The organism is Erwinia sp. ErVv1, assembly GCF_900068895.1.
In the GTDB taxonomy this organism is placed as follows: domain Bacteria; phylum Pseudomonadota; class Gammaproteobacteria; order Enterobacterales; family Enterobacteriaceae; genus Erwinia.
The window spans coordinates 181,834-239,504 of sequence record NZ_CDPK01000003.1 but is presented as its reverse complement, the minus strand read 5'-3'; the positions used below and the strand labels follow the sequence as shown (position 1 = coordinate 239,504).

The window sequence follows — 57,671 nt, the reverse complement described above, 5'->3', positions numbered from 1 at the left end:
TGAATGCAGATGACCCGCCTCTATGGCGCGGGGAAGCGGCTTATCCGTCGCCAGCAGATGTTGCTGGCCGATATATTCAGCCAGCGTACGTGGCCGCATACGGGCGGCCAGAGGCTGAAATTCATTATGGGAGAAATCCAGAGACAGAGTGCTCACGCTGACCTCACTTACGCTGGTCGTCCAGCGTTACGCCTTTCGGCGGCGTAAAACGGAATTTATCGGCAGCGATTGCGCCATTTTGCTGGCTCTTAAGCGCGTAGCTACTGCGCTGACCGTCCTGCTCCACCGCGCTGAACTGATTGATTGTACCGTTGGTGGAGACGTTGATGGTGAACTGTTTCAGATTGCCATCAGCAGATTTTGGCGTCAGCTCAAAGTTGTCACCCAGCTGCTTAATATTGTACTGCTTCCAGTCACTGCCCTGGTTACGCGCAATCAGCATAAAGGGCGTGTTGCTGGTGGCATCTTTCAGCCAGGATGCACTTACCTGCTCCACGAACGGATTGTAAAACCACAGGGTTTTACCGTCAGAAATCAGGGTGCTTTCGTCCGGTGCCGTCATATGCCAGTTAAACAGATCTGGCCGCTTGACCCACAGTTCACCTTCGCCGTCCTGCACCGACTGGCCGCTGCCATCGGTCACTTTTTGGGTGAAACTGGCGTGAAAGCTTTTGACCTTATCCAGACGCTGCTGCAGGTCAGAAGAAGCATCGGCGAATACGCTGGCCGATGCAAAAGCAGCCATCACACAGCAGGAAATCATCAGTTTTTTCATTACGGCATCCTTATTAAAACTTTTTTATCCCATAAGCGGGGAAGCATTCGTGGATAACTGTAGCCAGGGCCGGAGGATTACAACAGGAGATTATTCTGGTCGTTGGCAATAATAGTGTTATGGGGGCGTCTGCAGGAAACTCAACGGGCCAGGTTTTCCTGGCCCGTCTGTAGCGGCAAAAAGGTTAAAAACGACGACTACATTTCATGAGGCGGCGGGGAGAGCACCTCGCGGTTGCCGTTATGGCCCGGAGAAGAAACAATGCCCTGTGCCTCCATCTGTTCAATGATCCGTGCAGCACGGTTATAGCCAATGCGGAACTGACGCTGGACGCCTGAAATAGAGGCCCGGCGTTTTTCAACCACGAACAGCACCGCCTGATCGAACAGCGGATCCAGCTCCTCCTCACCGTCCAGACCCAGACCACCACTTTCACTCTCCTCACCGGCGGTAATGCTTTCAATGTACTGAGGACGACCGCGCGCCTTCCAGTCCTGCACCACCGCATGCACTTCCTGATCGCGGACGAAAGCGCCGTGAACGCGCACCGGCATTGATGAGTTCGGCGGCATATAGAGCATATCCCCCATACCCAGCAGGGATTCCGCGCCCGCCTGATCGAGGATCGTGCGCGAATCAATCTTGCTGGAGACGGTAAAGGCGATACGGGTCGGAATGTTAGCTTTAATCAGGCCGGTAATCACATCAACCGACGGACGCTGCGTGGCAAGGACCAGGTGGATACCTGCCGCACGGGCTTTCTGGGCGAGACGGGCAATCAGCTCTTCAACTTTCTTACCCACCGCCATCATCAGATCGGCAAATTCATCGACCAGCACGACGATGTAGGGCAGTTTTTCCAGCACCGGCGGCGTCATATCCATGCTGTCTCCCGGCTTCCAGAACGGATCGGGAATCGGTCGGCCCATCGCTTCTGCCTGCTCGATTTTCTCGTTATACCCGGCCAGGTTACGTACGCCCAGCGCTGACATGAGCTTATAGCGGCGTTCCATCTCGCCAACGCTCCAGCGCAGCGCATTAGCCGCATCCTTCATATCGGTAACCACTTCGGTCAGCAGATGAGGAATACCTTCATAGACCGACAGTTCCAGCATTTTCGGATCGATCATAATAAAGCGCACTTCTTCCGGCGTGGCTTTATACAGCATGCTGATGATCATGGCGTTAACGCCAACCGATTTACCCGATCCGGTGGTACCCGCGACCAGCAGATGCGGCATTTTTGCCAGATCGGCGACGACCGGCTGTCCGGCGATATCTTTACCGAGCACCACCGCCAGCGGCGAAGGGTTATCGCGGAACTTAGCGCACTCCAGCACCTCACGCATGTAAACCGTCTGCCGATGCTTATTAGGAAGCTCCAGGCCGACATAAGGTTTACCCGGTATCACCTCAACCACGCGTACCGCAACGGCAGAGAGCGAGCGCGCAAGGTCACGGGAGAGGTTAGAGATACGTGCCGCTTTAACGCCCGGCGCCAGATCCAGTTCGAAACGGGTAATGACCGGGCCTGGAGAGATACCCACCACTTCCGCCTTGACGCGATAGTCGGCAAGACGTGCCTCAACCAGCCGTGCCGTTTGCTCGAGAGCGAACATATCAACCGGCTCTGCCTCAACGGGCGGAGCCGAAAGCAGATCCAGCGTCGGCAGCGGCGTGGTAGGTTTCTCCAGCGGCTGTTCATGGCGAACCAAAAATGGATGGAACAGGCTGTCAGGCGCTTTCGCCACGGGCTCCGGCTGTGGCGCAGCAGGTTCAGCCTGTGGCGCAGCGGGTTCAGCCTGTGGGGCTGAAGTCTGCCACGAGGGAACCGAGGTTTGCTGAGCGGGCTGCTGACTGTGCTGCTGCCACTGGGGCTGTTCCGCCGGCTGTTCCTGCTCTGACTCCGGCATGGCTGAGAGCGTGAACAGGGGCTCGCGTGGGCCATCATCCACCAGATCGTCAAGCGGAGAGAAATCAAAGGCACCAGCAGTATTCAGCTTAGCGGTCGACTGCGGATGTTCCGCAGCCTCACCGTAACGCTGCTGTTGCTGCTCACTGAACTGACGTGCCAGCGCGGCCTGCTGCTGTGACTCTTCATCCTCCCCGGTCAACTCTTCGCCATAACGAACCTGCTGCTGCGCCATAAAGGCTTCGCGCAGGTGCGCTTCTTCCTGTATCGCCTCTTCACTCTGAGGCGCGGCAAACGGTAAGTCGGACCCATCCTGCTGCTGTCGCAGCTCCTCTTCTCTCGCTTTCTCCTCGGCAATACGCTGAGAAGGCAGTTTGATGCCATAGGAAGCCAGTTCACGCCGCGTGGGCAGCTTAACCGGGTTTGGCCGGGGCAGCGAAGGTCCGATCCCCTGCTTCACCTGCGGATTGCGACCCTCGCTGGTGGCACTAAAGCCGGGCATAAATGCTGCCGCCGAGGCTGCCGTTGTAGCCAGCGGCGCAGCATTATTCGCCGCCGGGCCAGCTGCGATATCAGCAGGCTGGACGGCAGGTGAGGCCGTGAACTCAAAGGGTGAAGAAGAGGAAGCCTCACGCCAGTTACCCATCTGCGGCCCATCGTCTTCATCCATTACCGGTCTTGAAGGTGCTGGGGTATCGGCCGGGACCTCGAAGCGATAAAGTTCTGGATCTGGTTCTGCCTGTGCAGCAGAGGCGGGGCCAGTGTCGTATACGGACGCGCCCTCTCTTACAGGTGCAAAGGTCGCGGCACCTGTAGACCCAGCAGCAGCTACTGCACCGGTTGCTACTGCGGCGGTCGAAGCCAGCTGCGCATTGTTATCATTTCGCACGGATGTCTGACGGGCAGCAGAAGCCAGCAGCGCGTCGTCGTCATTATGCCCTGACGGCTGACGGGCAGCGGAACCCAGCAGCACGTCGTCGTCATTATGCCCGGACGGCTGACGGGCAGCAGAAGCCAGCAGCACGTCGTCATCATTATGTCCGGACGGCTGACGGGCAGCGGAACCCAGCAGCACGTCGTCATCATTATGACCGGATGGCTGGCGGGCAGCGGAACCCAGCAGCACGTCGTCATGTCGATCGGCTGGTGAGTGGGCAGCGACAGATGACGCTTCCTCCGCGTCTTCGTCTTCGTAGTCGTCTTCATGCCAGCGGCGATCGTCACGTGAACGATTGCTGGCGAAGGTCAGCACGCCCATCACCGCGCCGCCAATTTTCTCGGCGATAGTGAGCCATGACCATCCGGTATAGAGCGTTAACCCAGCGGCCCAGATGCAGAGCAGCGTTAGTGTGCCGGTAGCGCCGTTGAACCAGGGTGCCATTGCATTGACAATCAGGCTGCCAATGACCCCACCGGAGGCAAAGTACCAGATATCATCCGCGTTAAGCGCTGCCAGGCCACAGGTAGTGATTACCAGCGCCAGCACGCCAATCAAGCGCAGGCCGACCGCAAAATAGTCAATATAGTCCTGAGAGTGGCGCTGACTAAAGGTTATCCAGCACAGGCCCAGTATCACCGGCGGGATGGCGTAGGCCATTACGCCGAAAATAAAGAACAACGTATCCGCAAGCCATGCGCCAATACCGCCGCCCAGGTTATGGATAGGTTCATGCCAGGCAGTCTGTGACCAGCTGGGATCGGAGGGATTGAAGCTCACCAGCGCAACCATCAGGTAGATGGCGAAAAGAGCGACAATAATCAGCAACGCTTCCAGCAGGCGACGCCCGCTGCTCAGAGGTTGCAGGGAAACTTCTTTATCTTCTGTGTATTCCTGGCTCAAGAGTTCTCTCCAGGTGCCCGTAAACTATGAAGGAAAAAACGCCGGGCAAGCCCGACGCTGAACCTGTATGAATTCACAGGAGTGTACCCAAATCCGACAGAATTTGCACCTGCCCTGTGTTACCGCGTCTTAATGACCAGGCGGTTACTTTGTTTCACTTCTTCCATCACCACGTAGGTCCGCGTATCGTTCACGCCCGGCAGGCGTAGCAGGGTTTCACCCAGCAATTTACGGTAGGCTGACATGTCGGGCACACGCGTTTTCAACAGATAGTCGAAATCGCCGGAAACAAGATGACACTCTTGAGTTTCCTCAAGTTTTTGCACGGCGGCGTTAAATTGTTCGAATACGTCAGGCGCGCCACGATTCAGAGTAATCTCAACAAATACCAGTAGCGAGGCATCGAGGTAGTGAGGATTGAGCTGAGCGGTGTAGCCCAGAATAAATCCCTGCCTTTCCAGACGACGAACACGCTCAAGGCATGGCGTCGGCGATAGCCCCACGCGTTTAGACAACTCGACGTTTGAAATTCGGCCATCTTTCTGCAGTTCATTTAAAATGTTGCGGTCGATTCTGTCGAGGTCTTTACCCGGTCGTTTTTTATTGTCTACCATTATTATTGTCTCTCTTAATGCCTTCCCTTTACCCGCCATACCCTGAACAATGCCGCTGTTACAGAGTTGTTTAAGTGAAGTCTGGCGCCTGTTGCGATTTTAAAACGCCCATCCGTATGACGCATGCTGTCTGTCCACACCATGCGTCATGACCAATGACAGACTGAGTTTATCCGGTAACGGCTAAAACACGGGATAAACCCGGTTCCGTCGGCCAGGATACCCTCTGCTTCCATTACTGTTTTCGCAAAAGACCAGCCGATTGTCAAAGTAAAACAACTAAAATCAGTACAACATGCCAAACGCGTGACTGCATGACTGTTTTTAAATGAATATTCCTGTATTTCTGCACCACAAAATGGCCTTCACTGCCCCATTTTGGGGCAGCCCTCCCGATAATGGCGCAGCCTGAATGGTTAAACCTTTTACATCTATTGCTAACAAAATTGCAGAACGCTTTTTTTGCTGCGCTAAATTCCCTACAATCAAAAAAAGTATGCCAGTTAAAAAAAGAGGGGCTCATGAGCACGGCCAAACACAGTAAATTACTTATCCTGGGTTCCGGCCCGGCAGGCTACACCGCAGCGGTGTATGCTGCGCGAGCGAACCTGAACCCGGTATTAATTACCGGTTTAGAAAAAGGCGGTCAGCTGACCACCACCACTGAAGTGGAAAACTGGCCCGGCGATCCCCACGATCTGACCGGCCCGCTGCTGATGGAGCGCATGCAGGAACATGCCGAAAAATTTAATACGGAGATTATTTTCGATCATATTCATACCGTCGACCTGCAAAACCGTCCCTTCCGTCTGACCGGCGACAGCGGTGAATACACGGCTGACGCGCTGATTATCGCCACCGGCGCTTCCGCCCGCTATCTGGGCCTGCCGTCAGAAGACGCGTTCAAAGGACGCGGCGTGTCAGCCTGTGCAACCTGTGATGGTTTCTTCTACCGTAACCAGAAAGTTGCGGTTATTGGCGGCGGTAATACAGCGGTTGAGGAAGCACTCTACCTGGCGAATATCGCCGCTGAAGTTCATCTGATTCATCGACGTGACAGCTTTCGCGCAGAGAAGATCCTGATCGATCGTCTGATGGAGAAAGTCCGCACCGGCAATATCGTTTTGCATACGCACCGCACGCTGGATGAGGTGTTGGGCGATCAGATGGGCGTTAGCTCGCTGCGCCTGCGCGCCACGGATGACGTTGAAAAAACGGAGGAGTTGCAGGTCGCCGGACTGTTTGTTGCCATCGGTCACAGCCCAAACACCGCCATATTTAACGGCCAGCTCGAACTGGAAAATGGTTATCTGAAAGTCCAGTCTGGTCTGCAGGGTAATGCGACCCAGACCAGCATTCCAGGCGTATTCGCTGCGGGCGACGTGATGGATCATATCTATCGTCAGGCGATCACCTCCGCCGGAACCGGCTGCATGGCCGCGCTGGATGCGGAACGCTATCTCGACGGATTGGTTAAAAACTCTCAGTAAGTTGTTAAAACACTGCTTCAATTTTCCGGAAGGCGACCTTTGCAGGTCGCCTTTTCTTTTTGTGCACGGTAAAATCCCAGGAAATTCCCCCCGTTTATTACCGGGATATGGAGTGCAGCTCTGCCCTCCTCCCGTCGCACCGGCAGGTCATGAACAAAACAAGGCAACAATATCTATTACGCTGGCTAAGAAGTCAGAGCGCACAGGGTAAAGGCTGGCTGCGCCTTTCCATGCTGTTGGGCATGCTGAGCGCCGTACTGGTGGTCGGGCAGGCATGGCTGCTGGCTACGCTGCTTCGGGCCCTGATCGTGACGGGCCAGCCACGCGACACGCTGGTCAGCCCCTTTATGCTGTTGTTGGTCTGCTTCTTTCTGCGCGCCCTGCTGGCCTGGGGGCGTGAAAAAGTTGGCTTCGAGTATGGCAAAGCCATTCGACAACGCCTTCGTCGTACCATTCTGGACAGGCTGCATCAGCTCGGCCCGGCCTGTATTCAGGGAAAACCCGCGGGCAGTTGGGCGACGTTGCTGCTGGAACAAATCGAGGATATGCAGGATTATTACGCCCGCTATCAGCCGCAGATGTTACTGGCGGTGTTTATCCCACTCACGATTCTGATTGCCCTGTTCCCGGTTAACTGGGCCGCCGCGCTGATCCTGCTGGCCACCGCGCCACTTATCCCTCTGTTTATGGCGCTGGTGGGCCTGGGCGCAGCAGAGGCAAACCGGCGCAACTTTAGCGCGCTGGCTCGTCTGAGCGGTCACTTCCTCGACCGCCTGCGCGGGCTGGAAACGCTGCGCCTGTTTAATCGGGCAACGGCCGAAACCGCGCAGATCCGTGAGGCCTCCGCCGATTTTCGCCGGCGCACCATGGATGTATTACGCCTGGCCTTTCTCTCTTCGGCGGTGCTGGAATTTTTCGCCTCGCTTTCAATCGCCGTGGTCGCGGTTTATTTCGGTTTTTCCTACCTCGGCGAGCTTAATTTTGGTCACTACGGCACCGGTATTACGCTCTTCGCCGGATTTCTGGCGCTGATACTGGCACCCGAGTTCTTTCAGCCCCTGCGGGATATGGGTACCTTCTACCACGCGAAAGCACAGGCGGTAGGCGGGGCTGATGCGCTGGAAACCTTCCTCAGCAACGCGGACACCCTCCCGGCCCGGCAGGGGAAAACGCGCATTGACCCTTCACCGGGCATCGCCCTTGAGGCGCGCAATGTCGTTATTACCAGCATTAGCGGTAAGGTTCTGGCGGGTCCGCTGAATTTCTCCCTTGCGGCAGGCCAGCGCGTTGCCGTAATTGGCCAGAGCGGAGCGGGGAAAACCTCCCTGCTGGGTCTTATTCTCGGTCATTTACCCTATCAGGGATCGCTGCTGATTAACGGCGTGGAGCTGCGCGACATCGAGCCGGGCTTCTGGCAGCAGCAGCTTGCCTGGGTAGGACAGAATCCTCATCTCCCTGCCCGTACGCTGCGTGAAAATATTGTTATGGACGGCAGCGACCATTCGGATCGCCTGCGTAAGGTTACTGCCCTTGCCGGGGTTGATGAGTTTCTTCCGCACCTGCCCGCCGGGCTGGAGAGCGAAACCGGTGAACACGCCCGGCATCTCTCTGTAGGCCAGGCCCAGCGCATTGCCGTCGCGCGTGCGCTGTACAAACCCTGCCGCCTGATGCTGCTGGATGAGCCGGGAGCCAGCCTGGACAGCCACAGTGAACAGCAGGTCAATCAGGCGCTCCACGACGCGTCATTCAACCAGACGACGCTGCTGGTCACTCATCAGCTTGAACAGCTGGATCGCTGGGATGAAATCTGGCTGATGCGCGAAGGGAAAATTATTCAGCGCGGCACCCATGGTCAGCTTGTTCAGTATCCGGGTGCCTTCACTGAACTGGCTTCACACCGACAGGAGCGCGCTCAATGACTACCCTGGCCCCTTTTTTCGCGCTTTATCGTCGTCATTTCTGGCGTCTGTCGCTAGGTATTGTGCTGGCGATCCTTACGCTGCTGGCCAGCGTCGGCCTGCTGACGCTCTCCGGATGGTTCCTGGCCGCCTCCTACCTGGCGGGCAGCGCCGGACTTTACAGCTTCAACTATATGCTGCCTGCGGCGGGGGTTCGCGGCGCGGCCATCATCCGCACGGCCGCGCGCTACTTTGAGCGGCTGGTCAGTCATGATGGCACGTTCAGAGTGCTTGAGCATTTGCGGGTTTATACCTTTAGCAGGCTGATCCCCCTTTCACCCGCCGGGCTGGCTCCGTTCCGCCAGGGGGATTTACTGAATCGCCTGGTTGCAGATGTCGATACCCTCGATCATCTTTACCTGCGGGTTATCTCCCCGCTTATTGGCGCACTCTTTGTTATCATCGCCGTCACGGGGGGGCTGAGCTGGCTGGACGGGAGGCTGGCGCTGACGCTGGGGGGCCTGATGCTGCTGACGCTAATCCTGCTTCCGCCGCTGTTTTACCGTGCCGGACGTCCCACCGGAGAAGCGCTGACCCAGCTGCGCAGCCGCTATCGCACCGAGGTCACCAGCTGGCTCAACGGGCAGGCAGAGCTGACGCTTTATGGCGGCGAGGCCGCGTATCGCAGCAGGCTGGATACCACCGAAGCGGCATGGCTACGCGCACAGCGTCGTCAGGCCAGTCTTTCCGGGCTCTCCCTTGCCCTGCTCACCCTGATAACCGGTTTCACCCTGGTGCTGATATTCTGGCTGGCCGCCGGCGAGTCCGCTCTGCCGGGCGCACCCATCGCCCTGTTTGTCTTCTGCACCCTGGCGGCATTCGAGGCGCTGGCGCCCGTGGGCGGCGCGTTCCAGCATCTGGGACAGGTAATGGCCTCTGCCCGCCGCGTGACCCAGATTGTCAGTCAGCGGCCGGCCGTCCAGTTCCCCTCTGCCGGCCCGTCCGTTGGCGAACATGTACAGCTTGAGCTGCAAAACGTCAGCTTCAGCTACGACGGCAGGCATCAGGCGCTGCAAAACCTGTCGCTGACTCTCGCCAAAGGCGAGCATGTCGCGCTGCTTGGCCGTACCGGCTGTGGCAAGTCGACGCTGATTCAGCTGCTTACCCGTGCCTGGGATCCTCAGCAGGGCGTTATCCTGCTCAATGACCAGCCGCTTTCTGCCTGGAGTGAGCAGAGCCTGCGCCGCGCCATTAGCGTGGTCACACAGCGTGTTCACCTGTTTAGCGACACGCTGCGCGGCAATCTTCTGCTGGCGGCACCTGAGGCAACCGATGCCCGGCTCTGCGATGCGCTTCGCCAGGTTGGCCTGGCTGGCCTGCTCGACGATGATCAGGGGCTAAACGCGTGGCTGGGTGAAGGAGGAAGAGCGCTTTCTGGCGGGGAGCTTCGTCGCCTGGCCATCGCCCGTGCGCTGCTGCACGGCGGTGGCTTAATGCTGCTCGATGAGCCGACCGAGGGACTGGATGCGGAAACAGAGCAGCATATTCTCCTGCTGCTGCGCCAGATAGCTCAACACAGAACCCTGATCATGGTCACCCACCGATTACAGGGGCTGGAGCATTTCGACAAAATTTGCCTTATGGACAGCGGTGAAATTGCTGAGCAGGGAAATCATCACGAATTAATCTCAAAACGCGGCCGCTACTGGGATTTTCACCAGCGGATTGCGCTATAGTTTCTCCTCTCGTTCGACAGAGATTTTATCATGCGTCTGATCCAGCTTTCGAGGGAGTCGCTTAACTTCCCTCCTCCTGAAATGGCCCTCCGTGAGCCCAACGGCCTGCTGGCAATGGGCGGGGATCTCAGTCCCCCTCGCCTGCTCAACGCTTATCATCGCGGTATTTTTCCCTGGTTCTCACCTGGCGATCCGATACTCTGGTGGTCACCCGACCCGCGCGCGGTACTCTATCCCGGACGGTTTCACCTCAGCCGCAGTATGAAGCGTTTCCACCTGCGTTCGCCCTATCGGGTGACGCTGAATCAGCGCTTTGCTGAGGTGATCGAAGGCTGCGCCACCGATCGTGAAGAAGGTACCTGGATCACCCCGGAAGTGAAGCGCGCCTGGCAACGTCTGTTTGAGATGGGCCACGCCCAGTCGGTGGAAGTTTGGCTCGACGGGGAGTTGGTTGGCGGCATGTACGGCCTGGCGCTGGGTCAGATTTTTTGCGGTGAGTCAATGTTCAGCCTGCGTGAGAATGCGTCGAAAACCGCGCTGCTGGTCTTCAGCCACTATTTTGCACAACAGGGCGGCCAGCTGATTGACTGTCAGGTGTTGAATCCGCATACCGCCTCGCTGGGCGCGGAGGAGATCCCCCGCGCCGACTACCTGCAAATTGTTCATGCATTGTCCGATCGTTCACTTGCTGAAGGCTGCTGGCAGCAGCAGACCCTTTTTTGATGCTATTTCTTGATGTTTTCCACGCAACCGGCGAGAACAGTGGTATAATATGCGCGTTTGGTATGTCGTCCGCCCTTCGCCTTACATCACTGGCGAGCCGGGATTGGCCTGGCAGGGAATATTAACGCAACTTGTCTTTACGCTTTTCAGCCCGCGCAGAAGCGGTTGAAAAACGCATTCTTAGCCCGCAATTCCCTCACGCGTTGACACCCATACACTACTCAGAATTAATCGTGAGCTCCTCTCTCAGCCGCGCTGCAGAGGGGCTGATGCTGGTGAATTCACCAACAATTCTTTACATAATACTTGAAATTCGGCATTATCTTGCCGGTTCAAACTAAGGTTGTAACACCCAGAGGATTCGATGGCCAAAGAAGACAATATTGAAATGCAGGGAACCGTACTGGATACGTTACCCAACACCATGTTTCGCGTTGAGCTTGAAAACGGACACGTGGTTACCGCTCACATCTCCGGTAAAATGCGCAAAAACTATATCCGCATCCTGACGGGCGACAAAGTCACTGTAGAGCTGACCCCGTACGACCTGAGCAAAGGCCGCATTGTCTTCCGTAGTCGCTAATACGCATTCAGTCGTGCTGCCGCATCTGCCGCAGCGCCCATAAAAAAAGGCCGGTTTAAACCGGCCTTTTTATTTATCTGCATTTAAAGCAGTTCGCGCTCTGTTAGTGAACCGTCCCTTCCGTTTTACGCTTCTCAGCGCTAAGGAAGTGGTAAGTCAGCTTGTTATTCTCTTTGTCCAGTGCGACAGAGACAGAGCCCCCGTCTACCAGCGATCCAAACAGCAGCTCGTTCGCCAGCGGTTTCTTGAGGTTTTCCTGCACGGTACGCGCCATCGGACGCGCGCCCATCGCTTTGTCATACCCCTTCACCGCCAGCCAGTCACGGGCCTCATCACTGACTTCCAGCGACACGCCTTTCGCATCCAGCTGCGCCTGAAGTTCAACAATGAACTTGTCCACTACCTGATGAATCACCTCGGTATCAAGATGTTTGAACCAGATAATGTTGTCCAGACGGTTGCGGAATTCCGGCGTAAAGATCTTCTTAATCTCTTCCATCGCGTCGGTGCTGTTGTCCTGATGGATCAGACCGATGGATTTACGCTCGGTTTCCCGCACGCCAGCATTAGTCGTCATTACCACGACCACATTGCGGAAATCGGCTTTACGACCGTTGTTATCGGTCAGCATACCGTTGTCCATGACCTGAAGCAGCAGATTGAACACGTCCGGGTGCGCTTTTTCAATTTCATCAAACAGCACAACCGCATGCGGATGCTTGATAACCGCATCGGTCAGCAGGCCACCCTGATCGAAACCGACATAGCCCGGAGGCGCACCAATCAGTCGGCTGACGGTATGACGCTCCATATATTCGGACATATCAAAACGCAGCAGCTCAATACCCAGCGCCTTCGCCAGCTGTACCGTCACTTCGGTTTTCCCGACGCCGGTCGGCCCGGCAAACAGGAAAGAACCCACCGGTTTACGGTCCTGACTCAGGCCAGCACGGCTCATCTTGATCGCTTCGGTCAGCGCTTCAATGGCATTATCCTGACCAAATACCAGCATCTTCAGGCGATCGCCGAGGTTTCTCAGCGTGTCGCGATCGGTCGCGGAAACGCTCTTCTCAGGAATACGCGCAATACGCGCCACGACCGATTCGATATCCGCCACGTTAACCGTTTTCTTACGCTTGCTGACCGGCATCAGACGCGCCCGCGCGCCCGCTTCATCAATGACGTCAATGGCCTTATCGGGCAAATGGCGATCGTTGATATACTTAACAGCCAGCTCCACGGCGGCGCGTACGGCTTTCGCCGTATAGCGAACGTCATGGTGCGCTTCATACTTCGGCTTCAGTCCGTTAAGGATCTGCACCGTTTCATCCACCGACGGTTCGGTAATGTCGATTTTCTGGAAACGACGCGCCAGCGCACGATCTTTTTCGAAAATGTTGCTGAACTCCTGATAGGTGGTGGAGCCCATTACCCGAATTTTCCCGCTCGAAAGCAGCGGTTTAATCAGGTTTGCGGCATCAACCTGCCCACCCGATGCGGCACCCGCCCCGATGATCGTATGGATCTCATCGATAAACAGAATACTGCTGTTATCCTGCTCGAGCTGCTTTAACAGCGCCTTAAAGCGTTTTTCGAAGTCGCCGCGATACTTAGTCCCGGCCAGCAGAGAGCCGATATCCAGCGAATAGATGGTGGCATCCTTCATCACTTCCGGCACTTCGCCCTGGACGATACGCCAGGCAAGCCCTTCAGCAATGGCGGTTTTACCTACGCCGGATTCACCCACCAGCAGCGGGTTATTTTTGCGACGGCGGCACAGCACCTGAACGGTACGCTCCAGCTCTTTATCGCGTCCAATCAGCGGATCGATTCCGCCGACGCGAGCAAGCTGGTTAAGATTGGTGGTGAAGTTCTCCATACGTTCCTCCCCCCCTGCCTGCTCTTCGTTAACGGGATTTTCCGCACCCGGCGCCTGGCCAGGTTCATCTTTGCGCGTACCGTGTGAAATGAAATTAACCACGTCAAGGCGGCTGACCTCATGCTTACGCAGCAAATAGGCAGCCTGGGATTCCTGCTCGCTGAAAATAGCGACCAGTACGTTTGCCCCCGCCACTTCGCTGCGGCCGGATGACTGGACGTGAAAAACCGCCCGTTGCAGTACACGCTGGAAGCTCAGCGTAGGCTGGGTATCACGTTCTTCTTCGCTGACCGGCAAGACCGGGGTGGTTTGTTCGATGAAGGCTTCAAGCTCCTGCCGGAGAGCCACAATATCTACCGTACAGGCTTCCAGTGCCTCTCTGGCCGACGGGTTACTGAGCAGCGCCAGTAACAAATGCTCGACGGTCATAAACTCGTGACGGTGCTCGCGCGCTCTGGCGAAAGCCATGTTTAAACTGAGTTCCAGTTCTTGATTGAGCATAGGCACCTCCCCCAATAGATCGCCTTATTCAGGCTTTTTCCAGCGTACACAGCAACGGATGCTCATTCTCCCTGGCGTACTTATTGATATGAGCGACCTTGGTTTCTGCCACTTCAGCAGTAAAAACACCGCAGATCGCCTTTCCCTGATAGTGAACCGTAAGCATCAGTTGCGTTGCACGTTCTACATCATAAGAAAAGAACTTTTGCAGTACGTCAATAACAAATTCCATAGGTGTATAATCGTCATTGTTTAAAATAACTTTATACATCGAAGGTGGCTTGAGGCCTTCACGCAATTTGTCATCTGCAAGCTGTTCAAAATTAAGCCAGTCGTTAGTCTTTCCCATACGTACCCGGTTTGTAAACGTTGTCTGCTCACGCCAGCCCGGCATCATTCAGAGTAAGTTTAACACACTCAGAATTTTGCCCCGGCCCGATGCGTTTTTGTCGCAAAATAGTGCTTAGCGACCTTCATCACAAAATCGTCAATAGCGTTAACTGCCTCATATTTTGATGATTTTGTTGCCGTCATAACGTCCCCGATGCTTGACGCATTAAGCCATTTATCTACAGTACAGGCATAAGCTGGATGCGTTTTAACCAGCTTTGAGGCTATCTGCCTCACCACCCCACTCAATTGAATGTCTTGCGAGGGATGTAGAAGCATGGAGACGGGTACTGTTAAATGGTTCAATAATGCCAAAGGCTTCGGCTTTATCTGTCCGGTCAGCGGCGGCGAGGATATCTTCGCACACTACTCAACCATTCAGATGGACGGTTACAGAACGCTGAAAGCCGGACAGCAAGTCCAGTTTGATGTGCATCAGGGGCCAAAAGGCAATCACGCCAGCCTGATCGTTCCTGTAGAAGAAGCGATGGCCGTCGATGCCTGACCTTATCCTTAACACATTCTGACTAACCCTTGAATAAAATGCCAGCAACTCAGGCTGGCATTTCTATCTGTTACGTTTACCGACTTTACTAAGATTGGGATGCCGAGACATATTTCAAGGCCGCGAAATCAGACTTATTTCTGCTATTTTTCCTGATGCCACTTCCATCTGGTCCTGCGCTTTACTCAATATAGAAATTTAGCTAATTTAATGAGACATTTTTCTCCTCATGGATGACCAGGTGATCTACTCCGGACTGTTAACAATTCTGTTGCCCCTCATCGCTGGCTACCTGCTGCCGTCAAAAAACCCGACAGTCATAAAAGCGGTCAACCGACTACTGGGCTGGATGGTTTACATCATCTTGTTTTTTATGGGCATCAGCCTCGCCTTTCTGGATAACCTCGGTACCAATCTGCTGGCTATCTTCCACTACTGCCTGGTCAGCGCCGCCGCCATTCTGCTTTGCAATCTGCTGGCGCTGCGCGTGCTTGAATCACGTCGACCCTGGCAGCATGCGCATCGGAGCCAGGCCCTGCCCTCGCGTGTGCATATGGCGCTGGAATCGCTCAAGCTGTGCGGCGTAGTGCTTGCTGGCTTTCTGCTGGGGCTGTGCCACTGGCCGCTGCTGAAATTTGCCAGCCAGGCCAGTGAATACGCCCTGCTCTTCCTGCTCTTTCTGGTGGGGCTTCAGCTGCGCGGCAGCGGAATGACGCTGCGCCAAATCCTGCTTAACCGCCGTGGAACGATTGTCGCCATCGTCGTTTTCGTCAGCGCGATGGCAGGCGGGGCAATAGCAGCGCTTATCCTCGGCCTGCCGATAAAAACCGGACTGGCCATGGCCTCCGGCTTTGGCTGGTACTCGCTTTCGGGCATTCTGATGACTGAATCCTTTGGACCGGTTATCGGCAGTGCGGCATTTTTTAACGATCTGCTGCGTGAGCTGCTGGCAATAATGCTGATCCCGGCTCTGATCGCTCACCATCGCTCCAGCGCCCTCGGGCTCTGCGGGGCAACCTCAATGGACTTTACGCTGCCGGTACTACAGCGCAGCGGCGGAAACGAGATAGTCCCTGCGGCTATCGTCCACGGCTTTGTGCTGAGCCTGTTAGCCCCGGTACTGATCGCTTTCTTTTCTGCCTGAGTGACCGCACAGGCGTATTCCTGTCTGCCTGAGTGCATGCTCAGGCCTGCTCCTGCCTGCCCTGGTTTATCGCTCAGGCGTATTCGTGCGGTTTCCGGCATGCTGAGACGCCACTTTGCCTCCTGTCGACTATGCTCCAGTATTTATTATTTGTCAGAACGTGACCTGCTGACACCAGAAAGGAGCTACAGATGAAACAGTCCGTTGCCGCCCTCGTGGCTAAAACATTAGAAAATGCCGGCGTTAAACGTATCTGGGGCGTGACCGGCGACTCGCTGAACGGCCTGAGCGACAGCCTGAATCGCATGGGGACCATTGAATGGATGCCCACGCGTCATGAAGAAGTTGCGGCCTTCGCCGCCGGCGCGGAAGCACAAATCAGCGGCGAGCTGGCCGTCTGCGCGGGTTCCTGCGGGCCGGGTAACCTCCATCTGATTAACGGTCTTTTCGACTGCCACCGAAATCACGTTCCCGTGCTGGCCATTGCCGCACATATTCCTTCCAGCGAGATCGGCAGCGGCTATTTTCAGGAGACGCATCCTCAGGAGCTGTTCCGCGAATGTAGCCATTATTGTGAACTGGTTTCAAATCCTGAGCAGCTGCCTCAGGTGCTCGCAATCGCCATGCGGAAAGCCATTCTGAACCGGGGCGTCTCCGTGGTGGTGCTGCCGGGGGATATTGCTCTGCAGGCCGCACCGGAAGGGGCGACCGCTAACTGGTATCCGCCACAGCTGCCGGTTGTTCAGCCGCCCGCAGGCGAAATGGATAAGCTGGCCGCGCTGCTGAACGAGGCTGAAAACATCACCCTGATGTGCGGTGCGGGCTGCGCGGGCGCGCACGACGAGGTGGTCCGTCTGGCCGAAACGCTGAAGGCACCCATCGTGCATGCGCTGCGTGGCAAAGAGCACGTGGAATACGATAACCCGTACGATGTCGGCATGACCGGCCTGATTGGTTTCTCGTCCGGGTATCACGCCATGATGAACGCCGATACGCTTATTCTGCTCGGCACCCAGTTTCCCTACCGCGCGTTCTACCCTGCCGATGCCAAAATTATTCAGATCGATATCAATCCTGGCAGTATTGGCTCGCACTGCCACGTGGATATGGCGCTGGTGGGGGACATTAAATCGACGCTGAGCGCCCTGCTTCCCCAGTTGGAGATCAAAAGTGACCGCCGCTTCCTGGATAAGGCGCTGTCGCACTACGCCGATGCGCGAAAGGATCTCGACAGCCTGGCTAACGCCAATGATAATCAGGCGATCCACCCGCAGTATGTGGCCCAGCAGCTCAGCCGCTACGCTGACGACGATGCGATATTCACCTGCGACGTGGGCACGCCAACGGTCTGGGCCGCCCGCTATCTGAAAATGAACGGAAAGCGCCGACTTATCGGTTCGTTTAACCACGGCTCAATGGCCAATGCCATGCCGCAGGCACTCGGTGCGCAGGCTATTGACAGGCAGCGTCAGGTCGTCGCCATGTGCGGTGACGGCGGCTTCAGCATGTTGATGGGCGATTTCCTCACCGTTGCGCAGCTTAAGCTGCCGGTGAAGCTGGTGATCTTCAACAATAGCGTGCTCGGATTCGTCGCTATGGAGATGAAAGCCGGTGGCTACCTGACCGATGGTACCACGCTGGAAAATCCTGACTTTGCTGCCATTGCCCAGGCCTGCGGCGTTAAAGGTCTCCGCGTGGAGCGCGCCTCTGACCTTGACGGCGCCATTCAGGAAGCGATGGCCTTTGACGGCCCGGTGCTGCTGGATGTCATCACTGCGAAGGAAGAGCTGGCGATGCCGCCGCAGATCAAAATGGAACAGGCGAAAGGATTTAGTCTCTATATGCTGCGGGCCATCATTAATGGTCGCGGCGATGAAGTGGTAGAACTGGCTAAAACCAACTGGCTGCGGTAAAACATTTGCAGGTCTTTTATTATACGGACGCTACGGCGTCCGTTTTCATAAGAGGAACGCACAGATGATTGATTTACGCAGTGATACCGTCACTCAACCGAGCCAGCCGATGCTGTCTGCCATGATGACTGCCGAAACCGGCGATGACGTTTACGGCGATGACCCAACGATGCGTGCGCTGGAAGCGAAAGCCGCCGCGATTAGCGGGAAAGAGGCCGCGCTGTTTATGCCCAGCGGAACCCAGGCCAATCTGGTGGCGCTGCTGTGCCACTGTCAGCGCGGGGAAGAGTATATTGTCGGACAGCTGGCGCATAATTATAAGTATGAAGCGGGTGGAGCCGCCGTTCTGGGCAGTATTCAGCCCCAGCCCATTCTGGCCGCTGCTGACGGTACCCTGCCACTCGATGTAGTGGAGCAGTTTATCAAGCCGGACGATTTCCACTTTGCTATCACCCGACTGCTCAGCCTGGAAAATACCCATAATGGCAAGGTGCTGCCGCTAAGCTATCTGGCGCAGGCCTGGGAATTTACGCGACGTCACCGCCTGGCGCTGCATATCGACGGTGCACGTATTTTCAACGCCAGCGTGGCGCTGAACGTGCCGCTGACCGACATTACCCGCTACTGCGATACGCTGACCATTTGCCTGTCGAAAGGGCTGGGAACCCCGGTCGGGTCGCTGCTGTGCGGCAGCGCCGACTATATTCAACGCGCGCGCCGCTGGCGCAAAATGACCGGCGGCGCCATGCGACAGGTGGGGATTCTGGCGGCGGCGGGCCTGTATGCGCTTGAGCATAACGTCACGCGCCTGCGGGAGGACCACGATAATGCCGCCTGGCTGGCTGAGCAGCTGCGGGGGATCGGCGTGAACGTGATGGGTCAGGATACCAATATGGTGTTTGTCCGCCTGCCGGATGCACAGGTGGCCCCGCTTAAAAGCTGGATGCGCGAGCACGACATTGTGCTAAGCACCGGGCCGGTCACCCGCCTGGTTACGCATCTGAATATCGATCGTCCCGCCCTGGAGAAGCTGACAGACCACTGGCAGGCTTTCCTGGCGCAGCAGCCTCCGGGACAAACTGTCCACCCCGCTACGCCTGCTCCGAGCCATACTTATCCAGCAGCGCCTTAACAATGGCTTCGCTCTGGGCGTCCGGCAGGCCCCGATAGTCCTCCGGCCGGAAGTGCATCTGGAAGGCAGCAATCACCTGTTGCTGCTGCTGTGCTGACATGCCGGGCGTGACCTGGTAGCCGTAGCGCGCCAGTAACGTCAGCAATGGTCCCGCATCAACCGCCTGCTCAGGCGGCCTGCCTGCAAGCCAGAACGCGACCCGATCGGCGTCTGGCCAGGCACCCACGCCCTGGCTCGCCAGCCACTGCCAGGGAAACAGCGGGCCGGGGTCCTGCTTGCGCTGCGGGGCAATATCGCTGTGCCCCACCACGTTTTGCGGCAAAATGCCGTAGCGACGGATGATATCCCGCGACAGCGGCACCAGCGCCGCGATTTGCGGGGCTGCGAACGGATACCACTCGCGTCCGTGGAGCGCCGAGCGATGATAGCCCTGATTCTCCAGTTCAATCCCCACCGAGGTATCGTTTATGCGGGTTGCTCCGCGCCAGTAGCTGCTGCCTGCATGCCATGCCAGCAGCTCTTCAGGAACCAGTTGGGATACGGTCGGCTGCCCCCCCTTCCATGGCGGAGCCGCAGCGATCAGGTAATGTACGCTGACCTCGCGATCGGTCAGGATAGCCAGTGAAGTGGGGTAATCCTGCGCGGTATAGTGGATCACCAGCATTTTGATACGCGGTCGTGCCCCCAGAGCGTGTTGACGCGAATCCACCACGTATCCCGCGTGCCGCTCCAGCCCCGTCGGGCTACAGGCACTCAGCATCAGGGCCAGAGTTGTCAGCAAAAGGGGCATTAAAAATTTCATTTTCCCTACCTTTGGATGTTGATTCCGGCGGTAACCCAGCGGCTTCGTAAGCGTCTATACTTTATGCTAAAACAACGTCATTACTTTATGCTAAAACAACATCATCCCGAAACAATAAGGAAAATAAGATGAAATACCAGGCGATCGCCGTTTTGGCTCCGCTGGCGCTGCTGCTGAGTGCCTGTACCACGGTACAACCGGCGTACAAGGATATCGGAACCCGGATGAGTCCCTGCGTTGATGGTGGCCCGGATACCGTAGCGCAGAAATTCTATGACCTGCGCACCGGGCAGCCAACCCAGGGCTTACCTGATGCCCAGCTGTTGGCAAAATATCGCCCCTATCTCAGTGACAAGCTGTATCAGACGCTGCTGAAAGCCAGTGGTGAAAACGGCAGGGATCCCGCCCTGATGCAGGGAGATATCTTCTCCAGTCTGCCAGCCGGACCGGATTCAGCCAGCGTGGCTGATGCCTCAACCATTCCGAATACTGATGCACGTAATATTCCGCTGCGCGTCTCACTTAGCCGCAACGGTAGCAAGCCGGTGGAATGGCAGGATGAAGTGCTGATGGTGCGTGAAGGCACCTGCTGGGCGGTTGATGATATTCGCTATACCAGTCAGGCTCCCCACCTGGACGGTGGATCATTAAGCCAGCGACTGCTGAAATAGTTCTGCTCCATGCCGCCGCCTGGCGGCATGGGTATTACTGACCTGTTCATCCATCAGCATAGTGTTCCCATTTCCCTGTCTGCACCCGCCAGTCGACGGTTCCTGTTCCCTGCCGTCCCACATCCGTTGCCTGGGCATTCGCTCTAAATGACTGCCCTTTTATAGCGGATGTTAACTCTATATCTGCACAATGATTGCATAACTATGCCGTCAACGTTAAGATTCGCAGAATCAATTGCTATTCACTTATTGCGCATGAGTATTCAACTTAACGGAATTAACTGCTTTTACGGTGCCCACCAGGCACTGTTCGATATTCAGCTCACCTGCCCCGAGGGCGAGACGCTGGTTTTGCTGGGTCCAAGCGGTGCCGGTAAGAGCTCCCTGCTGCGCGTGCTTAACCTGCTGGAGATGCCCCGTTCCGGCACCCTGAGCATTGCCGGTAATCACTTCGACTTCAGTAAACCCCCGTCTGAGAATGCTATCCGCGAGCTGCGTCAGAATGTGGGAATGGTATTCCAGCAATATAATCTGTGGCCGCATCTGACGGTGATGCAGAACCTGACTGAAGCCCCCTGCCGCGTGCTGGGGCTGGGTAAAGACGCAGCGCGAGCCCGGGCGGATAAGCTGCTTGAGCGCCTGCGCCTGACAAAATTTGCCGATCGCTTCCCGCTGCACCTCTCTGGCGGCCAGCAGCAGCGCGTAGCCATTGCCCGGGCGCTGATGATGGAGCCAGCCGTGCTGCTGTTCGACGAGCCGACCGCCGCGCTGGATCCTGAAATTACCGCGCAAATTGTCTCCATCATTCAGGAGCTGGCCCAGACCCGGATCACTCAGGTGATTGTGACCCATGAGGTTGAAGTTGCCCGTAAAACCGCCACCCGCGTGGTCTATATGGAAAATGGTTTTATTGTTGAACAGGGTGATGCCAATCGTTTTTCACAGCCGCAGACCGATGAGTTTGCCCACTATCTCTCGCATTAATGCAGGACATCATAATGAAAAAAATCGTACTTGCCGCGCTGTTAGCGGGTTTAAGCCTGAGTGCTACCGCCGCAGAAACTATTCGTTTTGCCACTGAGGCGTCCTATCCTCCGTTTGAATTTGTCGACTCTGATAACAAGATCCAGGGATTTGACGTCGATCTGGCAAATGCACTCTGCCGCGAAATGAACGCGACCTGCACCTTTACCAATCAGGCTTTTGACAGCCTGATCCCAAGCCTCAAATTTCGCCGTTTTGATGCCGTAATGGCCGGGATGGACATCACCGCCGAGCGCGAAAAGCAGGTGCTGTTCACTAAGCCCTATTACGATAATTCTGCGCTGTTTATTGCGCAGAAAGGCAAAGTGGCTTCCGTCGAAGCCCTGAAAGGCAAGCGCGTTGGCGTACAGAATGGCACCACCCATCAGCGCTATCTGGCGGATAAAATGAGCGGCGTCACCACCGTTCCTTACGACAGCTACCAGAATGCCGTTCTCGACCTGAAAAACGGTCGCATTGATGCGGTATTCGGTGATACCGCCGTGGTAAATGAGTGGCTGAAGCAGAATGCCATTCTGGCTTCGGTCGGCGATAAGGTTACCGATAAAGCCTATTTCGGCACGGGTCTCGGCATTGCCGTGCGCCAGGGAAATACCGACTTACAGGGTAAATTCAACGCCGCGCTCGAGAAAATCAAAGCCGACGGTACCTTCAAGACGATCTACAGCAAATGGTTCCAGCAGTAATTCCTGAATGAGCGAACTCTATCCTCTCGCAAGCGCCGCCGGTATGACCGTCGGCCTTGCTGTTTCTGCGCTGATCCTCGGTCTGATACTGGCGATGCTATTTGCTGCCTGGGAATCGGTTCGCTGGCGTCCTTTCGCCTGGATCGGCACGGGGCTGATGACCCTGTTTCGTGGCCTGCCAGAGATTCTGGTCGTGCTGTTTGTCTATTTCGGTGCTTCCCAGCTGCTGCTGACGCTGTCGGACGGCTTTACGCTCAATTTTGGCTTCTTCAGGCTGCCCGTCCAGGTGCAGATTGAGAATTTCAACGTCAGTCCGTTTCTCTGCGGGGTCATTGCGCTTTCCCTGCTCTACGCCTCTTATGCCTCGCAGACCCTGCGCGGCGCGCTGAAAGCGGTACCGCTGGGGCAGTGGGAGTCGGGTCAGGCGCTGGGCATGAAAAGAGCGGCGATTTTTTTCCGGCTGATCCTGCCGCAAATGTGGCGACATGCGCTGCCGGGCCTGGGCAATCAGTGGCTGGTGCTGCTGAAGGATACTGCGCTGGTTTCGCTGATAAGCGTCAATGACATTATGTTGCAGACCAAAAGTATTGCAGCCCGCACGCAGCAGCCTTTTACCTGGTATCTGGTTGCCGCAGCAATTTATCTGGTGGTGACCCTGCTGAGTCAGCAGGTATTGAAACGCCTTGATGCGCGCGCCACGCGTTTTGAGCAGGAGAATATCTGATGATGAGCTATCTGCCTGACCTGCTGAAAGGACTGCATACCAGCCTGACGCTAACCGCCGCCTCGCTGGCGCTGGCGCTGCTTTTAGCCCTGCTGTTTACGGTGGTGCTTGCGCTTAAAACACCGGTGCTAAGCGTGCTGGTGCGCGGCTATATCACTCTCTTTACCGGTACACCGCTGCTGGTGCAGATCTTTTTGATCTACTACGGCCCCGGTCAGTTCCCGTCACTCCAGTCAATCCCCTGGCTATGGCATTTTCTGTCCCAGCCCTGGCTTTGCGCCCTGCTGGCACTCTCTCTCAACAGTGCGGCCTACACCACCCAGCTGTTTTATGGTGCCGTACGCGCTATTCCCGCCGGTCAGTGGCAATCCTGCGCGGCGCTGGGAATGGATCGCAAAAATACGCTGCGTATTTTGCTGCCGTATGCATTGAAACGCGCCCTCTCCTCCTGGTCAAACGAGGTGGTGCTGGTATTCAAAGGGACGTCACTGGCTTATACCATTACGCTGATGGAGGTCATGGGCCAGGGTCAGCTGTTGTATGGTCGCACCTATGACGTCACTGTGTTTGCCGCAGCGGGCCTGATTTATCTGTGTGTCAATGGCCTGCTGACGCTGCTTATGCGGTTTATCGAGCATCGCGCGCTGGCCTTTGAACGCCGTAACTAACCTTCCCGGTGGGTAGCCACCGGGAATCGTCGGGTAAAAGCCCTTCTTTGTGGGCTAATCCTGGGATAGCTCCCTTTCCGCCTGCGGCATACTGGGTCGCTGAAATAACGCAAGGACCGTTACCCCATGCTTAAAATCGCTCTGGCCCTGGTGCTTGCCTGTCTCAGCATCCAGGCAGAAGCCGGGTCTTCTCTGCGCTTCGCGACTTCCGGTAACAACCCTCCTTTTGAGTATCTGAACGACCGTAATCAGCTGGTGGGATTTGATATCGATCTGGCAAACGCGCTTTGTCAGCGCCTGAAGAGAAGCTGCCTCTTTACCAATAATACCTTTGACCGCCTGCTGCCTTCTCTTAAATATCATCACGATGATGCCATTATCTCCGGTATGGATATAACCGATGAGCGCCAGAACGAGGTTGACTTTACCCAGCCCTATATAGGTAACTCAAGCCTGATGGTCGTGCCAAAAGGACGCTTCTGGCAAATTGCCCAGCTCAAAGGCAAACGCGTGGGGGTACGCAATCTCTCCACGCAGCAGGCCTACCTGCGGGACAGATGGCCTGAGATTATTGCGGTGACCTACGATAGCTACCAGAATGCTCTGCTGGATATCAGTAAGCATCGGCTGGATGGGATCATCGGCGATACGGTAGTGATTAGAAGCATGCTGAAAGTGCATCCGCAGCTGGCGACGGTGGGAGGGGAGATTTCCGACAGTCGCTACTTCGATAACGGGATGGGCATCGCAGTGCGCAAAGGGGATGACGAACTGCTAAACGCCCTGAATCAGGCCCTCCAGAGCCTGACCGGGGACGGTACCGTACGCCGGCTGGCGCTGCACTGGTTTGAGCCCGCGCAGCAGGAGTAGCAGCGGCCCTCCTACAGTTTACCCGTCCCTACGTTTACCCGTACCTGCACTTACCCGCCCCTGCGCGCCCGCTGAATATCCCTCAGCCGCTGCTTCTCTTCGTACGCCATAAATCGCCAGGCGATAAAACCGACGATGCCGACGACAAACAGGATCAGCGACGCCAGCGCATTAATTTCCGGATTCACGCCCCGGCGCACGGTGGCAAAAATTTGCATCGGCAGCGTGGTCGCCCCTGGTCCGGTGACAAAGCTGGCGATCACCAAATCGTCCAGCGACAGCGTAAACGCCAGCAGCCAGCCGGTTACCATCGCTGGCGCAATCATGGGCAGCGTTATCACAAAGAAAACCTTAAGCGGCGCAGCGCCCAGGTCCATCGCGGCCTCCTCAATCGAGCGATCCAGCTCGCGCAGGCGGGCATTAATCACTACCGCCACATAGGCCGTACAAAAGGTCACATGGGCCAGCCAGATGGTCAGCATCCCGCGGTCGGCGGGCCAGCCAATGGCATGTCCCATTGCCACGAAGAGCAACAGCAGCGACAGGCCGGTTATCACATCCGGCATCACCAGCGGTGCAGTAAGCATAAAGGCGAAGCCGGTAGACCCTTTAAAGCGGCCAAAGCGCACGATGACCACGGCAGCAAGGGTGCCTAACAGCAGCGCCGCCGTCGCCGCCAGCGCGGCAATGCTCAGGCTTAGCGCCACGGCATCGATCATCGCGTCATCGTGAAACAGAACCTGATACCAGTGCAGCGAGAAACTCTCCCAGGCGGCAAGCTGCGATGAATTAAACGAATAGAAGACCAGCAGTGCCATCGGCGCATACAGGAAAAAAAAGCCCACTATCAGGATCGCGGTACGCCACGGCGAGCGGATTGTTGGCAGGCTGCTCATCCCTTTTCCCCCATCTCTTTATTCTGATGCTTGTGAAACCAGATGATAGGCAGGATGAGGATCAGCAGAATAATCACCGCCAGCGCGGAGGCGACCGGCCAGTCGCGATTGTTGAAAAACTCCTGCCAGAGCACGCGCCCAATCATTATGCTGTCAGGGCCGCCCAGCAGTTCGGGTATCACATACTCGCCAACGGCGGGAATAAATACCAGCATCGATCCGGCAATAATGCCGCCCTTCGTCAGCGGCACAATCACCTGGAAGAAGGTTTTCAGCGGGCGGGCGCCCAGATCCAGGGAAGCTTCCACCAGCGAATAGTCGATACGCGTTAGCGCGGTGTACAGCGGCAGCACCATAAACGGCAGGTAGCAGTAAACAATGCCAATGTAGACTGCGAGGTTGGTGTAAAGAATGGCCAGCGGATGATCGATAATACCTGTCCACATAAGAAAACGATTAAGAATGCCATTATTATTCAGAATGCCCATCCAGGCATATACCCGTACCAGAAACGAGGTCCAGGAGGGCAGGATAATCAGCAGCAGCAGAATATTACGGGTGCCAGGTGCGCTATGTGCGACAGCCCACGCCAGCGGATAACCGATCAGCAGGCAGATAATCGTCGACACCGCCGCCACCTGCAATGAGTGTAGATAAGCATCCACATACAGTGGATCGTCAGTCAGGGTCAGATAATTGCCAACGTTCAGCACCATCTGGAGCTGGCCGTCTGCCCAGGTGACCAGATCGGTATAGGGCGGGATCGCGCGGGCGATATCGGCAAAGCTAATTTTAAGCACAATCAGGAAGGGCAGCAGGAACAGCAGCACCAGCCAGAGCCACGGCAGGGCAATTACCAGCCGTCGCCCCTGCCGCCTCTGTAGGCGATCAACGATAATGCCGAAGCGGCCCTGCGGACGGGCGGCGTGTTTCATCTCAGGTTCAGCCATCGTGCCCCCTATACCGTCAGTACGACGCAGCTGTCGGCATCCCAGCGGAGACGCACTTCATCGCCCCAGGTTGGAACGTCCTGGCGGAAGCGATGGGCATTCTGTAGCTGGGCAATGACGGTCTGGCCACTGCGCAATCTGACGTGATAGACCGAGAGATCGCCAAGGTAGGCGATGTGTACCACCTCCCCCACTGCCACATTGCTCTGCTCAGCAGGGATCTCATCGCACAGCATCACTTTTTCCGGGCGAAGCGCAACGTGAACCGGCACGCCATCCACCACCGAAGCATCAGTGCTGACTTTTAACGGTGAAAGCAGTCCCGGACAATCGATCAGCAGACCATCGGGCTGGCGCTCGCGGAGCAGGCCCTCAAACAGATTCACCGTGCCAATAAATCCGGCGCTGAAGCGCGTGGTCGGGTGCTCATAAATCTCTTCCGGCTCACCAATCTGCACAAACTTGCCGCGATTCATAATCGCGATGCGTCCGGCCATGGTCATCGCCTCTTCCTGATCGTGGGTGACCATTACGCAGGTGGCGCCCACGCGCTCAAGGATATCAACCACTTCAAGCTGCATACGGTCGCGCAGCTTTTTATCCAGCGCCCCCATTGGCTCATCCAGCAGCAGCAGCTTAGGCCGCTTAGCCAGGCTGCGGGCCAGTGCGACCCGCTGACGCTGTCCACCTGAGAGCTGGTGCGGCTTGCGGCTGCGGTACTCCTGCATATGCACCAGCGCCAGCATCTCTGCCACCCGGCTGGCAATTTCCTCTTTCGGCAGGCGGTCCTGCTTCAGGCCGAAGGCAATGTTCTGCTCAACGGTCATATGCGGAAAAAGCGCATAGGACTGAAACATCATATTAACCGGCCGCTGATAGGGCGGTACGTGTGAAAGATCCTGCCCGTCCAGCACAATCTGGCCGGAGGTCGGCGGTTCAAAGCCCGCCAGCATCCGCAGCAGCGTTGATTTCCCGCAGCCAGACGGGCCGAGCAGTGCAAAAATTTCGCCTTTATAAATGGTCAGATTGACATCATCTACCGCGTGTTGCCCATCGAAAGATTTAGTCAGGTTGCGGATCTCAAGCAGCGGGGTCAGGGCCCTGGCTGCTTTAGGTTGCGGACGGACAATAGCCTCATTCACTAACTTAACTCTCCGGCACTCTGAGGATTACGGCCAGTACGCCGTATGAAAGAGAGGGCAGAGGCTATTTAACGCCTCTGCGGTGTGAGCTTTACGCTGGCGGCGGTTATCTGCCGCGTTATATGAGCGTTGCCCGGGCGGCCTTTACTTGCCGCTTTTAACGCGCGTCCACGCGCGGGTGCGTACGCGGTCCAGTTTCGGATCCTGTACCTTCAGCACAAAGAGTTTCGCCATCGTCTCGGGCGTGGGGAAGATGCCCGGATTATTGCGGATATCCGCACTGATAAAGGGCAGCGATGCCTTATTACCATTAGCGTAGAACACCTTATTGGAGATGTCGGCAATGACCTTTGGTTCCAGTAAATAATTCAGGAACTGATAGGCCTCATCGACATTTTTAGCATCTTTAGGAATAGCCAGGGTATCGAAGAAGGCCAGCGCCCCCTCTTTTGGAATACTGTAGGCAATATTGACGCCGTTTTTCGCATCAGCCGCGCGTTTCTTCGCCTGCAATACATCCCCGGCCCAGCCGATCGCCACACAGGTATTCCCGTTGGCAAGGTCGTTTATATACTGAGACGAGTGGAAGTAGCGAATATTAGGCCGGAGTTTCATCAGCAGATCCGTTGCCGCCCCCGAGTAATCTTTGGCATCGCTACTGTTAGGATCTTTACCGAGGTAGTTAAGCACGGTGGCAAAAATCTCTTCCGGCGCATCCAGGAATGAGACGCCGCAGCTTTTCAGTTTTTCGAGATTTTCCGGCTTAAGCACCAGATCCCAGCTGTTAACCGGCGCATCTTTACCCAGCGCGGCCTTCACCTTATCAACGTTGTAACCAATGCCCGTGGTCGCCCACAGGTAGGGAATGGCGAATTTATTACCCGGATCGTGCTGTTCCAGCTTCTTCAGCAAATCGGGATCGAGGTTGTTATAGTTTGGCAGCTTGCTTTTATCCAGCGGCTGAAATACCCCGGACTGAAGCTGACGGGCGAGAAAGCTGGACGAAGGCACCACCACATCGTAGCCGGTACTGCCCGCCATCAGTTTGCCTTCCAGCACTTCATTAGAGTCAAAAACGTCATACACCACGTGGATCCCGCTCTGCTTTTCAAAGCCGGGAACCGTATCGGGTGAAATATAATCAGACCAGTTATACACGTGCAGCGTCTTATCGGCCGCGCCAGCACCCGCTGAAACGGCCAGCAGCACGGCAGCCGCCACGCCCGACAGCCACTTTTTAGGTTGATTAAGCATATTTTCCATTCTCCGCACCAAGGTAACCACAGCTTTTTCAAACAAGCAAAACGGCAGACGCCCGGCACGGCAGGGGCAATCAGTGAATGTTTATTCACTCTGCCGCCGGGATGAAAAACGCCAGCCCAGTCCACGTCATGCATATAACGTTGCTTCGCAAGAATAGTCCTCAGTGGCACTGGAGGCCAGCCCCTGGCGTAAAAAACAGCATTTATCGAATTTTCATGCACTTTCCCTCTACGGGATCGGCCAGACCCGGCCTGAGTGACGATAAATATCTGGTAGTAAAGGGCATTCGGCAGGATAAAAAAGGGTTTAAGGCAGGAACGGTGCAGGCTGGCGTGAAGATTAGAGTTAACCGCCTGCTAAAAGAAGGCGGTTAGACAGAGAGTAAGGCGTACAGGATGACTAAGCGGACCGGTTAATGGAGTAGCGCGTGTGAGCTGACAATCGCGCTGCGATCCTCTTCGTCGTCATCGCCGACCACCAGTAGCTGATTAGCAAAGGCTTCCAGCACCACCATTGAAATCTGCTCTTCACTCTGCTTCATAAAGTGCGCGAACTGGCCATAGGTCACCCCCACCGTGACATTCAGCGACTGACAGACAATCAGCTTGGGCAGATTATCATCCTGAATATCGACAAAAGCCTTTACGGTCAGCGAGGATGCATTGATTTGTGACAGGTCGCCTACCAGCGGGATAAGCGCGGTCGGTTTAACTTCTGCAAGCGCGGAAAACAGGATGACGCCATCCATCAGATCGAGCTTGGCATCAAATACCCCATCAAAATTTTGCATATGCGGCAGATGGAGCGCCTGGCATGAGTCACACTCAAACCAGGTGATGCTTTGCTGATCCAGCCAACGTCGTATTACGTCAATATCTGGAACGACGAGTGAATCCATGTGATTTGTCTCATACCGCCTTAAAATTGCGCCCTAGCTTACGGAAAAATGCGGTCAAACACCACGACTGCGACGTAAATAAGCACTCGCTCGCGCGTTTTCAGACAGAAACCAGGGCGCTCCTCTCAGACGATTTTCACTACTAGCGCGTTGCCCAGCCCTGCTGATGCAGATACGCCAGCATAAACGGACGGCTCTCTTTGATAATCGTCTTCTGGATATGCTCGCTCCAGCTCTCGCGACGCGGGTTACTTTCGCGCGTGAGGTAATACTCTTCCTGCGCGTTGTCGTAGTCCGCCAGCACCTGAGGATCGATCGGCTGATAGCGGTTTTCATGGACCAGCATCGCCGTCGGCATCCGTGGTTTATGCTGCGGAGCCTGATCCGGGGTGCCGAGGCAGAGACCGAATAGCGGCAGAACATATTTAGGCAGGCCCAGCAGCTCGGTCACCTCGGCGATGGCATTGCGAATGCCGCCGATAAATACGCCGCCCAGCCCTAATGACTCGGCGGCGACCATGGCATTTTGCCCCATCAAGGCGGTATCGACGCAGCCAAGCAGCAGTTGCTCAGCCAGCCCCAGCTGCGCGTCCGGGCAAATTTGCTGATTACGATTGAAATCGGCGCAGAACACCCAGAACTCCGCTGCCTGGCCGACATACTTCTGACCGCCGGTCAGCGTAACCAGCTGTTCGCGCAGCTGCGGATCGGTGATACGGATAATCGATGAGCACTGCAAAAAGCTGGAGCTTGAAGCCGACTGTGCCGCATTAAGAATCGCCTCGCGCTGGTCATCTGCAATGGGTTTGTCCGTAAAGGCGCGAATTGAGCGGTGGGAGCAAAGCAGCTCGATGGTTGGCGTCATGGTGCACTCCTGTTTTACGCCCGACGGCGTAGTGAAAGCGTTGATACACTGAGGAGACCAAGGGTAGCAGGTGCAGCGGTTACGGGTAACGTTGAAAATGTATAATTCCTTGTCAAACCGCCGCAGCCCCCGCCAATCGCCCTATAGCCTGTGCAAATCAATGCGACAGGCAATACCTTCTTCCCTTATCCATTTGATGCGGGCATCATAGGCACCAGCGACCTATAAGATGTGATCTACATCACATATAAAATTTCGACCCTGAGGAGAAACAGATGTTTGCAGTCATTTTTGGACGCCCGGCCTGCCCATACTGTGTACGTGCGAAAGAGCTGGCAGAGAAACTTACCGAAGAGCGTGAAGACTTCAACTTCCGCTATGTGGATATCCATGCTGAGGGGATCACCAAAGCCGACCTGGAGAAAACCGTGGGTAAGCCGGTTGAAACCGTGCCGCAGATTTTCCTCGATCAGACCCATATCGGCGGCTGCACAGAGTTTGAAGCCTACGCCAAAGAGAACCTGGGCCTGTTCCAGTAATCACGCAGAATTCCGCTGCGCCCCGCGCTGACGGGGCAGCCATAAAAAGAGGGCCGATACCGTATCGGCCCTCTTTTTTTACGCCTTAACTGCCCTGAGTGCATATCTTTGCCCGTCCGGGACGGTTAATCGTGCTGATGCGTAATCAATGAACGACACAGCATCACGACAAGCGCCCCGGAACCACACCAGAACACCCCGCTGGTCATAAACGCCAGCTCCTGAAGCAGCGCGATACATCCGCTAAAATGACGCAGATGCAGAATCAGCATGCAGCATGGCGTCGCCAGCAGCGGGCCTAGCAGGGCTACCGTCAGCGGAGATTCTTTGGTGGTTAGCGCCGCAATCGCACCGGGGATAGCAAACATCAGCAGACCCAGCTGCGCATGAGAATAGGCGTGCGTTTCGCTACCCATTTCATAACGTACCGCCAGAAAGATGACGCAATAAAGGATAAAACAGCCTGCCACGCCCATCCAGGACACACCTTTAAACACCACAGGATCTTCTCCCGGCAATTTATCTCGTATGCTGGCCACAATAGTCCACCGCCTTGTCTCTGTTAAAGAAGTTACAAAGAACCGCGTAAATGAGCGCGGCTTTTACTGGCTGAAAAAGAGTGAAGCGATTAAAATGGCGACCGTTTTACAGATGCTGAACTGTAATACGCGGATAATCCTGAACGTTGCCGCTGCTCTGACGGCAGCGCGTTAAATCTAGCGCAAAAAACCCTTTTTTTCAACACGTTACTAGTAAATAAGAAGTTAAACCGTGAATATAAACGTCGCAGAGTTGTTAAGTGGAAATGACATTCTGTTATTATTTGTCGTTCTGGCTCTTGGGCTATGCCTGGGTAAACTGCGGCTTGGCTCTGTCCAACTGGGCAATTCCATTGGCGTTTTAGTGGTTTCTCTTCTGCTCGGCCAGCAGCATTTTGGTATCAATACCAACGCCCTTAATCTGGGCTTTATGTTATTTATTTTTTGCGTTGGCGTCGAAGCCGGACCTAACTTTTTCTCAATTTTCTTCCGCGACGGCAAAAATTATTTGATGCTGGCTACGGTGATGGTTGGCAGCGCAGTCATTATTGCGCTTGGGCTGGGAAAACTGTTTGGCTGGGACATCGGACTGACTGCCGGTATGCTGGCAGGCTCAATGACCTCCACGCCGGTGCTGGTCGGCGCGGGCGATACGCTGCGACAAACGCTGCACGCCGGACCGTTGCTGACTCAGGCGCAAAATAATCTTAGCCTCGGCTACGCGCTCACCTACCTGGTGGGGCTGGTGAGTCTGATCGTTGGCGCACGCTATATGCCGAAGATGCAGCATCAGGATCTTCCTACCAGTGCTCAGCAGATTGCCCGCGAACGCGGCCTGGACCCTGACAGTCAGCGCAAAGTTTATCTGCCTGTCATCCGCGCCTACCGCGTCGGCCCTGAGCTGGTCGCCTGGACCGATGGCAAAAATCTGCGTGAACTCGGTATCTATCGCCATACGGGCTGCTATATCGAACGCATCAGACGTAACGGCATTCTCGCCAGTCCGGACGGTGACGCCGTGCTGCAACAGGGCGATGAGATCTCTCTGGTAGGCTATCCCGATGCGCACTCCCGCCTTGATCCCAGCTTTCGCAATGGCAAAGAAGTCTTCGATCGCGATCTGCTGGACATGCGGATCGTTAATGAAGAGATCGTGGTTAAAAATAATAATGCGGTGAATAAACGTCTTAGCCAGCTCAAGCTAACCGATCACGGCTGCTTTCTTAACCGGGTTATTCGCAGCCAGATAGAAATGCCAATAGACGACAGTATTATTCTGAATAAAGGCGACGTCTTACAAATAAGCGGTGAGGCACGACGCGTTAAGTCCGTCGCTGACCGCATAGGATTTATCTCAATTCACAGTCAGGTCACCGATCTTCTCGCCTTTTGCGCCTTTTTTATTATCGGGCTGATGATTGGTATGATCACTCTGCAATTCAGTAACTTTAATTTTAGTATTGGTAATGCCGCCGGGTTATTATTTTCCGGGATCCTGCTCGGCTTTCTGCGCGCCAACCATCCCACCTTCGGTTATATCCCGCAGGGGGCGCTGACGATGGTGAAGGAGTTTGGCCTAATGGTCTTTATGGCGGGCGTGGGACTGAGTGCAGGAAGCGGCTTGTCGCATGGCCTGGGAGATACCGGCCTGCTGATGCTGGGGGCGGGCCTGGTGGTGAGTCTGCTGCCGGTGGTTATCAGCTTTATGTTCGGCGCCTGGGTGCTTAAAATGAACCGCGCCCTGCTATTTGGTGCCATTATGGGCGCCCGCACCTGCGCCCCGGCAATGGAAATAATCAGTGATACCGCCCGCAGTAACATTCCTGCCCTTGGCTACGCCGGTACCTATGCCATTGCTAACGTTTTGCTCACCTTAGCCGGGACGCTAATCGTTATAATCTGGCCAATGGCAGGCGGTTAAAAAATATTTAGGAATTTCTGAGAACTTTTAATTAAGCGCGCAGTCCTAATTAGTGCCACTGCTTTTCTTTGAAATCCCCAAATTGTGGAGCCCGTTAATCGAATGATTAGCGGGTTTTTTTCTTTCTGCCACTCATCCCCCTCCCTGTTCTTAATGTTTCCTTAATCGCATTTCAGCACCATGCATTTTTGTCTTCATGAAAAACTCGCTTATGTCACTGCCCTTGATCCTTAACAAACGCACAACCGTTTTACCAATTAGGAATAGGTCTGTTTACCTTTTACCTGTTCGCTTTTACCTTATCCAGCTGTTATGGCTCGCGATTGCCGCCGTCCTGTTTACGTGGATATCGCGAGATGGCCGCTGGGATATGGCTATCAGCCGTGAATGGTTCGACCCGCTCACGCAGCAGTTTCCGCTAAAGGAGAATCGCTGGCTCAATCTGATAAACCATACGCTGCTGAAGGATACGGTGATTGTGCTGGCGGTGGTGGCCCTGATGGCGGGTATCGTCAGGCGGAACAGCAGACTGATATTGGTCACGGTGTTGATCGGCGTCGGCCCGCTGGTTGTCGGGATCCTTAAAGCGACCAGCGCGCACTCCTGCCCCTGGGATCTGATCGAATTTGGCGGCAAGGCAGTCTCTTACCCGCTGTTTTCGGCCATACCGCCGGGGAGCGGCCCGGGTGACTGTTTCCCGGGCGGTCATGCGTCAAGCGGCTTTGGCGTGATGGCGCTATTTTTCTGGTTCTGGCCACAGCGGCCAAAACTGGCCTGGCTCTGTTTTTTTGTCGGCGCTGCGCTGGGGATGCTAATGGGTTTTGGTCAGATTATGCGCGGCGCGCACTTTTTGTCTCACAATTTATGGGCTGGCTGGTGGGTTTGGCTAAGCCAGTGTTTTACTTTCGGATGCGTTTCGTATCTGCTTAATATGACGAGGAAATAATCATGATGGAAGAGCTAAACCGGACGCTGTTTCTCTGGATCAACGCCACACCAGAGTCGCCCGGATGGCTGATCACCCTGGCAACCCTTATTGCCCGCGATCTGATTGCAATCGTGCCAGTGCTTATCGTTGCACTGTGGCTCTGGGGGCCCAAAGGCCAGCTGAACTCTCAGCGCGAACTGGTGTTGAAAACCGGTATTGCACTGGGCTATGCGCTCACTATCTCATGGTGTATTGGCAATCTGTACCCGCATCCGCGTCCCTTTATGATCGGCCTGGGCTATCAGTTTCTGCATCATGCGCCCGATGACTCTTATCCAAGCGATCACGGCACGGCAATTTTTACCTTTGCCATTGCCTTTATGTGCTGGCATCGCGTCTGGTCCGGCATCATGCTGATGTTGATCGGGGCGGCCATCGCCTGGTCACGAATTTATCTCGGCGTACACTGGCCGATGGATATGCTCGGCGGCCTGCTGGTTGGCATGCTCTCCTGCCTGTTCGCTCAGGTGGCCTGGTATTTCTGCGGCAGACGACTGCTGGAAAATATCTCCTGGCTCTATCGCGTAGTCTTTGCGTTCCCTATCCGTAAAGGCTGGGTGCGCGACTAACGTGATAAAAAAGGGTGGAACAGGCTTTCACCCTCAGCTTTCTTCTCCGCATGATATTAGCGGGTTACGATGTAGCCCGCTGATAAAATCCGCAAACAGCCCACGATTTAATCAATCAAACCCGTCGATAACTCAGTTTTATATACCAGTAAAACCCCGTCCAGCCAGCGATTAAACCCCATCAATAACGCGCGACCAGTATATAACCCCAGAAACATTGTCATAACTGTGATTAGGATCGCCAGAAACTCCCTTCTGCCCTCTTCCTTCTTCTCATTCTGGTGGTAGAGTGTCGCCGTCTCGGGAAAAGAGTGAACTAAATTGCGCGACCGCATCAGGTGATATCGCAGGCAGGAGCGGTTTACTTCACTGTTTTTAATATGGAGATCATTATGGAATCATCTAAGGCGGCCACGCTTAATGTGCCGGTAGCAGAAGAGGCTGCGGCCTGGCGCAAAAGCGATACGATGTGGATGCTGGGCCTGTACGGGACGGCAATAGGAGCAGGCGTACTTTTTCTACCGATCAACGCCGGTATTGGCGGACTTATCCCACTGGTCATCATGGCGCTGCTGGCATTTCCCATGACCTTTTTTGCTCACCGCGGCCTGTGTCGCTTTGTTCTCTCCGGTAAAAGCCGCGGCGAAGACATCACCGGGGTGGTGGAAGAGCATTTTGGTGCCGGTGCCGGGAAGCTGCTGACCCTGCTCTATTTCTTTGCCATCTACCCTATCCTGCTGGTCTATAGCGTGGCGATCACCAACACCGTGGAGAGCTTTCTCACCCACCAGCTACACCTAACGGCTCCGCCGAGGGCGCTGCTGGCGCTGATCCTGATCGTCGGGCTGATGACCATCGTGCGCTTTGGTAAAGAGATGATCGTGAAGACCATGAGCGTGCTGGTCTATCCTTTTGTGCTGGTGCTGATGGCGCTGGCACTCTGTCTGATCCCGCACTGGAACAGCTCTATATTCCAGCATGTCAGCATGGCGGGCAGCGGTAAAGGGCTGTGGATGACGCTGTGGCTGGCCATTCCGGGGATGGTTTTTTCCTTTAACCACTCGCCGATTATCTCCGCCTTCGCCGTTGCAAAACGTGAAGAGTATGGCGACTACGCTGAGAAGAAGTGTTCGCGCATTCTTGCCCGCAGCCATCTGATGATGGTGCTAACGGTGATGTTTTTCGTCTTCAGCTGCGTACTCAGCCTGTCACCAGCGAACCTTGCCGAAGCGAAAGCACAAAATATTTCGATTCTTTCCTACCTGGCTAACCATTTCGATACCCCGCTGATGGCCTGGCTGGCGCCCGTTATTGCGATGGTGGCAATCACTAAATCCTTTCTTGGGCACTATCTTGGCGCGCGGGAAGGCTTTAACGGCCTGATGGTAAAATCGCTTGGCAAACGAGGGAAGGATCTTTCCGAGCATAAGCTGAACAGAATCACCGCCCTCTTTATGCTGCTGACCACCTGGCTGGTGGCAACGCTAAACCCGAGCATCCTGGGGATGATTGAAACCCTGGGCGGCCCGATTATCGCGATTCTGCTGTTTCTGATGCCGATGTATGCCATCCATAAGGTGCCGGCCATGCGCCAGTACAGCGGTAAAATCAGCAACCTGTTTGTGGTGCTGGTGGGTCTGATTGCCATCTCTGCCATCGCCTGGGACCTGTTTTAGCTGTAACAAAAGAGCGGCCACGCAGGCCGCTCTTTCTTACTCACCATTATTGCTGCCGGTCAGGAAAACCACTTCCCAAACGCGCTACTCAGTTTCATCATTACGAAATCCCAGGCGCGACTGAAGAAGCCCCCCTCTTCGACTGCCTCCATCGCCACCAGCGGCCGCTGTTCAATCGTCTTGCCGTTGAGCTGGAAGTCGATGACGCCAACCTGCTGATTTTTCTTAAGCGGCGCGGTGAGCTGCGGCTGAGAGAGCGTAAAGCTGGCCTTCAGATTTTTCATCTGTCCCTTAGGCAGAGTAATCGCTGCATCCTTCGCAACGCCGAGATTGACCTCTTTTTTATCGCCAAACCAGACCCGCTGGGTGGAAAAAGGCTTGTCGGCCTTGATCGGCGTAACGGTTTCGTAAAAACGGAAGCCCCAGGTCAGCAGCTTTTCACTCTCACGAAAGCGAATACCGTCGGTCGCCGCGCCCAGCACCACGGATATCAGTCGCTGATCGCCATCCGTCGCCGAGGCGACAAGATTATTTCCCGCGCCGTTGGTATGGCCAGTTTTAATGCCGTCTACCTTAAGGTTAGTGCTCCACAGCAGGCGATTGCGGTTGTACTGACGAATATGGTTAAAGGTGAACTCTTTCTCTTTATGCAGGGCGTACTCTGCCGGGACGTCGCGAATTAGCGCCTGGCCAATCAGCGCCATATCGCGCGCGGTACTGTACTGCCCGTCAGAATCCAGGCCATGCACGGTTTTGAAATGGGTATTTTGCAGGCCCAGCGCCTTAACGTAATTGTTCATCAGCCCGACAAATGCATCCTGGCTACCCGCCACATAGTCGGCCAGCGCAATGCTGGCATCGTTGCCGGACTGGATAATAATGCCCTTATTCAGCTCGGAGACCGGAATGCGATCGCCAGGCTTCAGAAACATCAGCGACGAGCCCTGCAGGATAGGATTGCCCGTTGCCCAGGCATCTTTGCCCACGGTGACCATATCGTCGTTGGTAATTTTTCCCGACCTGAGCGCCTGTCCGGCCACATAGCTGGCCATCATTTTGGTCAGACTGGCGGGATCGAGACGATCGTCAGCATGAGATTCCGTCAGCACTTTGCCGCTGTTGTAATCCATCAGGATCCAGGCTTTCGCATTGATTTCGGGCGGAGCCGGTGCCTCTTCTGCATGGGCAAAAGATAAGGTTAGCAGCATTAATGACGCGGAGGCGGAGAGCGTGTAGCTTACGGAGATGAGCGATTTCTTCATGGTGGGACCAGATATCCATTTGAAAGGTAAGAATTTTCACAGCGATGACGGGCACATGTCCTGCTACGCTATCGTTTCTATGCTCAAATTTGAACAGCAGTAGAGTAAAGATTTTTAGAGTTTATTAGATAATAACCTGACAATGACATCGAAGTGGCGGTTTTTTCGCCTTCACCGCCAGCGAAACCAGGCTAAATTCCGAATTTTTCCAAAACAGTTAAGTGCATCACATAATTCCGTTACCCTGAGGTCAATCTGGCTTAGGAGCAACACCATGGATTTAGCCCTTTTCGACCTTGATGAAACCCTTATTAGTGAAGACAGCACCGGTTTGTGGCTACGCTGGCTGGTCTCCCAGGGGTTTGCTCCACCTGAGCTGATCGAGCAGGAGCAGGCACTGATGGAACAATACTATGCGGGCTCGCTGTCGATAGAAGCCTATATGCAGACCATCCTGGCACCGCTAGCCGGCATGGGTACGTTAACCGTTTCCGGCTGGGTTCGTCGGTTTGTTCATCGCGATATCCTTCCCCGCGTTTACCCCGCTGCCCGCGAGCGCATGAGCTGGCATCAGCAGCGCGGTGATACCATTCTGGTCATTTCAGCCAGCGGCGAACATCTGGTGACGCCTATCGCGCAGCAGCTTGGCGCTCATGATGCACTGGCCATTGGCGTTGAGATTGTGGATGACCGCTACAGCGGAAAAACCTACGGCACAATGACCTATAAAGAGGGCAAAGTCACTCGCCTGCAGGAGTGGCTTAACGACCAGCAGAAAGGGAAATTTAACCGCACCTGGGCCTACAGCGACTCGTTAAATGACCTGGCGATGCTGGAACACGCCGATCACGCCTGGGTTATAAACCCGGCCCAGCCCCTGCACACCCTGGCACAGCAACGTGGCTGGGAAGTGTGCAACTGGGTCAGATAACCCCTTCTGCCGGGCGTGGCGGTGAGATATTACGCCGGGTCAGAGAGCCGCTTCTCAGGACCATGGCGGAGAAATGTAACGCTGGGTCAGAGAACTGCTTCTCAGGACCATAGCGGAGAAATGTGACACCGGTCAGAGAGCGGCTTCCACAGCGCGCTACTGGCCGGATGACTCCGCCAGACCAACTTTAAGCAGCTTGCCGTCGTTCTCATCCGTCAGCACATACAGGTAGCCATCCGGCCCCGTTCTCACGTCACGGATACGCTCCTTACGATCGGCCAGCAAGCGCTCTTTTTCCTCAATGTTTTTGCCGTCCACCGTCAGGTGGATCAGGCTCTGCTGCTTAAGCGCGCCGATAAATAAGCCATTTTTCCACTGCGGAAAGCGCGGGCTGTTATAGAACGCCATGCCGCTGATGGCGGGTGACACCTTCCACCAAAGCGCAGGCTGCTCGGTGCCTGCCACCCTGCCCCCTTTCGATCCCGGGACTTTTTCCCCGCTGTAGTCAATGCCCCAGGTGGCGAGCGGCCAGCCGTAATTCTTGCCCTTGCTGAGGATATTAACCTCGTCTCCACCGCGCGGTCCGTGCTCACTTTCCCACATCTCATGCGTCCAGGGGTTTAGCGCCAGCCCCTGAGGATTACGCATCCCCCAGGTCCAGACTTCGCTCCGCGCCCCGGCTTTGCCGACAAAAGGATTATCATTCGGCACGCTGCCATCGGCATTCAGCCGTATTACTTTGCCGGTCAGTGACGCGGGATCCTGAGCCGTTTCAGCGTGGAAATTATCGCCAAAGGTAATATAGAGATATCCCTTATCATCAAAGGCCAGCCTGGATCCCAAATTAGCACCGCTGGAGAGCCTCGGCTGCTGGCGAAGGACCACCCGAAAATCTGTAAGCTGGCGGCTGTCCTGGCTTAGCGACCCGTAGCCCACCGCAGCACCTGCCCTGCCCTGACTGTCCGCTTCGGTCCACGTAAGCCAGACGCGACGACTCTGCGTAAAGTCCGGCGCCAGCGCCACGTCAAGCAGGCCACCCTGACGCTGCGCCCACACCTTCGGCACGCCGCTAACCGGCTGTGACAACCCCTTTCCGGGCTGCCAAAAGCGCAGCTGTCCCGCACGTTCGGTAATCAGCATACTCTGGCCATCCGGCATAAACGCCAGCGACCAGGGGTGATCCAATCCTTTCTGCAGCTCTTCTACGGTCACTTTCTGCGCCGCTGCCCCCTGACTCAGGGTCAGCGCGACGGCCAGCAAACTCATTTTAACGAATCGGGACATACCTTTCTCCTGATGGGAAGCATCAGATAAATCTAGTAAAAGGTGTCAAAGCGCGTGGAAGTTTTACAAAACATTAATCGGGGGTTCAGGGGCCGTCGGGGTTGTTTGGGATCGGATAAGTATTTTGACTATCCGATGCCCATATCACCCGATTCCCCATAAGCTCACATTTTATAGCCCAGCGAGGATTATTGTTTGGGATTAATCTTTATCGGCATGCTATAAAAACTTTACCCCACTCTTCGCAGCTATTTATACAAATCATTACATCTCATTATTTCAATTTTATTAGATGGGAATCATATCTTTTTATTAACGAACCAAAAAGTAAAGAAATTCCTGCCGCTATAACCACAACGAAGATGACTCACGTAATATTACTTGCAGGTTCCATACGCCATTCGTCATCCCTCATGATAAACTGATTTGTTCTCAAAAAGTAAAACAGTGCTGTGTCCACATTATGCGGGTAAGATCAGGTTACCCTGATGCAAAAATTTTTGCAGAATCATTCCCGAAGAGCATGCAGGGCGATGTGATATATATCATCTAAGACTCACGCCTTCAAGATTAATATTCCCACCCATACCAATCGTAATCTTAGCCATATAATGCGCATCTTGATCATATATTTCAGGTTTCTACATTAAAAAATGTATGTTAGAATGACACTAATTGGTTAAATTTTATAAGTGGGGTCAATTTTGAACGATATGGATTTTGTAAATGATCTTAAGGCGAACGGCTTCACTGAGAAAGATATAACTCGCTTAAGAGCAATAGTTGCGAATGTTCCAACGAAGGATCAGACGTTAGCTTCCATAGTACTTGACCTAAGCAAGCGTTTTTGGGGTGGTGTCATTGGGATGTTACTAATGGTAGTTATTGCCTTGTTTGGCAGAATATATGACACAGCGGAAAACTTTTTCATCTACCTGTTAGTTATTTGTTTTGGAGTGACGGTTATTTATATCGTCACCCCAATTAAATTGGCATGGAAAGCACATCGCTATATAGCTAAGAAAAAGTAAAAATTACTTGTGGTCAGTATTCATATCGTTAAGATTTTTTCCAATATCTATACCTTTCTTTGCTGCACCAGTTCCTTTGAGTATGAGAGCTGGTTTACTCATTGCCTGAACTTTCCTGTAATAATCGGAAGGAAGATAGTTGAATAGTCTCCAGGACTCAGGTTTCAAAGTTAACTTCAAAACCCCATAATACGATGTTGTAAAATCAATAGCCTGATAAGCTAAAAACCCCAATTTTTTGTCAAAGCCCATAAATTCAGCCACATCTTCATATGCATTTCGCATGAAGCTTGTTGGATTAGCACGTCCAAGAAGTTTTTCCGTACTTTCTATAGCTGAACCAGCACCATTCAGAACCAGACTACCCCCAGCTACAACTCCGATTACATTCCCAGTCGCTACAGAGCCTGCAATTAAAGTCGCACCTGCAACCATCTGCAACCCACCCAGTACAACACCTATACCCTCTATGACATAACCGATGATTTTTTCATGATCATGGTAGAACTGAACAGAAGCAGAAACTACTGCATGACCTGAACGTAGCATCCTGTCTTGTATGGTCAAATATTCATGCTCTTGCTTGAGATTCTGTATGCAAGCCTGGCACTCATTATCGGTACTCGCAGAGCGAATAACATCAAGCTGAAGAGTGATAAATGATTGAATTTCATCTTTAAAATTTATCCTTAACAGCGCGTCCTGGATATGCAGCAAGGATAGTGTATTAGCAATGCTATACAATTGATTTGCCTGAAGGTTTGCCATTGTCAGATAGTAGTCTGAAAACCTTCTGGGATTCACGTAGTTGTCCATAACCGTGCCTTTGTGTCATCATATGATCAGTACTTTATTTAAACAGATAGTATTGAGTAATCAAAGGGAGTTTTGAATATGAGTACCGATCTTTACCTGAGAATTGATAGCATCAACGGCGAGTCACAGGATTCTAACCATAAGGGCTGGATCAATATTGACTCCTTCTCCTGGGGGGCAAGCCAGGCAGGAAACATGAGTGTGGGCGGTGGTGGCGGAGCTGGAAAGGTTCAGTACCGTGATCTTACAGTACACGCCAGCATCGACAAGGCTATCCCTGCAATTATGCGTTATGTCTCCAACGGTAAACACATCAGCAAGGTTGAGCTGGCAATTTGTAAGGCCGGAGGAACTCAGATTGAGTACTGCCGTATTACTCTTGAGGATGTGCTAATCGTTGATGCAATGTTCAATGGTGCAAGTCAGCGTGATCTTGTTGGCATGACTTACCAGTTCCAGGCTGCGAAGGTCAAAACTCAGTACTGGGAACAATCGACTACTGGCGGTAAAGGACCAGAAACCCAATCAAGCTGGAACATTAAAGAAAACCGCGAATAAGCTGCATAAGACGCATTCTATGTGGTTAAAAATAACGGTTGTACTGACATTCCAGGCCGTTAGAATGCGTCTGGTAAGTACTGAAGGTCGTTATCCTGGTTCTCGCGACCCATGATTTATGTCAGTACTTCCAGACCCTGTAAATAATTCTGTGAAATTGCCACCGCATTAAAGGTGATCGCTCAGGCGGTCACCGAACTTTGATCTTACCCAGCAATAGTGGACACGCGACTAAGTGAGTAAACTCTCAACCAGAGGTGACTCATAACAATTCCCGTGACGCATACAGGGCGACAACAGTATACATAGCTCTTTCAATAAATCATCACATCAACTAATTAAAATTAATAGACAACATTCATATTTTTTTTCGAACAAATCCGAATAGGACTGAAAGTACTATCGCTATAACGACAATGAAGATTACCAGCATGATATTGCTTGCCGGGTCCATACCCCATTCATAGTCCTTTGTAATAATATTATTTGATCGCAAGACATCAAACAGTTCTGAAGAAGACCATAAATAAAGTTGGTTTACTGGTTTGATCCATGCGGTAACACAGAATGCCAATATTAAACATACTATCGCGGTAATTATTCTAAACATTACACTTCGCAAAATCCGGCACTCCTTTAACAGATACTTTTCCGTAAGCCATCAGACCAGTACGAGATCCCGGTACTTTAAACTGCTGGGTGCGAAGTAATGCCCTTCTGACTTGTTGAAAATCACTAACCTTGAAGAAAGTTATACATCCCCATGATTCACCTGAGCCATCTGGCCTTAACGGATGTAATCTGAACTGTCCACGCTTTACGCCATTTACAAAAACGCTATCTGACATGGTTTGAGCACTAAACAGGCCGAACCATTCATCGTGGTTTGTGTGGTTAACAAGATCCTTTAACTCGCGTAGCACTGTGTTGGCAAAACCTGAGGACGGCATTTTGACTATCCAGTAATCCCCAACTGGGATCGAACCGTAATCAGTGATATAGGAACAATTAATGTTATTGATGAATTTCTCACGTCCAGAAAGTACTGAGAATGTACCTATCCCATACACTGTAAGTACTGCCTTGCCTGAACGTCTGGCATCATCATCATAGGTCATACTCATTTGAATCATTATGTATTACTTTCCTGTAATCCCTATACTTAAGGAAGTATACACACTCATTCTAACTACGATCAAGGATTTAGCCTGGATGGAAAAACGAGATAGCGCCACAAATAAAGCTTTCTCTTTGCTTAAAAGCAGCTGTAACTATTTGCCAGTAATAAGACTCTTTGAACTGCCCAATGCTGTTGTCAAGCTTCAGTACCTCCTGACGAAACTGGGCCCTGTGCTGTTTACCTGGCTTCCTGTTAGTTGATACGGACATTGTCATATGAGCGACGTCTGATCGAGGGTTTACTCACTTAGCGGCGTATCCACTATTGCCGGGTAAGGCCATAGCAATTCCAAGCCTCCCTGAAGGACTCTAGCCCCTTTTATCCCCTCTGTTATTAACATTGCTGTATAAATTTTGCTTCGACCCCGGTAAAATCCCGCGCAAATTGCTGTGCTGAACTGGAAATGAGCTATGTCGCAAACTACAACAATGGCACCACGGGTCGGTTTCGTCTCGCTGGGCTGCCCAAAAAACCTGGTCGACTCTGAACGGATCCTCACCGAGTTGCGTACGGAAGGATATGAAGTTGTGCCGCGCTATGACGATGCGGAAATCGTTATCGTTAACACCTGCGGCTTTATCGACAGCGCGGTGCAGGAGTCGCTGGAAGCGATTGGCGAAGCGCTGAATGAGAACGGTAAGGTCATTGTTACCGGCTGCCTGGGCGCGAAGGAGAACCAGATCCGGGAAGTGCATCCGAAAGTGCTGGAAATTACCGGCCCTCACAGCTATGAGCAGGTGCTGTCCCACGTGCATCGCTACGTGCCTAAGCCACAGCATAATCCGTTCACCAGCCTGGTGCCGGAACAGGGCGTGAAGCTGACGCCGCGCCACTATGCCTATCTGAAAATTTCCGAAGGCTGCAACCATCGCTGCACCTTCTGCATCATCCCCTCTATGCGTGGCGATCTGGACAGCCGCCCTATCGGCTCGGTGCTCGACGAGGCCCGTCGTCTGGCGGAAGCCGGGGTCAAAGAGCTGCTGGTGATCTCGCAGGATACATCGGCCTATGGCGTCGACGTTAAACACCGTACCGGCTTCTGGAACGGTCAGCCGGTTAAAACCAGTATGGTCAGCCTGTGCGAACAGCTGGCGAAGCTGGGCGTATGGGTGCGACTGCACTACGTCTACCCTTACCCGCACGTTGACGATGTGATCCCGCTGATGGCAGAGGGCAAGCTGCTACCCTATCTCGACATTCCGCTTCAGCATGCCAGCCCACGCATTCTCAAGCTGATGAAGCGACCCGGTGCCGTAGAGCGTACGCTGGAGCGTATCAAGCGCTGGCGTCAAATTTGCCCTGAACTGACGCTTCGCTCGACCTTTATTGTCGGCTTCCCCGGCGAAACGGAAGAAGAGTTCCAGATGCTGTTGGATTTCCTTAAGGAAGCGCGGCTGGATCGCGTTGGCTGCTTCAAATACAGCCCGGTCGAAGGTGCAACGGCCAACCAGCTGCCGGACCCGGTGCCGGAGTCGGTAAAAGAGGAGCGTTACGATCGATTTATGCAGCTACAGCAGGCTATTTCTGCTGAGCGTCTGCAGGAGAAAATTGGTCGTGAGATTCTGGTGATTATCGACGAAGTGGATGAGGAAGGCGCGATTGGCCGCAGCATGGCCGACGCCCCTGAAATAGACGGCGCGGTCTATCTGAACGGAGAGTTTAGCGTGAAGCCCGGTGACATTATCCGCGTGAAGGTGGATAACGCCGACGAATACGACCTGTGGGCATCTAGAATCTAGCCTCTATTCTCCTGCTCACCGCCGGTTTCGACCGGCGGTTTTTGTATCGACAACCTCAGGTGAAGCGGCTGGCTTTAGCCAGCTACACATGACGCGGCAGGGTTTAGCCCATTACACCTGACGCGGCCAGGCTCAGCCATATTTCGCCTGGTGCGCTTTCTTCCGGGCCAGATAGTCCGCATCGGCCCGCAGCTTGTCCCACTCCGCTTTAAAAATAGCAGCAGCCGCGGCCTTCTCTTCGTTCAGCTCACGCGGGAGTACCAGGCGATCCTTATCATACTTGCGGCCGCCCTTGTGATTGGCATAGCGTCTGGCGCGGGTATACCCCATCTGAATAAACTTACGCGCCATATCCATGCCGACAAAATCATCGCTGGCGCGGTAAGCCTCAAACAGTTTCATAATTTCGTCAGCCGAGGCGCGGGCGATTTCAGGCGTGCGAAAGCGCCAGTGGGGGAGGATCTCACCCTTATAAGGCTCCACCATCAACACACCCTGCTCGCCGCGTCCTACCTGATAAAGCTCAGGATGCTGGCGGAAATCAATGCTCTTAAAGTCCTGTTCGTAATCGAATTCTTTCATCAGATCAGCTCTTTAGCTTAGGATCCAGCGCATCACGCAGGCCATCACCCAGCAGATTAAAAGCCAGAACGGTGAGAAATATCGCCAGGCTGGGGAATACCGCCACGTGTGGCGCCATCACCATATCTGCCCTGGCTTCATTAAGCATCGCCCCCCACTCCGGCGTTGGCGGCTGCGCGCCCAGCCCCAAAAACGACAGGCTGGCCGCCGTAATGATCGAGGTGCCGATTCGCATGGTGAAATAGACCACAATCGAAGAGAGGGTGCCGGGCAGAATATGGCGAACCAGGATGGTGAGATCCGATGCGCCGATGCTGCGTGCCGACTCAATATAGGTCATATGCTTCAGCACCAGGGTATTGCCCCGCACCAGGCGGGCAAAGGCCGGAATGCTGAAGATCGCGACGGCAATAATCACATTCGACATGCCGGTGCCCATGATCGCCACCACCGCAATCGCCAGCAGAATGCCGGGGAAGGCAAACAGCACATCGCTGATGCGCATGATAATGCGATCCCACCAGCCTTCGTAATAACCCGCCAGCAGGCCCAGCGCCGTGCCGATCGCAGCACCTATCGCCACCGAGACGAAACCGGAAATCAGCGACAGCCGCGTACCCAGCAGCACGCGGCTAAAAATATCTCGCCCAAGCGAGTCCACGCCGAACCAGTGCATCAGCGACGGGCCTTCCGTCAGCCTGTCGTAGTCGAAATAGTTTTCAGCATCAAACGGGGCCAGCCAGGGAGCCAGCACCGCCACCACAATCAGCAGCAGCACAAACAGACCTGCCGCTATCGCCACCGGCTGACGGCGGAAGCGCCGCCAGAACTCATGCCAGGGGGTGCGCACGCGATGCTGCGTTATAGTCGGCATCGCGGACAGCGCCGCGTTACGTCGCCAGTTTTTCATCGCGGGTCCTTATTTATAGCGAATCGCAGGGTTGATTGCGGCATAGAGCATATCGACAATCAGGTTAATCAGAATAAATTCCAGCGAGAACAGCAGCACTTCGGCCTGTACCACCGGGTAGTCGCGCATTTCAACCGAATCCACCAGCAGCCGTCCCAGGCCCGGCCAGTTAAACACTACCTCGACGACGATCGAGCCCCCCAGCAGGAAACCAAACTGCAGACCCATCATCGTCACCACCGGGATCATCGCATTGCGCAGGCCGTGCTTGACAATCACCCACGTCTCCCGCACGCCTTTCGCCCGCGCGGTACGCATATAGTCTTCCTGCATGACCTCGACAAAGGATGCGCGGGTAAAACGCGCCATGACCGCCGCTACCGCCGCACCCAGGGTTATCGACGGTAAAATATAGTGCCGCCAGCCGTCAGCACCCACCGTTGGCAGCCAGCCCAGCTGAACGGAAAATACCTGCATTAGCAGCATGCCGAGGGCAAAAGCCGGAAAGGAGATGCCCGATACGGCCAGCGTCATGCCCAGTTTATCCGGCCATTTATTGCGCCATACTGCCGACGTAATACCGATGGCCATACCAATAATCACCGACCAGACCATACTGCTTAACGTCAGCCAGAGCGTGGGGAAGAAGCGCTGCGCGATTTCGGTGGACACCGGCCGCTTAGTCACCATCGACTGCCCGAAATCGCCCTGTAGCGCGTGGGTGATAAAGTGCCAGAACTGATGGGTAATCGGCTGATCCAGCCCTAACTGCTGGCGCACCAGCGCTACCACCGTCGCATCGGCCTCAGGCCCTGCCACAAGGCGAGCCGGATCGCCCGGCAGCATATGAACAAACAGGAACACCAGAACCGCCACAATCAGCAGCGTGGGGATCAGTCCCAGTAAACGTCTGATAAAATAATTGAGCATGCGTTATCCTGCGCCTCAGACAGCCGCACCTTCCGGTGTGGAAGGTGCGGGCGTGTATCGGCGGGTTACTTCAGAGAGGCGTCGTCAAAGCTGAACGAGGTGTCAGGCATGACGTAGAAACCCGTCAGGTTTTTAGTATTGGCTGAAACCAGCTTTTCTACCACCAGCGGGGCCCAGGGCTGATCCTTCCAGATACGATCCTGCGCATCCTTATACAGCGACGCTTTTTTATCGCCGTCGGTGGTATTCAGCGCATCGGTCAGATCTTTATCCACCTGCGGATTGCTGTAAAAAGCGGTATTAAAGATGGTTGGCGGCCAGGACTGGGTGGCAAACAGCGGCGTCAGCGCCCAGTTAGCTTCGCCGGTAGAGGCAGACCAGCCGGTATAGAACATGCGTACGCCGCTCTCTTTCTGACCTTTATCCTCCACTTCCGCCGCGCGCTGCCCGGCATCCATCGCCACGACATTAACCTTGATACCGACCTGAGCCAGCTGCTGCTGGGTAAACTGCAACACCTTCTGCGCGGTACTGTGGTTATGTGAAGACCAGAGCGTGGTGGTAAACCCGTTCGGGAAGCCCGCTTCCTTCAGTAGTTCGCGCGCCTTAGCCGGGTTGTACTCAGGGGCCGGATAGGCGTGGGAATACTGAATGGCAGGCGGCACAATGCCGGTAGCCGGGGTAGCGTAGCCAGAGAAAGCTACCTTCACCAGCGCCTGACGGTTAATGGCGTAGTTAATGGCTTCGCGCACTTTAGGATTATCAAACGGCTTCTGGGTAACATTGAAGCTGATATAGCGCTGCATAATGGACGGTGAGGTCACCAGATCCAGCTTCGGATTTTTCTCCAGCAGCTTCGCCTGCTCATAGGGAATGGGGAAGGCAAAATTGGCTTCGCCGGTTTGCAGCATCGCCGCGCGGGTGTTGTTATCCACTACCGGACGCCAGGTGATGGTGTCCAGCTTCGGATAGCCCGACTTCCAGTAGCCCGCGAATTTCTTCACCTTCACAAAATCGGTTTGATTCCAGGTTTCCAGCTCGAACGGCCCGGTACCCACCGGATGGAAGCCGATATCCTTGCCGTATTTCTTCAGCGCGGTAGGCGAGATCATCGCTGCCGCCGGGCTGGCCAGCGTATTGATAAAGGCGGAGAACGGCTGTTTTAAGGTGATTTTAACCGTGGTGGGATCGACCACTTCCGTGGTGCCAACCGACTTAAACAGGTTGTAGCGCTTGAGATGGTTATCCGGGTTACTGGCGCGGTCAAGATTCACCTTCACCGCTTCAGCATTAAAGTCGGTGCCGTCCTGGAATTTAATGCCCGGGCGCAGTTTGATGGTATAGGTCAGGCCGTCGGGACTGGCCTGGTAGCTCTCGGCCAGCACGTTAGTCAGCTTCATCTCTTTATCAAAGCCAAACAGGCCCTGATAGAAGGATTTGGCAACCGACTGGGACAGCGTATCGTTGGCGTCGTAGGGGTCGAGGGTGGTGAAGTTCGATCCCACGGCAATCACCGCATCTTTTGCCGCCCAGGCCGGTAGCGCCGCCAGGCTGCCCAGAAGTCCGGCAGTTAACAGTATTTTACGTTTGCGGGTTATCATCATTTTGCATTCATCTCCTGTCCCTTCTTATTGTTGTGCTGCAATTCAGGCACCGCCGATAGCATGGCGGGCTACATAGTGTCCGGTGCTCACTTCAACCAGCTGAGCCACCTCCGGCTCGTCCCCCAGTGCACGAACCGCACTGGGAATTTCATCCACCAGCAGCGGCCTTTCGCGTCGACGATGACGGGGATCGGCCACCGGTACGGCAGACATCAGCTTGCGGGTATAGGGGTGCTGCGGATTTTCAAACACCGACTGCCGCGGCCCGATCTCCACAATCTGCCCAAGGTACATCACCGCGACGCGGTGGCTAATGCGCTCAACAATGGCCATATCGTGTGAAATAAACAGGAAGGCAATGCCAAATTCCCGCTGCAGGTCGAGCATCAGATTCACGATCTGCGCCTGAATGGAGACGTCCAGCGCGGAAACCGATTCGTCGGCAATCACTACTTTCGGGTTAAGCGCCAGCGCCCGGGCAATACAGATACGCTGACGCTGGCCGCCTGAAAACTCGTGCGGATAGCGCCGCGCATGTTCAGGGAGCAGCCCAACGCGCTGCAGCAGCCAGGCCACGCGATCTTCAGCCGCCTGGCCTTTAGCAATTCCGTGAACCAGCAGCGGCTCCATAATTGAAAAGCCGACGGTCAGCCGCGGATCGAGCGAGGCATAGGGGTCCTGGAAAATAAACTGGATGTCGCGCCGCAGATGCGAAAGCGCCGACCCGGTCAGCTGGTCAATCCGCTGGCCGTTGAAGGTGATAGAACCGCCCTGGCTTTCCACCAGCCGCAGCAGCGACCGCCCGGTGGTGGATTTGCCGCAGCCCGATTCGCCCACCAGCGCCAGCGTCTCGCCCGCATGCAGATCAAAACTGACCTTTTCTACGGCGTGGACCCGGCGCGTCACGCGGTTAAACAGGCCGCTGCGGATGTCAAAACGGGTCACCAGATCCCTGACCTGCAGGACCGGCTCCCCCTCATTTACCACGGTGTCCTGGGGTACGGCCGGGGCGGATTCTCCCTCGCTGCCCGCCAGCGGGAAATGGAGTGGGAAAGGGGTGCCAGTCATGGCACCCAGTTTGGGGACAGCGGCCAGCAGCGCGCGGGTATAGGGCTGCTGAGGACGCTGAAAAATATCCTCAACCGTGCCGGTTTCCACCACGTCGCCACGGTACATCACCTGTACGCGATCGGCCATTTCAGCCACCACGCCCATATCGTGAGTGATAAAAATCACCCCCATCTGCATCTCTTTTTGCAGTACGCGGATCAGCTGGAGGATCTGCGCCTGGATGGTGACATCCAGCGCAGTTGTCGGCTCGTCGGCAATCAGCAGCGCCGGTCGGCACGAGAGCGCCATCGCAATCATCACGCGCTGGCGCATGCCGCCCGACAGCTGGTGGGGAAAGCGGGAGAGCACGTTTTTCGCGTCGGGAATACGCACCAGATCGAGCATATGCTCCGCTTCTTTCAGCGCCTCGCGGTGGCTTTTCCCCTGATGAAGGCGCAGGGATTCGGCAATCTGCTCACCGACGGGAAACACCGGGTTCAGCGAGGTTATCGGCTCCTGAAATATCATCGCCATGTCTGCCCCGCGAATGCGCCGCAGCTGGGACTGGGGCGCGGACGTCAGTTCAACCAGCTGGTCATTGCGGCGGCGCAGCCATATTTCACCGCTGTCGATACTGCCGCCACCCTGCTCTATCAGCCGCATCAGCGCCAGCGAGGTAACGGACTTCCCGGAGCCGGACTCGCCGACAATCGCCAGCGTCTCACCGCGCTGGACGTCCAGCGAAAGGTTTTTGACCGCCCGCGTCACGTCTCCTTCCTGACGGAAGCTGACGCTCAGATCCCTCACGGACAGAACCTGGTTCGCGGCAACGGCTGCTTTATTCGTCATCCTCCTGCTCCTTATTGTTCTCCGCGCCAGGTTCTTCCCGATAGATGCTGGTAACAGGCGCCTCGCCGACATAGCCGTAACCGCGATACATTCCCTCGCAGTTAAACGGCAGCGCGACGTTACCGGTACGGTCAATGGCTATCGCGCCGCCGCTACCGCCGAGTTCGGGAACCTTGTGCAGAATAACGCGATCGCTGGCCTGCGCCAGCGTCAGCCCGCCATATTCCATCTGCGCGGCAATGTCATAGGCAGCCAGCAGCCGCATATAGACCTCACCGGTGCCGGTGCAGGAGACGGCAACGGTGGCGTTGTTGGCATAACAGCCCGCCCCGACAATCGGCGAGTCACCTACGCGGCCCGCCTGTTTATTGGTCATCCCCCCGGTTGAGGTGGCGGCGGCCAGATTCCCTTCCAGGTCGAGCGCAACCGCCCCCACGGTACCTAATTTGCGATCCGCGTCGAGCGGCTCGCCCGCGCTTCCGGCCATGGCGCCCGCTTCTCGCGCCACGTCTCCGGCCACGCCTGCGTTGTCGCGCGGCCAGCCGGCTTTTTCGCCCTCGTCAGACTCGCGATATCCCGCTGCGGCACCGCCATGATCGAGTAGCACCTGATGGGTGTTGCGCGCACGCTCAAGCTGTTCCCAGCGTGCGGCGGTGGAAAAGAAGTCAGGCGCAACCTGCTCCAGCCCCTGCCCGGCGGCAAACGTCTCCGCCCCGTCTCCAATGAGCAGAACGTGCGGGCTGTTATCCAGCACCGCCCGCGCGGCGAGGATCGGATTACGAATATGGCGAACGCCGGCAACGGCGCCAGCCTCAAGCGAGCGGCCATCCATAATAGAGGCGTCCAGCTCGTGCGTTCCCTCGTGGGTGAAGACCGCCCCTTTGCCCGCGTTGAAGAGTGGGCACTCCTCCAGCAGGCGTACCGCTTCGGTCACCGCATCCAGTGCGCTTCCTCCTGCGGCCAGCACCGCCTGACCACGGGCAACGATATCTGCCAGCGCCTGAGTGTAGTGACGTTCCTGCTCTGCGCGCATACTGGCGCGGGCAATCGCTCCTGCTCCGCCGTGGATGGCGATAACTGCTCTGACCATAGCCGGTTTACCCTGAGTGCCAAATCAGCATGGAAAACACTGAGTTAGGATGATTTTATTTAATATTAGGACGTTTTTGACTATAGGCAGGCAATAAAGTGATGTAAAGCGGAATGTTCGCTGGCTGATAATAACGAAAAGTTCTATCTCATAACTGCCGGTGCGCTTACTGCTGCCGGACGATGCATATCCTTTCCGCCGTTTACGTGACCCTGGCATGGATTCGCGCCATAATATTGCCTTCTGCTTTTACTGCCGCCCCCGATGGGGTGTGCCGGAGACACTATGGAATCCTTTACTGCGGGACTGATCTCCCTGGACGATGCGCTGGCGACCATGCTGGCACAAATTACCCCGGTCAGCGAAAGTGAAACGCTGCCTCTGATTGAGGCCGCTGGCCGCATTACCGCCGCCGACGTGGTCTCACCGGTAAACGTTCCCCCCTTCGCCAACTCGGCGATGGACGGCTATGCCCTTCGCCTGGCCGATGCGCAGGCCGACACGCTGACTGTCGCCGGAAAGGCCTTCGCCGGGGTGCCGTTTAGCGGCAGCTGGCCAGCAGGTAGCTGCATACGCATTATGACCGGCGCTCCCGTTCCTGAGGGTGCGGATGCGGTAGTCATGCAGGAGGAGACCGAACGGCAGGGCGAAGCGATCCGTCTGACGGCCACCGTTACCGCCGGGCAAAATATCCGCCTGCCGGGGGAAGATATCCGCGAAGGTGACAGTGTGCTGCGTGCGGGTACGCGCCTGGGCGCGGCGGAGCTGCCGCTGCTGGCCTCGCTGGGCGTACCGGAGGTTAAGGTGCTGCGCAGGCTTCGCGTCGCCGTTTTCTCCACGGGTGACGAGCTGCAAACCCCGGGCCAGCCGCTGGCACCGGGCCAAATCTACGACACCAACCGCCTGGCGGTAAAGCTGATGCTCGCTAAGCTGGGCTGCGAGGTTATCGATCTGGGCATTATCCGCGATGACCCGGATGCGCTTTGTGCGGCCTTTGACCAGGCAGACAGCCGTGCCGACGTCACCCTGAGCAGCGGTGGCGTGTCCGTTGGCGAGGCCGATTACACTAAACGTATGCTGGAAACACTCGGCGAAGTCACCTTCTGGAAGCTGGCGATCAAGCCTGGCAAGCCCTTCGCATTTGGACGACTCAAAAACAGCTGGTTCTGCGGACTCCCGGGCAATCCGGTATCCGCCGTGCTGACCTTTTATCAGTTGGTCCAGCCGCTGCTGGCGAAGCTAAGCGGCCAGCAGACCGCTGCCCTGCCGCCGCGCCAGCGGGTGAAGCTGGCCGGTAGGCTGAAAAAAACGCCGGGCAGGCTGGATTTCCAGCGCGGGATCCTTAGCCGCAACGATCGCGGCGAGCCTGAAGTGCGTAGCACTGGTCCCCAGGGTTCGCATGTGTTTAGCTCATTCAGTATGGCCAACTGCTTTATCGTGCTGGAGCGCGAGCGCGGCAGCGTAGAGGATGGCGAATGGGTTGAGGTTGAACCCTTTAACGCGCTGCTGGAGGGATAGGATGCTGCCCGAACTGCACGACGATGAGATCCTGCGTTATAACCGCCAGATTGTGCTGCGCGGATTTGACTTCGACGGGCAGGAGCGTCTGAAGGCCGCAAAAGCGCTGGTAGTCGGCCTGGGCGGCCTGGGCTGCGCGGCCAGCCCCTATCTGGCCTCCGCCGGAACCGGGCATCTGACCCTGCTGGACTTTGATACCGTCTCCGTTTCCAATTTGCAGCGACAGACGCTGCATACCGATGCGGATATCGGTCAGCCGAAGGTTGACTCTGCCCGCCAGCGTCTTAGCGCCCTGAATCCTCATATCAGCCTGCGCGCCATTCATGCCCGCTTAGATGACGCAGAAATGGCCGCGCTGATTGCAGAGCATCAGGTGGTGGTCGACTGCACCGACAACGTAGAGACGCGCGAACAGCTCAACCGGCTGTGCTATGCCAGCAAAGTCCCTCTGGTATCCGGAGCGGCAATCAGGATGGAGGGGCAGCTCAGCGTTTTCAGCTGGCAGGAGAGCGAGCCCTGCTACCGCTGTATCAGCAGGCTGTTCGGAGCGGAAACCCTGAGCTGCGTGGAGGCTGGCGTTATGGCACCGCTGGTTGGCGTTATTGGATCCTTGCAGGCGATGGAGGCCATTCGCATTATGGCCGATTATGGTGCGCGTCCGGCGGCTAAGCTGCTGATGTATGACGCGATGACGCTCCAGTTCCGCAGCATGAAAGTGGCAAAAGACCCGGCCTGCGAAGTCTGTGCTGGTCACACATAAATAAGTTTGTGGTCCTGATCTGGGGCTGTTTTGTTATCACTGCTGCATTTCTCAGCTAATTCAGGCGTAAACAGAACATTTCCTCTCACTGGCACTATATTTAAGCGGTAATACCCTGAGGAATTGGAGCGTTTCAATAATGTTTTCGCCACCCCGATCGCCACCTGACGTTAATATGAACAGCCTGCGAACATTAATGATCGCCTTTCTGTTTATCGTCAGCCTGGCCGTTATCCTGGTGAACGGCTGGATGATAATGGATACCTGGCAGCGCGGGGTACGGGAGACCGAAAATGACGCACGCAATCTTTCCCAGTCAGTTTCAAAACAGTCGGAAGACTCCATTTTGCAGGTGGAACTGACGCTCGAGGATCTCCGCGATCGCATTAATCTGATGGGGCTGGATACCGAGCGGCAAAGAAATATTGCCAACCTGCTTCGTGAGCGTAAAGATTCACTGCCTCAGCTGCATGGCCTGTTTATTTACGATACAACAGGCACCTGGCTGGTGACCTCCGAGGGGGTTTTACAGCAGCACAGTAACAACAGCGATCGCGAATACTTTCGCTTCCACCGACGCAGTACCGATCCCGGAATGCATATTGGTAAGGTTATTCGCAGCCGCTCGACGGGCGACCTGGTTATCCCCCTCTCCATGCGCTTAAGTAATCTGGACGGTTCCTTTCGCGGCGTGCTGCTGGCCACGCTGCGTATTGATTATTTTCGGCAGATATTTAGCTATTACAATATAGGCGACCAGGGGCTGATGGCGCTGATGCTTAACAACGGCACCGTGCTATATGCGCGTCCTTTCCCGGACAATACCATCAACCTCAATATTTCCAATAGTCCGCTGTTTAATCGACTGCTGAAAAGCGCCTCCAGCGGTACGGCCACCTATAAGGCCACTCTGGACGGCGTAGAGCGAATATTTGGCTATGCCACGCTGAAGCGATACCCATTGGTTGTGACCGTCGCCTACGGCAGTGCACAGCTGCGGCAGGCCCTGATGGCCAATCTGGTGATGTATCTTGTGCTCTGCGTGATGCTGCTGTTGGTGATTGTTGCGATGGGCTACCTTCTGCTGCGCAATCTTAGCAAGCATATTCAGGATCAAATGGAGCTGGCGCAGGTTCGCGATCAGCTCACCGCAATGAATCATACGCTGCAAACGCTGGCGCTGGTCGATAGCCTGACCGGGCTTGCCAACCGACGCCGGTTCGATCTGTGGCTGGATCGTGCTCTGTTGCGGGCTAACAAGCTGAAAACGCCGATTGCGCTGCTGATGATCGACGTCGATTTTTTCAAGCGTTTCAATGATACCTACGGACACCTGGCCGGAGACGAGTGTCTGAAGCAGGTCGGCAGCGCCCTGTTGCAGCTGGTGCGCGGTCCTGAAGATCTCGTTACGCGCTACGGGGGTGAGGAGTTTGCGGTCATTCTGCCCGGTAGCGAGCGCGAGGAAGCGCTGCGCTATGCCCATAATGCCGTTGACGCTATCGCAGCGCTGGCGATTCCGCATTCCAGTACCGATATAGAGAGTAAGCTGGTTACCGTGAGCGTTGGGGTGCAGGTTATCGGGGGCGGCAGCGGTGATGCCACGCGTCAGGCGCTGATCGGTCTGGCGGATAAAGCACTTTACAGGGCGAAGGCGTCGGGAAAAAACCGGGTCGGTGAGGCGTAGTCGTAAATTATGTAGCGACAGTGCCGATGCGGCATTGACTCAGTGCCGTCGCCTGCGGGTTGTGCCTGATGCTGCACAGGCCTGGGGTGTCGCCAGCGGGTTGTGCCCGGTGTTGCACAGGCCTGGGGTGTCGCCTGCGGGTGGTGCCCGGTGCTGCACAGGCCTGGGGTGTCGCCAACGGGTGGAGCCCGGTGCTGCACAGACCTGGGGTGTCGCCAACGGGTGGAGCCCGGTGCTGCACAGGCCTGGGGTGTCGCCAACGGGTGGGGCCCGGTGCTGCACAGGCCTGGGGTGTCGCCAACGGGTGGAGCCCGGTGCTGCACAGGCCTGGGGTGTCGCCAACGGGTGGGGCCCGGGGCCTGGCGGTCCTCGCGCCGCGCGTGGCGCGGTGCCTTCGCTCCGCTCGTCGACCTTTCGGAGCGGGCAGTGACGGGACATCCCTGTCCCGGCATGCCCTTGTGCCAGCATCCCTGCTGGCCCATCCGGGTCTTCCTCTCTGCACTCAGCGCTGCGGAATGCCTGTCACCGGGCCCCACCCGTCTGCTCCTTTGCATTTTGCTGGCTGCGGTTACGGGCGGTGTCGTGAGTCACAGGCGATTCTTGGGCAGGTTTAAAGCAAAGAGAACTCTGCAAATAAGACAACCTCCGTGCCAAAGCTTCAGGGCCGTAGCCTGGGGGTTGCGCACGATGCGCTAAAGGCTCAGTGCTGTCGCCTGCGGGTTGTGCCTTGCCAGGTAAAGGCTCAGTGCCATCGCCAATGGGGGCCTGGTTAGCTAAAGGCCTGTTGCATTCGCCTACGGGTGCTGCACAGGCCTGGGGTGTCGCCAACGGGTGGTGCCCGGTGCCAGGCGGTCCTCGCGCCGCGCGTTGCGCGGTGCCTTCGCTCCGCTCGTCGACCTTTCGGAGCGGGCATGACGGCACATCCCTGNGTGCTGGCTGCGGTTAAGGGCGGTGTCGGAGATTCCCGGAAACTCTTCGCCAGATATGAATGCGTACAGGAAATATGCAATGACCAAAATAGTTGGGATTTGAAGAAAATTAGAAGACTGAGAGTGCACAGTTTATTGTGACGGGTTTTTTTGTGGTGCAGATAAATGACCTAAATAGCGGCACCAAAAACTAAATCGAAAAGTGAGCCGAATCCTGC

General features: G+C 55.3%; 51 protein-coding genes (1 of these 51 running past the window's edge). 27 read left to right on the top strand and 24 right to left on the bottom strand.

Annotation, left to right across the window (positions count from 1 at the left end):
• From A1830_RS05345 to lrp, 4 genes are all read right to left on the bottom strand, one after another.
• Window positions 1-156, bottom strand: the 5' portion of a protein-coding gene (locus A1830_RS05345; RefSeq protein WP_067702814.1) for a replication-associated recombination protein A. It extends 1,188 nt beyond the left edge of the window; 156 of the gene's 1,344 nt are visible here — the first part of the coding sequence; the start codon lies at window positions 154-156; the stop codon falls past the left edge of the window.
• A gap of 7 nt (window positions 157-163) precedes the next feature.
• Window positions 164-775 carry an outer membrane lipoprotein periplasmic chaperone LolA gene (gene lolA, locus A1830_RS05340; protein WP_067702811.1) on the bottom strand — a complete coding sequence of 204 codons (612 nt, stop codon included), beginning with the start codon at window positions 773-775 and terminating at the stop codon, window positions 164-166.
• 197 nt (window positions 776-972) lie between these two features.
• The gene (locus A1830_RS05335; RefSeq protein WP_067702807.1) at window positions 973-4,527 is read right to left on the bottom strand and encodes a DNA translocase FtsK 4TM domain-containing protein; all 3,555 of its coding nucleotides are present in this window, start codon (window positions 4,525-4,527) and stop codon (window positions 973-975) included.
• 119 nt (window positions 4,528-4,646) lie between these two features.
• A complete protein-coding gene (gene lrp, locus A1830_RS05330; protein ID WP_006118610.1) occupies window positions 4,647-5,141 on the bottom strand; it encodes a leucine-responsive transcriptional regulator Lrp in 495 nt (164 codons plus the stop codon).
• 521 nt (window positions 5,142-5,662) lie between these two features.
• Here lrp and trxB point away from each other — a divergent pair.
• The 5 genes from trxB (at window position 5,663) to infA (ending at window position 11,571) form a co-directional block, all read left to right on the top strand.
• Window positions 5,663-6,631, top strand: a complete 969-nt coding sequence (trxB, locus tag A1830_RS05325) for a thioredoxin-disulfide reductase (RefSeq protein ID WP_067702805.1) — start codon at window positions 5,663-5,665, stop codon at window positions 6,629-6,631.
• A 149-nt stretch (window positions 6,632-6,780) separates the two neighbouring features.
• On the top strand, window positions 6,781-8,550 hold the full coding sequence (cydD, locus tag A1830_RS05320; protein ID WP_067703694.1) for a heme ABC transporter permease/ATP-binding protein CydD: 1,770 nt from the start codon (window positions 6,781-6,783) through the stop codon (window positions 8,548-8,550).
• Complete coding sequence (gene cydC / locus A1830_RS05315; RefSeq protein WP_067702802.1) at window positions 8,547-10,265, top strand: heme ABC transporter ATP-binding protein/permease CydC; 1,719 nt, start codon at window positions 8,547-8,549, stop codon at window positions 10,263-10,265. Before cydD ends, cydC begins: the two co-directional genes overlap by 4 nt.
• A 30-nt stretch (window positions 10,266-10,295) precedes the next feature.
• Complete coding sequence (aat, locus tag A1830_RS05310) at window positions 10,296-10,988, top strand: leucyl/phenylalanyl-tRNA--protein transferase (protein ID WP_067702799.1); 693 nt, start codon at window positions 10,296-10,298, stop codon at window positions 10,986-10,988.
• A gap of 364 nt (window positions 10,989-11,352) precedes the next feature.
• Window positions 11,353-11,571, top strand: a complete 219-nt coding sequence (gene infA, locus A1830_RS05305) for a translation initiation factor IF-1 (protein WP_002211347.1) — start codon at window positions 11,353-11,355, stop codon at window positions 11,569-11,571.
• 103 nt (window positions 11,572-11,674) lie between these two features.
• On the opposite strand, the gene clpA is transcribed toward infA, so the two are convergent.
• Together clpA and clpS are read right to left on the bottom strand one after the other, a co-directional pair.
• Window positions 11,675-13,951 (bottom strand): ATP-dependent Clp protease ATP-binding subunit ClpA, encoded by a 2,277-nt coding sequence (clpA, locus tag A1830_RS05300; RefSeq protein ID WP_067702796.1) that lies wholly within the window; start codon window positions 13,949-13,951, stop codon window positions 11,675-11,677.
• A gap of 28 nt (window positions 13,952-13,979) precedes the next feature.
• The gene (gene clpS, locus A1830_RS05295) at window positions 13,980-14,300 is read right to left on the bottom strand and encodes an ATP-dependent Clp protease adapter ClpS (RefSeq protein WP_067703691.1); all 321 of its coding nucleotides are present in this window, start codon (window positions 14,298-14,300) and stop codon (window positions 13,980-13,982) included.
• Between the two features lie 318 nt (window positions 14,301-14,618).
• Between clpS and cspD the strand changes: the two genes are divergently transcribed.
• From cspD to ltaE, 4 genes are all read left to right on the top strand, one after another.
• Window positions 14,619-14,846, top strand: coding sequence for a cold shock-like protein CspD (gene cspD, locus A1830_RS05285; RefSeq protein ID WP_067702791.1), 228 nt, complete (start codon window positions 14,619-14,621; stop codon window positions 14,844-14,846).
• Between the two features lie 244 nt (window positions 14,847-15,090).
• Complete coding sequence (locus tag A1830_RS05280; protein ID WP_067703688.1) at window positions 15,091-15,990, top strand: LysO family transporter; 900 nt, start codon at window positions 15,091-15,093, stop codon at window positions 15,988-15,990.
• Window positions 15,991-16,181: 191 nt separating this feature from the next.
• Window positions 16,182-17,903 carry a ubiquinone-dependent pyruvate dehydrogenase gene (gene poxB, locus A1830_RS05275; protein WP_067702788.1) on the top strand — a complete coding sequence of 574 codons (1,722 nt, stop codon included), beginning with the start codon at window positions 16,182-16,184 and terminating at the stop codon, window positions 17,901-17,903.
• Between the two features lie 64 nt (window positions 17,904-17,967).
• The gene (ltaE, locus tag A1830_RS05270) at window positions 17,968-19,035 is read left to right on the top strand and encodes a low-specificity L-threonine aldolase (protein WP_067702785.1); all 1,068 of its coding nucleotides are present in this window, start codon (window positions 17,968-17,970) and stop codon (window positions 19,033-19,035) included.
• On the opposite strand, the gene A1830_RS05265 is transcribed toward ltaE, so the two are convergent.
• Window positions 18,995-19,837, bottom strand: a complete 843-nt coding sequence (locus A1830_RS05265) for an N-acetylmuramoyl-L-alanine amidase (protein WP_067702782.1) — start codon at window positions 19,835-19,837, stop codon at window positions 18,995-18,997. The genes ltaE and A1830_RS05265 overlap by 41 nt on opposite strands.
• 128 nt (window positions 19,838-19,965) lie before the next feature.
• Between A1830_RS05265 and A1830_RS05260 the strand changes: the two genes are divergently transcribed.
• From A1830_RS05260 to A1830_RS05235, 6 genes are all read left to right on the top strand, one after another.
• Entirely contained in the window at window positions 19,966-20,508 is a 543-nt protein-coding gene (locus A1830_RS05260) for a lipoprotein (RefSeq protein WP_067702779.1), read from the top strand.
• 255 nt (window positions 20,509-20,763) lie between these two features.
• The gene (gene artP / locus A1830_RS05255; protein ID WP_067702776.1) at window positions 20,764-21,492 is read left to right on the top strand and encodes an arginine ABC transporter ATP-binding protein ArtP; all 729 of its coding nucleotides are present in this window, start codon (window positions 20,764-20,766) and stop codon (window positions 21,490-21,492) included.
• Between the two features lie 14 nt (window positions 21,493-21,506).
• Entirely contained in the window at window positions 21,507-22,238 is a 732-nt protein-coding gene (artJ, locus tag A1830_RS05250) for an arginine ABC transporter substrate-binding protein (RefSeq protein ID WP_067702773.1), read from the top strand.
• A 7-nt stretch (window positions 22,239-22,245) separates the two neighbouring features.
• On the top strand, window positions 22,246-22,962 hold the full coding sequence (gene artQ / locus A1830_RS05245; RefSeq protein ID WP_067702770.1) for an arginine ABC transporter permease ArtQ: 717 nt from the start codon (window positions 22,246-22,248) through the stop codon (window positions 22,960-22,962).
• On the top strand, window positions 22,962-23,630 hold the full coding sequence (gene artM / locus A1830_RS05240) for an arginine ABC transporter permease ArtM (RefSeq protein ID WP_067702767.1): 669 nt from the start codon (window positions 22,962-22,964) through the stop codon (window positions 23,628-23,630). Before artQ ends, artM begins: the two co-directional genes overlap by 1 nt.
• Before the next feature lie 126 nt (window positions 23,631-23,756).
• A complete protein-coding gene (locus tag A1830_RS05235; RefSeq protein WP_067702764.1) occupies window positions 23,757-24,500 on the top strand; it encodes a transporter substrate-binding domain-containing protein in 744 nt (247 codons plus the stop codon).
• A gap of 50 nt (window positions 24,501-24,550) precedes the next feature.
• On the opposite strand, the gene potI is transcribed toward A1830_RS05235, so the two are convergent.
• The 6 genes from potI to nfsA all read right to left on the bottom strand — a co-directional run bounded on the left by potI (window position 24,551) and on the right by nfsA (window position 30,514).
• Complete coding sequence (gene potI / locus A1830_RS05230) at window positions 24,551-25,396, bottom strand: putrescine ABC transporter permease PotI (protein ID WP_067702761.1); 846 nt, start codon at window positions 25,394-25,396, stop codon at window positions 24,551-24,553.
• Entirely contained in the window at window positions 25,393-26,346 is a 954-nt protein-coding gene (gene potH, locus A1830_RS05225; protein WP_082804099.1) for a putrescine ABC transporter permease PotH, read from the bottom strand. The genes potI and potH overlap by 4 nt, the downstream gene beginning before the upstream one ends.
• Before the next feature lie 8 nt (window positions 26,347-26,354).
• Window positions 26,355-27,488 (bottom strand): putrescine ABC transporter ATP-binding subunit PotG, encoded by a 1,134-nt coding sequence (gene potG, locus A1830_RS05220; RefSeq protein ID WP_067702759.1) that lies wholly within the window; start codon window positions 27,486-27,488, stop codon window positions 26,355-26,357.
• A 144-nt stretch (window positions 27,489-27,632) separates the two neighbouring features.
• Complete coding sequence (potF, locus tag A1830_RS05215) at window positions 27,633-28,742, bottom strand: spermidine/putrescine ABC transporter substrate-binding protein PotF (protein WP_067703683.1); 1,110 nt, start codon at window positions 28,740-28,742, stop codon at window positions 27,633-27,635.
• Between the two features lie 421 nt (window positions 28,743-29,163).
• The gene (locus A1830_RS05205) at window positions 29,164-29,649 is read right to left on the bottom strand and encodes a YbjN domain-containing protein (protein WP_067702753.1); all 486 of its coding nucleotides are present in this window, start codon (window positions 29,647-29,649) and stop codon (window positions 29,164-29,166) included.
• Between the two features lie 142 nt (window positions 29,650-29,791).
• Window positions 29,792-30,514 (bottom strand): oxygen-insensitive NADPH nitroreductase, encoded by a 723-nt coding sequence (nfsA, locus tag A1830_RS05200; protein WP_067702750.1) that lies wholly within the window; start codon window positions 30,512-30,514, stop codon window positions 29,792-29,794.
• Window positions 30,515-30,789: 275 nt separating this feature from the next.
• On the opposite strand from nfsA, the gene A1830_RS05195 reads away from it, so the two are divergent.
• Window positions 30,790-31,053 carry a GrxA family glutaredoxin gene (locus tag A1830_RS05195; protein ID WP_067702747.1) on the top strand — a complete coding sequence of 88 codons (264 nt, stop codon included), beginning with the start codon at window positions 30,790-30,792 and terminating at the stop codon, window positions 31,051-31,053.
• 125 nt (window positions 31,054-31,178) lie between these two features.
• Here the strand turns inward: A1830_RS05195 and ybjM are convergent, their stop codons facing one another.
• Window positions 31,179-31,592 (bottom strand): inner membrane protein YbjM, encoded by a 414-nt coding sequence (ybjM, locus tag A1830_RS05190; protein ID WP_231877573.1) that lies wholly within the window; start codon window positions 31,590-31,592, stop codon window positions 31,179-31,181.
• Between the two features lie 232 nt (window positions 31,593-31,824).
• On the opposite strand from ybjM, the gene A1830_RS05180 reads away from it, so the two are divergent.
• From A1830_RS05180 to A1830_RS05160, 4 genes are all read left to right on the top strand, one after another.
• A complete protein-coding gene (locus tag A1830_RS05180) occupies window positions 31,825-33,513 on the top strand; it encodes an aspartate:alanine antiporter (RefSeq protein WP_067702738.1) in 1,689 nt (562 codons plus the stop codon).
• A 211-nt stretch (window positions 33,514-33,724) separates the two neighbouring features.
• Window positions 33,725-34,459 carry a phosphatase PAP2 family protein gene (locus A1830_RS05175; RefSeq protein ID WP_067702735.1) on the top strand — a complete coding sequence of 245 codons (735 nt, stop codon included), beginning with the start codon at window positions 33,725-33,727 and terminating at the stop codon, window positions 34,457-34,459.
• A 5-nt stretch (window positions 34,460-34,464) separates the two neighbouring features.
• A complete protein-coding gene (ybjG, locus tag A1830_RS05170) occupies window positions 34,465-35,070 on the top strand; it encodes an undecaprenyl-diphosphate phosphatase (RefSeq protein WP_067703680.1) in 606 nt (201 codons plus the stop codon).
• A 392-nt stretch (window positions 35,071-35,462) separates the two neighbouring features.
• Window positions 35,463-36,746 carry an HAAAP family serine/threonine permease gene (locus A1830_RS05160; protein WP_067703677.1) on the top strand — a complete coding sequence of 428 codons (1,284 nt, stop codon included), beginning with the start codon at window positions 35,463-35,465 and terminating at the stop codon, window positions 36,744-36,746.
• Between the two features lie 59 nt (window positions 36,747-36,805).
• On the opposite strand, the gene A1830_RS05155 is transcribed toward A1830_RS05160, so the two are convergent.
• A complete protein-coding gene (locus A1830_RS05155) occupies window positions 36,806-38,008 on the bottom strand; it encodes a serine hydrolase (protein WP_067702729.1) in 1,203 nt (400 codons plus the stop codon).
• Between the two features lie 274 nt (window positions 38,009-38,282).
• Here A1830_RS05155 and A1830_RS05150 point away from each other — a divergent pair, with 274 nt between their 5' ends.
• Window positions 38,283-38,939 (top strand): HAD family hydrolase, encoded by a 657-nt coding sequence (locus A1830_RS05150; protein ID WP_067702726.1) that lies wholly within the window; start codon window positions 38,283-38,285, stop codon window positions 38,937-38,939.
• Window positions 38,940-39,095: 156 nt separating this feature from the next.
• On the opposite strand, the gene A1830_RS05145 is transcribed toward A1830_RS05150, so the two are convergent.
• The gene (locus A1830_RS05145) at window positions 39,096-40,223 is read right to left on the bottom strand and encodes a PQQ-dependent sugar dehydrogenase (protein WP_067702723.1); all 1,128 of its coding nucleotides are present in this window, start codon (window positions 40,221-40,223) and stop codon (window positions 39,096-39,098) included.
• 704 nt (window positions 40,224-40,927) lie between these two features.
• Between A1830_RS05145 and A1830_RS05140 the strand changes: the two genes are divergently transcribed.
• Complete coding sequence (locus A1830_RS05140) at window positions 40,928-41,254, top strand: hypothetical protein (RefSeq protein WP_067702721.1); 327 nt, start codon at window positions 40,928-40,930, stop codon at window positions 41,252-41,254.
• A 3-nt stretch (window positions 41,255-41,257) separates the two neighbouring features.
• On the opposite strand, the gene A1830_RS05135 is transcribed toward A1830_RS05140, so the two are convergent.
• Entirely contained in the window at window positions 41,258-42,070 is an 813-nt protein-coding gene (locus A1830_RS05135) for a DUF4225 domain-containing protein (protein WP_067702718.1), read from the bottom strand.
• A gap of 78 nt (window positions 42,071-42,148) precedes the next feature.
• On the opposite strand from A1830_RS05135, the gene A1830_RS05130 reads away from it, so the two are divergent.
• Window positions 42,149-42,628: an Hcp family type VI secretion system effector gene (locus A1830_RS05130; RefSeq protein ID WP_067702715.1), complete on the top strand. Its 480-nt coding sequence runs from the start codon at window positions 42,149-42,151 to the stop codon at window positions 42,626-42,628.
• A gap of 602 nt (window positions 42,629-43,230) precedes the next feature.
• On the opposite strand, the gene A1830_RS05120 is transcribed toward A1830_RS05130, so the two are convergent.
• The gene (locus A1830_RS05120; RefSeq protein WP_067702710.1) at window positions 43,231-43,761 is read right to left on the bottom strand and encodes a DUF2778 domain-containing protein; all 531 of its coding nucleotides are present in this window, start codon (window positions 43,759-43,761) and stop codon (window positions 43,231-43,233) included.
• A 457-nt stretch (window positions 43,762-44,218) separates the two neighbouring features.
• On the opposite strand from A1830_RS05120, the gene rimO reads away from it, so the two are divergent.
• A complete protein-coding gene (gene rimO, locus A1830_RS05110) occupies window positions 44,219-45,547 on the top strand; it encodes a 30S ribosomal protein S12 methylthiotransferase RimO (protein ID WP_067702704.1) in 1,329 nt (442 codons plus the stop codon).
• Window positions 45,548-45,679: 132 nt separating this feature from the next.
• Here rimO and A1830_RS05105 read toward each other — a convergent pair whose 3' ends face one another.
• The 6 genes from A1830_RS05105 to A1830_RS05080 all read right to left on the bottom strand — a co-directional run bounded on the left by A1830_RS05105 (window position 45,680) and on the right by A1830_RS05080 (window position 52,562).
• Window positions 45,680-46,129: a DUF4385 domain-containing protein gene (locus A1830_RS05105; protein ID WP_067702701.1), complete on the bottom strand. Its 450-nt coding sequence runs from the start codon at window positions 46,127-46,129 to the stop codon at window positions 45,680-45,682.
• Window positions 46,130-46,133: 4 nt separating this feature from the next.
• The gene (gene gsiD, locus A1830_RS05100; RefSeq protein WP_067702698.1) at window positions 46,134-47,039 is read right to left on the bottom strand and encodes a glutathione ABC transporter permease GsiD; all 906 of its coding nucleotides are present in this window, start codon (window positions 47,037-47,039) and stop codon (window positions 46,134-46,136) included.
• Between the two features lie 9 nt (window positions 47,040-47,048).
• Window positions 47,049-47,969 (bottom strand): glutathione ABC transporter permease GsiC, encoded by a 921-nt coding sequence (gene gsiC, locus A1830_RS05095; protein WP_067702695.1) that lies wholly within the window; start codon window positions 47,967-47,969, stop codon window positions 47,049-47,051.
• A 65-nt stretch (window positions 47,970-48,034) separates the two neighbouring features.
• A complete protein-coding gene (gene gsiB, locus A1830_RS05090) occupies window positions 48,035-49,573 on the bottom strand; it encodes a glutathione ABC transporter substrate-binding protein GsiB (protein ID WP_156484943.1) in 1,539 nt (512 codons plus the stop codon).
• 42 nt (window positions 49,574-49,615) lie between these two features.
• Complete coding sequence (gene gsiA / locus A1830_RS05085; RefSeq protein WP_067702692.1) at window positions 49,616-51,472, bottom strand: glutathione ABC transporter ATP-binding protein GsiA; 1,857 nt, start codon at window positions 51,470-51,472, stop codon at window positions 49,616-49,618.
• On the bottom strand, window positions 51,462-52,562 hold the full coding sequence (locus A1830_RS05080) for an isoaspartyl peptidase/L-asparaginase (RefSeq protein ID WP_067702689.1): 1,101 nt from the start codon (window positions 52,560-52,562) through the stop codon (window positions 51,462-51,464). The genes gsiA and A1830_RS05080 overlap by 11 nt, the downstream gene beginning before the upstream one ends.
• A 285-nt stretch (window positions 52,563-52,847) precedes the next feature.
• On the opposite strand from A1830_RS05080, the gene moeA reads away from it, so the two are divergent.
• From moeA to A1830_RS05065, 3 genes are all read left to right on the top strand, one after another.
• Window positions 52,848-54,080, top strand: a complete 1,233-nt coding sequence (moeA, locus tag A1830_RS05075) for a molybdopterin molybdotransferase MoeA (RefSeq protein WP_067702686.1) — start codon at window positions 52,848-52,850, stop codon at window positions 54,078-54,080.
• A 1-nt stretch (window position 54,081) separates the two neighbouring features.
• On the top strand, window positions 54,082-54,840 hold the full coding sequence (gene moeB / locus A1830_RS05070) for a molybdopterin-synthase adenylyltransferase MoeB (protein ID WP_067702684.1): 759 nt from the start codon (window positions 54,082-54,084) through the stop codon (window positions 54,838-54,840).
• A 139-nt stretch (window positions 54,841-54,979) separates the two neighbouring features.
• Complete coding sequence (locus A1830_RS05065; RefSeq protein WP_067702681.1) at window positions 54,980-56,524, top strand: sensor domain-containing diguanylate cyclase; 1,545 nt, start codon at window positions 54,980-54,982, stop codon at window positions 56,522-56,524.
• The last annotated feature ends 1,147 nt before the right edge of the window (window positions 56,525-57,671 follow it).

Coding starts and splice junctions, on each gene's coding strand:
- poxB (WP_067702788.1), top strand. CDS start 16,182: ATGAAACAGTCCGTTGCCGCCCTCGTGGCTAAAACATTAGAAAATGCC.
- A1830_RS05150 (WP_067702726.1), top strand. CDS start 38,283: ATGGATTTAGCCCTTTTCGACCTTGATGAAACCCTTATTAGTGAAGAC.
- cspD (WP_067702791.1), top strand. CDS start 14,619: ATGGAGACGGGTACTGTTAAATGGTTCAATAATGCCAAAGGCTTCGGC.
- infA (WP_002211347.1), top strand. CDS start 11,353: ATGGCCAAAGAAGACAATATTGAAATGCAGGGAACCGTACTGGATACG.
- A1830_RS05145 (WP_067702723.1), bottom strand. CDS start 40,223: ATGTCCCGATTCGTTAAAATGAGTTTGCTGGCCGTCGCGCTGACCCTG.
- A1830_RS05080 (WP_067702689.1), bottom strand. CDS start 52,562: ATGGTCAGAGCAGTTATCGCCATCCACGGCGGAGCAGGAGCGATTGCC.
- cydC (WP_067702802.1), top strand. CDS start 8,547: ATGACTACCCTGGCCCCTTTTTTCGCGCTTTATCGTCGTCATTTCTGG.
- artP (WP_067702776.1), top strand. CDS start 20,764: ATGAGTATTCAACTTAACGGAATTAACTGCTTTTACGGTGCCCACCAG.
- artJ (WP_067702773.1), top strand. CDS start 21,507: ATGAAAAAAATCGTACTTGCCGCGCTGTTAGCGGGTTTAAGCCTGAGT.
- aat (WP_067702799.1), top strand. CDS start 10,296: ATGCGTCTGATCCAGCTTTCGAGGGAGTCGCTTAACTTCCCTCCTCCT.
- clpS (WP_067703691.1), bottom strand. CDS start 14,300: ATGGGAAAGACTAACGACTGGCTTAATTTTGAACAGCTTGCAGATGAC.
- lolA (WP_067702811.1), bottom strand. CDS start 775: ATGAAAAAACTGATGATTTCCTGCTGTGTGATGGCTGCTTTTGCATCG.
- A1830_RS05120 (WP_067702710.1), bottom strand. CDS start 43,761: ATGATTCAAATGAGTATGACCTATGATGATGATGCCAGACGTTCAGGC.
- A1830_RS05130 (WP_067702715.1), top strand. CDS start 42,149: ATGAGTACCGATCTTTACCTGAGAATTGATAGCATCAACGGCGAGTCA.
- gsiA (WP_067702692.1), bottom strand. CDS start 51,472: ATGACGAATAAAGCAGCCGTTGCCGCGAACCAGGTTCTGTCCGTGAGG.
- A1830_RS05235 (WP_067702764.1), top strand. CDS start 23,757: ATGCTTAAAATCGCTCTGGCCCTGGTGCTTGCCTGTCTCAGCATCCAG.
- A1830_RS05105 (WP_067702701.1), bottom strand. CDS start 46,129: ATGAAAGAATTCGATTACGAACAGGACTTTAAGAGCATTGATTTCCGC.
- artQ (WP_067702770.1), top strand. CDS start 22,246: ATGAGCGAACTCTATCCTCTCGCAAGCGCCGCCGGTATGACCGTCGGC.
- cydD (WP_067703694.1), top strand. CDS start 6,781: ATGAACAAAACAAGGCAACAATATCTATTACGCTGGCTAAGAAGTCAG.
- gsiD (WP_067702698.1), bottom strand. CDS start 47,039: ATGAAAAACTGGCGACGTAACGCGGCGCTGTCCGCGATGCCGACTATA.
- gsiB (WP_156484943.1), bottom strand. CDS start 49,573: ATGATGATAACCCGCAAACGTAAAATACTGTTAACTGCCGGACTTCTG.
- A1830_RS05065 (WP_067702681.1), top strand. CDS start 54,980: ATGTTTTCGCCACCCCGATCGCCACCTGACGTTAATATGAACAGCCTG.
- gsiC (WP_067702695.1), bottom strand. CDS start 47,969: ATGCTCAATTATTTTATCAGACGTTTACTGGGACTGATCCCCACGCTG.
- potH (WP_082804099.1), bottom strand. CDS start 26,346: ATGGCTGAACCTGAGATGAAACACGCCGCCCGTCCGCAGGGCCGCTTC.
- moeB (WP_067702684.1), top strand. CDS start 54,082: ATGCTGCCCGAACTGCACGACGATGAGATCCTGCGTTATAACCGCCAG.
- artM (WP_067702767.1), top strand. CDS start 22,962: ATGATGAGCTATCTGCCTGACCTGCTGAAAGGACTGCATACCAGCCTG.
- lrp (WP_006118610.1), bottom strand. CDS start 5,141: ATGGTAGACAATAAAAAACGACCGGGTAAAGACCTCGACAGAATCGAC.
- rimO (WP_067702704.1), top strand. CDS start 44,219: ATGTCGCAAACTACAACAATGGCACCACGGGTCGGTTTCGTCTCGCTG.
- ybjG (WP_067703680.1), top strand. CDS start 34,465: ATGGAAGAGCTAAACCGGACGCTGTTTCTCTGGATCAACGCCACACCA.
- A1830_RS05135 (WP_067702718.1), bottom strand. CDS start 42,070: ATGGACAACTACGTGAATCCCAGAAGGTTTTCAGACTACTATCTGACA.
- A1830_RS05160 (WP_067703677.1), top strand. CDS start 35,463: ATGGAATCATCTAAGGCGGCCACGCTTAATGTGCCGGTAGCAGAAGAG.
- trxB (WP_067702805.1), top strand. CDS start 5,663: ATGAGCACGGCCAAACACAGTAAATTACTTATCCTGGGTTCCGGCCCG.
- potI (WP_067702761.1), bottom strand. CDS start 25,396: ATGAGCAGCCTGCCAACAATCCGCTCGCCGTGGCGTACCGCGATCCTG.
- A1830_RS05260 (WP_067702779.1), top strand. CDS start 19,966: ATGAAATACCAGGCGATCGCCGTTTTGGCTCCGCTGGCGCTGCTGCTG.
- potF (WP_067703683.1), bottom strand. CDS start 28,742: ATGCTTAATCAACCTAAAAAGTGGCTGTCGGGCGTGGCGGCTGCCGTG.
- A1830_RS05265 (WP_067702782.1), bottom strand. CDS start 19,837: ATGAAATTTTTAATGCCCCTTTTGCTGACAACTCTGGCCCTGATGCTG.
- ltaE (WP_067702785.1), top strand. CDS start 17,968: ATGATTGATTTACGCAGTGATACCGTCACTCAACCGAGCCAGCCGATG.
- moeA (WP_067702686.1), top strand. CDS start 52,848: ATGGAATCCTTTACTGCGGGACTGATCTCCCTGGACGATGCGCTGGCG.
- A1830_RS05175 (WP_067702735.1), top strand. CDS start 33,725: ATGTCACTGCCCTTGATCCTTAACAAACGCACAACCGTTTTACCAATT.
- A1830_RS05195 (WP_067702747.1), top strand. CDS start 30,790: ATGTTTGCAGTCATTTTTGGACGCCCGGCCTGCCCATACTGTGTACGT.
- clpA (WP_067702796.1), bottom strand. CDS start 13,951: ATGCTCAATCAAGAACTGGAACTCAGTTTAAACATGGCTTTCGCCAGA.
- nfsA (WP_067702750.1), bottom strand. CDS start 30,514: ATGACGCCAACCATCGAGCTGCTTTGCTCCCACCGCTCAATTCGCGCC.
- A1830_RS05155 (WP_067702729.1), bottom strand. CDS start 38,008: ATGAAGAAATCGCTCATCTCCGTAAGCTACACGCTCTCCGCCTCCGCG.
- A1830_RS05205 (WP_067702753.1), bottom strand. CDS start 29,649: ATGGATTCACTCGTCGTTCCAGATATTGACGTAATACGACGTTGGCTG.